Source organism: Mycoplasma aquilae ATCC BAA-1896, from assembly GCF_048074525.1.
In the GTDB taxonomy this organism is placed as follows: Bacteria; Bacillota_I; Bacilli_A; order Mycoplasmatales; family Metamycoplasmataceae; genus Mycoplasmopsis; species Mycoplasmopsis aquilae.
In genome coordinates this window covers 634,385-692,055 of the sequence record NZ_CP182208.1, presented here as the reverse complement: position 1 = coordinate 692,055, position 57,671 = coordinate 634,385, and the positions used below count along the sequence as shown (strand labels likewise).

Here is a 57,671-nt window from a genome sequence, read left to right as displayed (position 1 = left end):
AGTTGTTTTTTAGTTCACTTTAGTTAATTTTTAATTTATTAGTATATGAACAATAAAAATCGTGGGATGTTTTTAGAAACAATTATTAATCAAACACTAGCTTATTATTGAAACAATGATATTGCTTATATCGAGAAAAAGGCTACGCCTATGGAATTAAAAGCACTTACACGTAGCAATAGAAATAAATTTCGTGGCACTTTTAGTCTCAAGAAATCTACAGTTGATTACATAGGTATGTATCAAGGTAGATTTATTTGTTTTGAAGCTAAAAGCACAAATGAAAATCGTTTGGATCTGAGTAACTTTCAAGCCCACCAGCTAGATTATTTGAAACTAATTGTCACTCATAATGGGATTGCTTTTGTGATTGTATATTTTTCACTATATAATGAGTTTTACTTAGTTAATATACCATATGTATTGGGACAATATCAAATGCATAAGTCGATAACATATGAAGAGATAAAGAAAAACTCAAGAAAACTAATCCTTGAGTTTCCTGGTTTTTTAAATATTCTTAATTAAGCTTTGAAGTCTACTAAGTCACGTAAGTATTTAGAAGGTGTATATTTTACAACACGTCTTTGTGGTACTTCGATGTAGTCTGGTTCATCTGCTGATTTCTTAAATTTATTTGACATTGTTCTAGCTGGTTTGATTGAAGTAGAGAAGATACCTAGGTGTGATAATCTTACTTTTTCTTCCATAATTAATTGTTCTTTTAGAACAAAAACCATAGCATCAAATACTTTTTCTACATCTTTAGGTGTAAATTCTGAACGTTCTGATACTTCGTTAATGAATTCTTTTTTTGTCATGTTTTTATTCCTCTCTAAGGTATGTGTTTGTTGTTTATACCTATATTATAGAACAAAAAAATATTTTTTAGAAAATAATTCTCGTGAATTGTGGAAAATTAGTTTTTGTTCCACATTTTCATTTTAGAAGCAAAAATGCATAAAAAAAACTAGTTTCCTAGTAATTACTGGCGGGACAGAGAGGATTTGAACCTCCGCGGGAGTTGCCTCCCCTATAGTCTTAGCAGGACCACCTCTTCAGCCTCTTGAGTACTGCCCCATATGCTTAATATTATATAGCATATTTAGTTTAAACTAAACAATTTTTCTATAAAATTTTAAATTTTGGACCCAAAAAGCTAGTTAAAAAGAAAAAATTGTCCCTGTTGGAACAATACTATTTTTCGATAAACATATAACCATCACCTTTTTTCAGATCAAGAATCGAAATAAATAAATCTTTATTAATTTTCTTAGTTACCATGAACAAATCAGCTGCATCTAAATATTGAGTATTAGTTGTAATCATATATTTCTTAGTACGAGAATATCCACCAATTACTTCTACAATTGAAAAAGTATATGTACGATTTGAAAGTTTATTAATTTGTTCAATTAATTGAAATGGGTGATCACAGAAGATTTGAGTTTGCACTAATTTATTTTTTGGATAAGTAAAGTTAACAATAAAGGCATTAATTAATAACATGAAAAATCCTGATACATAGTTTAAATTAAAGAAAATATCAAGCGCTCATGGATTATTTCCTTCTAGTGGCTTTTGCGCCAGTGACATTGAAGCCGGAATATAAGATCCCATAATGTTAGCAAGAGTTAATGAAATAAAGTTTAAGAAGAGAAAGACAGTACCAATATCTTTTAGCTTGGTTTTAGCAATATACATTCCATAAATATCAAAACCACCAGTAGAAGATCCGATAATTATGCAAGCTACAGCAGCTATTCCTTGTAACATACCTCAGCAAAGTGAATATAAGAATATGGCCATGTGTTTAATTGCATCTTTATCATAGTTTCAAAGCACAACTTGGACTTCATTTTGAACAAAAATTGCTGGTGAATTAGCTTTTAAGTTTGTGAATAAATAAACTTCGTTAATCCCAGGAATGAAACCGAAAATTACCCCAGCCAGTGTAAAAATAAATAAGTAGTAACCTGTATAAATGGTAAAACTATGTGAGATTTTCTTTCATGATAAGACTAAAAGAGGGATGTTTAAGATAAAATAAATTAATCAGAAACAAAGGTTAAAGACAATGTAACCTAAATTAGAGTCTGGATTTTTAGATTGAATGTAGTATAGAAAGAAACTACCAATTCCTTGTCCAAAAGCTTCCAGCCCAAGAGCATATAGACCAGTATTTTGAAGTAGTAACACCCCAAATAGACCCATAACAGTTCCGATTATGGTCATCACCAAGATTTTTTGTCATGGTTTTTTGATCCGATATAAGAATGCGAAAGCAAGTAAAGAACTCTTAATTTTTTGTCTTGCATATTCTTTTTTATGTCCCATATTACCTCCTTAATTTTTAGTAAATTAAGCACAAAATGGGATAAGAAATCTCTTTAAAACACAACTTTTATATTCATTTTTGCTTAATGTTTAAATTATATCACTGCAAAAATAAAAAATATTAAATGAATACAAAAATAAGGACTTTTAGCACTATATACTAAGGGCGCAATTGTGTTGAAAATTTCCACATTCCTGGTAGGCTGAAAGTATAAAGAATATAATATAAATAAATAGATATTATTTATAGGCCTAATGTTCAAACTGAGTAAATATTTATTTGAGTTAAATTCAACATTTTGGGTTTACGGGAGTGATATGAAAAAAATCAAAACTATTTTATGTCTTACAACAATTGGTGCTTTTGCCACATTACCAATTGTTTCTTCTTCATGTACTCATCAAGAGGAACCAGAACTAAATGGACAAAAGTTGTATAAAAATGCACAATTAGCTGCTAATTATAATGCACTTAAAAAATCAAATGCTACAACCATTAATCACATTAATTCATTATTCTTAAAAATTAATCCCAAATTCAATAAGAAAATCTCAATTAATGCTTCAGCCTTCATTGATTGAGCAAATGTTGAAGCAATACTAAAATATAATGAAAAATATAGTGATAAGCAATGATATAAAATGCTGGTTGGAAACTTATATGATGCTTTAACTGAACAAGCCAATACTCAAGAATTTAATAAATCAGCAGTTGTAGTTGATTTTTACGAGAAACTTGTGGATGATATATATAAAGTGGTATTTGTTAATAAAAACAATAATTTAGCTAATCTTTATACACTAAATAACTATATTAAATATATTTTAGATATCATTCAAAGTTATGAGTATAAAAGCTTAAATCAAAATGTATATTGAATAAATAATATTCAAGATCTTTTTAAAAAGTTAGTTGTTCCAAGTGCTTATATAGTAGATCCTGATATTGTTGAAGACAATTCTAAGTTTGCAACATTAGCAAATAATAATCTATGAGACGTGTTGAAAAATATGAAGCAATACAGTAATGGAGCAATTTCAATTCTTGATTTTCCAAATGGTGATTTAACTGAAACAAAAAATGAGATTGAGGCTTTAATTAAAAAACAAAATGATGAGTTTTCAAAACTTTTCCCATCATGATTTCATAATTCTGATGATGATGCTAAAATATCTCCTTTACTAACGGATAAAGTATATGGACGTTATGGACGACTTGAACAATATGCAAAGATATCAAATATTATAAGTTCATGGGAATGAGTGCTAAAAGCTATAAAAGAAAATGAAGATTATAGCCTTATTTCTTTAAAAGAGGCCAAGAGTAAAAAAGAAAATGATAATTTTAGCTTACATATTTCGCTATGATTCTCTTATAAATTTAGTCAAAAATATACAATAGAAAATAAAAAGACTCGTGAAAATGCTCTTAGTGTTGGAATAAATTTAAATAATGCTATTCCATTGACTTATTCAATGTTTAAAAATGAATATGAGCCACTAATTAGCTCTGCAATTGCATATATATTATCAATAAATAATGCAAACAACAAGATACAAGAAGAAGACAGTAAAGATATTAAGTTAATTGAACTAAATTATAAATTAATAGAGCAAGATAAATACAGTTATAACTTTTTCAAAGAGTTAGAAACTTATATTCGCGATATTAAAGATAATCAAACTAGTTTAGAATTAAACTTACCCGTAGGAGAGATAAGAGATAGACTAGGGGATAATATTAAATATAGCGAAATATGAACTGAAATTTCAATTACTGACCATGAATTGCCTATTTTCTATATTCTTCAAGCAGCAGAAATAAATCCTAAGTAAGCACTTTCCATATCATAATAAACTTATGATATGTTTTTTTAATAGCTTTAGGCCACTATTTAGTTGCGAAATAAAATATTTAACTAAATTGATTAATTTAATAAAATATAGCTATGTATGATAATATAGCAGCAATTAGTTCAGGTTCACATGTTAATCAACCTATTTCAATAGTAAGATTAGCGGGTCCTGATGTAAAAGAAATTATTTCAAAAATTTATAAAGGAAGAATGGGGAGTGATCATAATATTACTTATGGTCACATTTATGATGGCGAAACATTAGTAGACGAAGTTCTGGTAATGTGGTTTTTAGGCAAGCCAAATCCTGATGGTTCAGTTACATATAATAATTATGTTGGAGAGCCTTTAATTGAAATTAACTGCCACGGTGGAATTATAGTAACAAATAAAGTACTAGAGCTTTTATTACAAAATGGTGCTAGATTAGCTGAAAGAGGAGAATTTACTCGAAGAGCTTTTCTCAATGGCAAAATGGATCTTGTTAAGGCTGAAGCAATTCATGACTTAATTATGGCACAAACAGGTTCTCAAGCAAGTGCTTCAGTAAATAAGTTCAAAGGAAAAACATCAACAATGATTGATGAATTTCTCAATGAAATAGCACTATTAATTGGAACTTGTGAAGTAAATATTGATTATCCCGAATATGAAGATGTAGAACAAATGGACAACCAAGTCATGCTAAGCAAACTAGAGTACTTAATTAAAAAACTTTCTGAAATTGTTAAGATTTCAGAAGATTCTCGTTATGTATTTGAAGGGGTTAAAGTTGCTTTCTTAGGAAAACCGAATGTTGGTAAAAGTAGTATATTAAATAGCTTACTTTCAGAAGATAAAGCTATTGTTACTGATATTGCTGGTACCACCCGTGATTTAGTGGAAGCAACTTATAAAATTAACGATATGTTATTTAAACTAGTTGATACAGCTGGATTAAGAAAAACTGAGGAAAAAATTGAGCAAATTGGAATTAAAAAATCACTTGAACAAATTGAAAAATCTGACCTAGTAGTGCATGTTATTGACACTGTTCAAGGGATGGATGAATTTGACTTACAAGTACAAGCTCGTGCTAAGGAACTTGGCAAATTCTATATCAAAGTACTTAATAAAATTGATTTAGATAATAGTTACAATGAGCCTGGACTTGTTAAAATTTCAGCTCTTGAAAATAACATTTCTGCCTTGGAGCAAGCGTTAGTAGCTAACTTTGCTAACATAGATATTTTTGATGAAAGAATTTTTTCTAACACAAGACAATTATCATTAATTAAGCAAGCTTTAGAATGTTTAAAGAATGCTAAAACTTCTTTAGAGCTATATTATACATTTGACGTCATTATTGTAGATTTATATGCTGCATGAGACGCACTACAAAATATAAAAGGAAATGTAAACAGAGAAGACTTATTAGATATTATGTTTAGTAACTTCTGTTTAGGTAAGTAAAATGGGAAAGAAACGTAATAAATTTGTTGATGCTCATAATCACATAAGCATTAACTACTATAAATCTCCAGATATCATTGATATGATAGTGGAACAAGCATATCATAATCGAATTGATTTTTTAATGGTAAATGGTGGACATCCAGAAGAAAATAAAGAAGTGCTTGAACTAGCTAAAAAATACGACATTATCAAACCAATCATTGGAATTCATCCTGAATCTGGAATTGACGGAAATGACTATAAGCAAGTGGAAGAATTATTGACTCCAGATGTAGTTGGGATTGGCGAAATTGGACTTGATTATTACTATGAGGATGCTCCAAGTCGTCAAAACCAAATTGATTCTTTAACTAATCAAATTATTTTAGCTAATAAATATAATTTACCAGCTGTAATTCATATTCGTGACAAAGATAATTGCGATTTAGCTTACCAAGATGCCTTTGATATATTAAGCAAGTATCCTAATACAAAATGCATGCTACATACATATAGTGGTACGTTAGAGTGAGCTAAAAAGTTTGAACAATTTCCTAATTTATATTTTTCATTCAGTGGATCTATAACTTATGGCACAAATGATCAAGCTAGAGAAGTTATTTCCTACCTACCTTTAGAACGTATGTTAACTGAAACTGATGCACCTTATTTAAGAGTTCACCCTTACACAGGCGAATTAAACGAACCAAATACAGTGCTATTTGTTGCTTATTATATGGCGGGAATTAAGCAAGTTGGAACTGAAAAATTTGTTGACCGGATCAATCGTAATTTAAGAAATTTATTTGGACTAAAAGATGAAAAATAATCAACCAAGATTCGCCAAAAAGGAATTTGGTCAAAATTTCTTACAAGATCAAAACATTATTCATAAAATAGTTAATGTCTTCCCAATTACTAATGAAAATGTTTTAGAAATTGGTCCAGGACGAGGAGCTTTAACAAAAGCTCTACTGCCAAGCGCTAAAAGTGTTACATCATATGAAATTGACCAAGATATGGTGGATGTATTAAATACTGAAATCAGTGATCCTAAATTTAATTTAATACACCAAGACTTTTTACAAAGTGACTTAAGCAAGATTGAAGAAAGCTACTTAATTGCTAATATTCCTTACTATATAACTACTGATATTCTTTTTAAAGTTTTTGAACATAAAGAAAAATTTAAAGGTGTCCTTTTAATGGTACAAAAAGAAGTCGCACAAAGAATATGCGCTAAAATCAATACAAGTGACTATTCAAAATTATCGGTTTCAGCCCAATATTTAGCAAATTGTAAAATTGAATTTATAGTTCCAAGAGGATGCTTTGTGCCTGCACCAAAGGTGGATTCAGCAATTATTTCTTTAGTTTTTAAACCTGAAATTAGCTCTCAAGATTGAAATAAACATAAAGAGTTTTTCAAATTATGTTTTGCTAACAGACGTAAAAAGCTCTCATATGCACTAAGTGCTAAGTATCCTAAAGAACAAATTTTAGCTGCCTACACGGCTATGGGATATGATGATAATATTCGTATTCAACAACTCACAGTTGATCAAATTGTGACATTACACAACTTACTTTCAAAGGAAGCTTAAGCTTCTTTTTTAATTTTAACACTATGATATAGTAAGGTAATATCCTTATGCCGTGGGGGTATTAGTTTTAGAACAAAAAACGTACCTAATTTAGGCACGCTTCTTTTTAGCTATTATGTGGAAAATTCCACAAAATATGGAATTTCTCACGTTTTAAAACCTAGAAGAAAAGGCGCTAGTTTGTAGAAAAATAGGGCTTGCTTATTCAATTTAATAGCAAAAATGATATTTGCAATTAAAAAATCCAATATTTGAAGAATTAATATTGGATTAATAAGAAATTGCTCAAAAGCCTTGCTGATGTAAAAAGTTTACATAGTTGCTTAAAATGTATTTATTAATTGAATCAGTAGCTTGAAACACATAAGAATTTAAACTATGAAATGAAGATCAAATACATTGCAGTAATTTAATATCCATTAAAGGCTCTTCGCCTTCATGTTTGTAGCATATAAAGCCACCATATTGTACATCAAAAGAAATAAAATTTCTAGTGCTTCCACAAATTCGACATTTATTAAAATAATTACAAAATCCTTGATTAACAAGCAGCTGAGCAATGAAATAAGTTAGTATTTTTTGATTGTCATATTTGCCTATGTCATAGAAGTATCGATCATATTCAGCAAAAATATGGTTCTGAGTTTTGATGTAAGAAAAGACTTTTGTTAGCTTGGCAAGAAATAATGAATTTTCTAAATTACTAATGTCAAATAGCTTTACTAGAGTCGCTTTTTTTAATTTCCCAACTTTAGTATCAAAGCGAGCTTTAAAGTACTCGAGTTCTACAATTGAACCTAAAATCAGGTTGCTACGATTTTTGGATCCGGGCTTATCTAGACCTTGAGTATAGAGCGCAAAAGTACCCCTAGCCCCAAAGAATGTGACTAAGAATTTATTATCTTCATATTCAGAAATATTCATAACAAGTGCTTTTTCTATGCTAACCATGACTAAATTATATTATTTTGCAATAAAAATGCAGGCTTTTAGCACTTTTTTTGCCGGCAAGAACTTGAAATATATACTATAGTATATATTGAAAAATAAGGTAAAATATACATACTAATTAAAAATGGAGAAAATATATGGAAATTTCAGAAATCAAACAATTATGCATTGATTCATTATCTGCAGTTCCAGGGATTGTTAAGTTACATAAGCCTACACTTGACTTAGATAAACCTTGTGACGAGTTAGATGATTGTCAAGCACTCTTACCCGAGTTAATTAATGTCACGACTTCATCAACTGGTTTAAGTGTACAGTTAGCTTTCACAATTTTAGATGGAGTTTCAGCTAAATTTATTGTGACACAATTATTTAAACAAATTGACTTTGCTTTAAAGAAGAAGAAATTGAAATTATTAAATCTAACAGTAATTATTAAAGGAGTAAACAATGCAGGATAAAAATATCTTAACTGGTGCAATTTTATCAAATGCTTTAATTTCAGGTGCTAATGCCTTAGTTAATGCTAAAAATAAAATTGATGCCTTAAACGTTTTCCCAGTTCCTGATGGTGATACAGGAACAAATATGGCTTCTACAATTGCAGCCACTGTAACTAATCTTGAAGCAAACGCAAATGAACCTGTGTCAAAAATTTTAAGCGATATGGCTCATGACATGATTTATGAAGCAAGAGGTAACTCAGGAGTTATCCTTTCTCAAATATTTAAAGGGTTTGCATTAGGTACAGCTGATAAAGGCAACTTAAATACTGCTGACTTAATCCAAGCCTTTGAAGGTGCGACAGCGAGAGCTTATAAATCAGTCTTTAAACCAGTTGAAGGAACAATACTAACAGTTATACGTGAAACAACTGAAAACTTAAAATTGGAATTTGAAGGCAAAACTGTTACTTATGTTGAATTCTTTGATAAAGCTTTAGCTTTTGCTCGTAAAAGTTGTGATGAAACTCCAAATAAACTTAAAACCTTAAGAGAAGTTGGTGTTACAGATAGTGGTGGAGAAGGACTTTACACAATTCTATGAGGAATTAATGAAGCCCTACATGATCGTTTTGTAGCTATCTCTGAACAAAATGATGACATTAACAACTTTATTAGCGAAACTGAAGTTTATGAAGGCGAATTTGGATATTGTACAGAAGTTTTAATTGACTTAGACAATCCTGAAAAATTTGATAAAGAAAGCTTTACTAAACGTCTTGAAAAAATAGCTAACTCACTTGTGGTTGTTAATGATGATAACTTAGTTAAAGTGCATGGACACGCTATTAAGCCAGGAAAATTATTAAACCTAGCTCAAGAATATGGTGAATTTATCAAGATTAAATCTGAAAACATGAATTTACAAGCCAACTATTCAAAAGCTAATGCTGAAAAGATGAAACAAGAAGCTCAAAATAATGAAGCTCGTAAATTATGTGGAGTTGTTTCATGCAACCTTGGAAGTGGAATTGTTAAACGGATGAAAGAATTGGGTTGCGACTTTATTGTAGAAAGTGGCCAAACTCAAAATCCTTCTGCTCAAGATTTAATCAATGCAATTAATAATGTTAATGCTGAAACAGTTTTTGTGCTAACTAATAACTCAAACATCATTTTAGTAGCGCAACAAGTTGCACAAGTTATTGATAATAAAAATGTTCTTATAGTGCCAACTAAATCTCAAATACAAGGAATTACTGCAATGTTAAACTTCAACCATGATTTATCTGCTGAAGAAAACATTGAAATGATTGAAGAATCAATTGCTACAGTAGTAACTGGAGAAGTAACTAAGGCTATTAGAAACACTACTTTAAATGGAGTTAAAATCAAAAATGGCTCATATTTAGCAATTATTGATGGCAAGATTATTTCAGCTCATACAACAGTAATGGCAGCAGTCAAAGCAATTTTAAAAAGCAGTATCAAACCAAGTAGTGAATTAGTTTCAATCTATTATGGGGATGAAAGTAATTTAGGAGAAGCTGAAGAAGTTTCAAACTACATTAATGCTACTTATGATTGTGAAGTTGATATCGTTGAAGGAAACCAACCAACATATCAATTCTTGATAGGAATCGAATAATGAAATATAAATATACAATTGCTTTTGATGCTAATGGAAATGATAAAGGTGTCCTTGAATGTTTTTTAGGAGCTCAAAGATTTGCAAGTGAAAATCCTGATGTACTAGTTAAACTAGTTGGGAATATTAAGGAAGTTGCTGATTTAAATGATGCAGCTAACTTAGAACTAATTCAAAACGCTAACAAACCTAGTGATCCAAGAAATATTCGCAAATCAATGTCAGAAGACACTTCAATGAATCAAGCATTAAACTTGGTATTAAATAAGGAAGCTGACGCAATTTTATCTAGTGGAGATAGTGGAACTTATATTTCTACTTTAACTCTAAAGGCTAAAAGATTACCTGGAGTATCTCGTCCAGCTTTCATGCCAATTGCAACAGCAAGTAATAATCGTAAATTTGTAATCTTAGATGTTGGTGCTAATTTAGAAACTAAGACAGAATTTTTAGTAGAGTGAGCTGCACTAGCTGCAACTTATTGTAAAGCAATGTGACAAGTATCTCGTCCTCAAGTCTCTTTAGTTAATATTGGAACTGAAGATTACAAAGGAAATAGCACAACTCAAGAAGCGCATCAAATTCTAAAAGGTACTTTAGATTTTGAGTACCTAGGATTTATGGAACCAAAATCTTTATTCAAAGGTCAATGTGATGTAGTGTTATGTGATGGTTATGCCGGTAACATTATGATCAAGAGTTATGAAGGTGCAATTTCTAGCTTTAAGCATATGCTTAAGCAAGAAATTAAACCTAGCTTATTAAGAAAAATTGGCGCTTTATTGCTTAAACGTGCATTTAAAGCAGTAGCTAATAAATTAGACTATCGTTCAATTGCTAGTGCTTGAGTTCTTGGAGTTAATGCTTTAGCACTTAAGGCACACGGAAGTAGTGATTCACTTGCTTATTATAATGCTCTAAATAATATGAAGCAAGCCCTAGAAGCTAACTTACTTGAAAAATTAAAAGGTTCTGTTAATGTGGAGGCAAATGATGAAAATTAATAAATCTGCCACACTTGATCAGTTTTTAGCAGAACACAATATTGTGCCAAACTCTTATGAGCCTTATATTCTAGCAACTACCCATCCAAGTTATAACCGTAAGGGTCACAATGACTATGAAAGACTAGAATTCCTTGGAGATGCTGTATTGCAATTGCTTACTTCAAGTTTTATGTATAAAGCTTATCCAAAACTGGGACAAGGGGAATTATCTCGTTTAAGAGCCAAAACAGTTGGAACTGGATATCTTTCTTATATTTCACGCGAAATTGGATTATTAGATATTTTAAAAACCGGACCTGGTAAAATGCGTGAAACTGTAATTCAAAGTGCCAAAGTACAAGCAGATATTTTTGAATCAATGGTTGGTGCAATATACATTGACCAAGGATTAAAAGTAGCAGCTAATTTTGCGTTCCGTTATCTAAAAGAACGCATTATTAACTTGCACGATGAAGATAATAAAGATCCTAAAGGTGCATTACAAGAATACTTTCAAAGCACTACCAAAGAAAGTATTACATATAATACAGTCCAAATTGCTCCCCCAGATCAATTTAACCATCCATCATTCCAATCTCAAGCAATGCATGATGGTCAAATTTATGGAGTGGGATTAGGTATAAGTAAAAAAGAAGCTGAAACTAATGCAGCGCTAGATGCATTAGCAAAATTAAAGGATTAAATTATATAAAGGAAGTCGATATGAAATTAATCAAAATCGAAGCTCATGGTTTTAAATCATTTGCTGAACCAGTAGTTTTACGCTTTGATGGTGGTGTTGCTGGAATTATTGGACCTAATGGTTCAGGAAAAAGTAACATAAATGATGCTATCAAATGAGTATTAGGAGAACAAAGTTCTAAAGAAATGCGTGGAGATTCAATGCAAGATTTAATCTTTGCTGGATCTAAGACTGCTAAACCAATGGACTTTGCTCGGGTAACTTTAACCTTTGACAACAAAGATTCAGATAACTCAATTGATGATGATACTGTTGTTATCACTCGTGAACTTTTCCGTGGGAAAGGGATTAATAATTACTACTTAAATGGTAAGCCTTGTCGTTTCAAGGATATTAAATCTATCGCAATGGAAACTGGGATTGGAAAAAGCTCATTAGCTATTATTTCTCAAGGGACAGTTTCAGATATTGCTGAATCTTCAGATGAAGAACGTAGAGCAATCTTTGAAGAAGCTGCCGGAGTTTCTAAATTCAAATTTAAGAAAACAGAATCTTTAAGATTACTTCAAAGTGCAGATGCTTCTATTGGAAAAATTGAACCAACTATTAATGAATTAGAAAAACAATTAGTTCCATTAAGAAAGCAAGCAGAAAAAGCTTTAATTTATAGAGATAAAAGTCGTGAACTAAAGAAAGTGGAAGTAGCTTATTTAGCTCATGAAATTAGATCTAATGAAAAAATTTATGAAACTTTATCGAAAGAATTAGCTGGAGTTGAAGAAACTAGAGAATCATACTTAAGTCAAATTGCTAAATACCAACGTCAAATTGGTGAAAAGAGAATTGAAAAGAATGAATTAAGTAAAGAAATTGCTTCTTTAACTGGAAAGCAAAGTGGAATTAAAAGCAGACTTGAAAACATTGAAATTACAATCACTAAGCAAAATGCTCGTATGGAGTTAATTGCTAGTGGTGAATTATCAGTTGGAAATGAAGAAACTGCAAAAGCTTATGCACTTAAAATTATTGAACTCGAACAAAATCTAAAATACCACAGAGAGAGTGCTAAAAACTTAAACGAAAAAGTTCAAGAACATCAAAATAAAGTTAGAGAACTTTCAAGTAAAGTAAATACTTTACAAGTAGATTTAAACAACGCTAAAACAAAACATACTCAAGTAAATACTAATTTACAAATCTTACTGGAAACCAAAAACAAAAAAACCAACCTATTTAAAGGAACTAGAACTATTGTAGATAATGCCTCAAACTTTAGAGGATACAAAGGGTTAGTTAGAGACTTAATCAAAGTTCAACCTGATTACACAGCTGCAATTGAAGCAATTTTAGCAAGTGCTTCACAACACATTGTTGTTGATATGCCTAATACAGCTGTTAAAGCAGTTGAATTCCTTAAGAAAAATAATGGTGGTAGAGCAACCTTTATTCCTTTAACATCTATTAAAGAAAAATTCGTACGTGATGACTATTTATTAGTTGCATCTAACCATGCAGGTTACATTGGAGTTGCCTCTGATTTAGTAGAATACGATCCTCAATATGAAGTATTAGCTAAATTCTTACTAGGTAACGTTGTAATTGTGCAAGATATTGAAAGTGCTAACCAAATTTCAAATATCTTAGAACGTAAATATATGGTTGTTACTCTTGATGGTGATATTATTCGTGTTGGAGGTGTTATTGTTGGGGGAACTGCTCAAGAAAGCGATAACATCATTGGACTTGATGAAAGAATTGCTCAATTACAACAATTACTTCCCTCATTAAATAATATTATTGCTAATAATGAAACTTTAATTGAAAAACACAATGCTGAAATAACGCGTGTTAATACAGCTTTAAATGAATATACCTTTGAAGCAAGACAAGAAAACTTATTAATAGGTCAAATGGAAAGAGAACTTGATGAATTCAAGTCAAAAACAGACCTTATTGAAGTAAATCGTGATGAAGTAGCTCCATCAGTTCTGATTGGAGAAAGAAACGATTTATATAAAGAATATACAATTGTAAAGAATGATTTAACAATCAAGAACCAATTCCTTGAAACTCTTGATGCTGAATTATTACACTTAAGTGAAGCTTTAGATCAAACTCAAACTACTTTAAATGAGTTAAATAATACTTTCACTAACAAAATTACAATTTACAAGAATTCTGAACTCAACTTGAAGAATTACCGTGAAAGACTAGCAAGCCAATATTCATATACAGTTGAATATGCTGAAGCTAACTACAAGCTAGAAATTCCGGTTGATAAAGCTAGAGAACTAGTTGCTGAATTAAGAGAACAAATCTCTGAACTTGGTGCAGTTAACTTAGAAGCTATTGAACAACTTGAAAGCGTTGAAGAACGTTATGACAGATATGTAGCTGACAGAGATGAATTAGTTTCAACTAGAAACATCTTAATGGAAGCTATTTCTGAACTTGATAAAATTATTGTTACAAGATTAACTAGTGTAGTAAATGATGTTAACAATGAATTCAATGCAGTATTTAAATCAATGTTTGGAGGTGGTAGCGCTGAAGTAAGATTCATTGATCCTAATAATGTCTTAGAATCAGGAATTTCTATCTTTGCTCAACCTCCTGGAAAAAGTATTAAGAATTTAAGACTATTTTCAGGTGGTGAAAAAGCCTTAATTGCAATTTCATTACTATTTGCTATCTTAAGAGCAAGACCACTTCCTTTATGTATTCTTGATGAAGTTGAAGCTGCTCTTGATGAAGCAAATGTTATTAGATACGCTGAATACTTACAAGAACTTAAAAATCAAACTCAATTCATTGTTATCACTCACAGAACTGGAACAATGTCTAGAGTTGACTCATTATTTGCAGCAACAATGCAAACTCGTGGAGTTACAAACTTCTTTAGCGTGCAATTAAAAGATGCTGCTAAATACGTTGATCAAGATTCAAATAACCAATAATACTTATATCCCTATGCCATAGGGATATTTTTTATTGCAAATAAAAAATACCTACAAGAGGTATTACTCAGTTTCGCCTTCATTAGAAGTTACTAAGCTTACATATTTTAAAATTTTATCCACTAATTTTTGCTTAGTAATTGCGCTTCCATGAGATCCATGTATTGGATATCTAGAAATTGAATCATCCAATTCTTTATCGGTATAGTTAGTTGTGAAATTTTGAGCAAGTTCTAAGAACTCTGTAATAAAGTATGGGTAATCATCTTCATTAGGGAATTTAGCTTTTGCAACTTCTTCCATTTGTTTTAAGTTATCTCTTAAAGCTTGAACTATAGTAACCGTTGGGGTTGATACATTAGCAACTTTTTTTAAGTTGGCTGTTACTGTAGCAAGTAAGTTAGTATTTGTTTCTGTATTAGGCTTTTCTTTTTCAGTGTTGTTATTTGTTCCAGTGTTATCACCATTAACTGTCCCTGGAGTAGTTTGATTTCCATTCCCGTTAGTTGAACTTTGGGGATTTGTTGAGGGCTGTTGTGTTGGATTTTTCAGTTCAGTTTCTTCTTTTTGTTGTGTGCATTGAGCTGCAACTAAAGGCAAAATTGCACTTGCTGAAAGTAATGGAATAAGTGTAAATTTTAATTTCATAAACATCCTTTATTTTTGTTTTATTTGTATTTCTTTCTTGTTTTTTAAATCATAAATGGATAATTGATGATGCTTGCAATCAATCATTTTAGCCATAAACTTAAAGCGAATCAATTTTACTTGATCAACATATAAGTGTGATTTAGAATAATTATATCAAAATCCAATATATCTTTGAGTTTATCAATTGCAGCTAAAATATTATCAAGTAGTGCAGATTGCAGTGAAATTGTATCTGGAACAAAATATTTCTTAAACAAAGTCTTAATACCTACTAAATAACATGATTTAATTTTCTTTTATCTGATTCATTAAATAATGTCAGACCATAAGATACTTTTAACTCTTGTAGCAAGGCTAAAAGATCTTGTTTATTTAACAGCAGTCCTTGACTAAAACATAAATAAGTAAAGTTACTATTGCGATTTGAAAACATAATTATCCTTGCGTCTTAATTATAATTTTTAGATAAAAAAGTATCAGCGAACTGATACTTAAAAATATCTTATTTTTTGTCCTTTTTTAAGATTTCAGCACCTGCTGCCACTACACTAGCGATATCAGCTAGATTTGGTGGTAAAATGATTTTTGTAGCTTGCCCATTGGCAATTTCGCTTCATTCTTGAATTGATTTAAGTTTTAAGAAGGCTTCATTAATTCCGGCTGAATTAATTAATTCGATTGCTTCTTTTTCCCCTTGAGCTTCTAGAATACGTTTTTGTTTTTCGGCTTCAGCTTGTAAAATCTTTTGTTGTCTTTCAGCTTCAGCATTTAGAATTGTGCTTTCTTTTTCACCTTGTGCTTTAAGAATTAAACTTTGTCTAATTCCTTCAGCTTCAAGAATGTTGGCACGTTTATCTCTTTCAGCTTGCATTTGTCTAATCATAGCTTCTTGCACTTCACGAGGAGGAATAATATTTTGGATTTCAATCCGATTTACTTTAATTCCTCATGGATCACTAGCTGCATCCAATATTTTTGTAAGTTTAGCATTAATAATTTCTCTAGATGTAAGTGATTCGTCTAATTCAATTTCACCAATTAAATTACGTAAAGTTGTAGCTGTTAAATTTTCAATAGCTAATCAAGGTCTTTCAGCACCATAAGCAAATAGTTCAGCATCTACTATTTTAAGGTAAATAACTGTATCTACTTTGATTGTAGCGTTATCCTTTGTAATAACACTTTGAGCAGGAAAATCCATAACTTTTTCTTTAAAATTTTCTACTAAAGCCTTACGATCTAGGAATGGAATAATAAAGTGAAGTCCTTTTCCTAAAGTTCTGTGGTATTTTCCGAGTCTTTGAACAATAACAAAGTTTGTTTCTTGAACAATTACAATTGACTTAACTAAAGCAATAATTAAAATAATTAAAAATATTAATCCAAAAATTGAACCAAATACAATGCCGATAATTGCGCCTGTTGTCATATTTATTCTCCTTGTATATTTGTTTATATATAATAAATATTTTACTAAATTTAACAAAAAAATTAGCTACTAGCTAATTTGATTGATATGGCGGAGGTTAAAGGAATCGAACCCTTATCATCGGTTTTGGAGACCACTATATTGCCATTATACTAAACCTCCATTAAACTTCTTATAAATAATACCAAATTTTCATTATCTTTGGAGAAAAAGGTTCATAAAGACGCATAAATATTAAATAAAAAGAATTAGCCATTGACTAATTCCTATAAAGATATGAATGAAATCTCTTTACATTTATATGTTATCAAATTTTTTATAGCTACTGATTATATTTTTTGTGCATTATTTATTCAAAGCGTTTAGAAATTCGGGTTAAGTCAAGATACTAAAACTTAAAGGGTAATCACTAATTTCTGATTGCGTTCATTCTTTGTTGTTTTTCTCAAATAGCTTATTAAAATATTTGCATAATCACTTATGAATTATAAATTTTAAATTTATCCTTTAGTGTATAAAAATAGTGATAGTCTATTTGCAATCTTAGTGTTTCATGAGTTCAATTTCAAAATCCTAGGAGTTGTTCTTGAGAACAACCAGTAGATTGTTTATCAACTCATGGAAAATAGTTATCACGAATAAATTTATATGGTTGGCATTTCCGTTACTTAAAATAACTATTTTTTGCTCATTTGCGATTTCTAATTGCCTAAGCATTGAATACGCATTGGAAATTAGATATTGAGAAGTATTTCTCCTTAAAAAATAGATGGATAAGGATTATTACCTAAAACAACAATATCGTCTATAAACACTTTATATTTTGATTCATTTGTTGTGACTAGAACATTAAAGCTTACTCATCATCTAGTTTTTGATCATAACTGTTATTTTTGCAGCTAAATGCTGGCTGTTAAAGACATCAAAACTAAAGTGATTGATACAAAATGCATTAAGACTTTAAATTGAATTTTCATAATCCTATCTTATATTAAATTTGAAATTAAAAAATTAGCTCAAGGCTAACTTCTTATTTAAATAAATTCAATAAAATTACATTTCAAACTAAGAAATCGAATTTTCGAGTCCTTCATCAATTCCAATATCTGCTATAACTTCACCAACAAAATCGCCAATTATAGCTCATTGAAATCTAGTAACAGAAGTTCTCTTATTTGCTAGGATTTCTTCAACTCATTCATTTACTATTATGTCTTTTGGCGAAAAATATTCTGCATCAGGATTAGTTTCATTCATCTCCCCGAGTTCCTCATTAGTCATATCGTTACTAAAATTTAAATATGAAACAGATACAGGGAAATTGATATCTTTTTCTCGATCATTAAGTAAGCTGCTTTGCATTAGTTTGTTAAATATTTCGAGCTGTTTTTTCAAGAATTCAAAATCATCTTGAGTAACTTGCTCATTTAACTTAATTTTGTCAAACAAATCATTATTATATTTGGCCATAATGTTATCAAAAGTTTGACCTAGTCCTTCTTTTAATTCAATTTTGTTATTAATCTCGTCAATACTTTTGCTAGGATTTGTATTCGCACTTTCTTCAGCTTGCTTGCAAGCAATTGCGCTAAAAGTTGAAAATAAAGTTGTAATAGAACCAAAAGTAATAAGTAATTTCTTCATTTTTATCAATATCCTTAATTTTAAAATTTATGCTTTTTTAAAATGATTTATTAAGAGGTGAAATTTTATTTCCCGAATTTAAAGTGACAAATATCACCATCTTTCATTACATAGTTTTTACCTTCAGAGCGTAATTTACCAGCATTTTTGGCACCAACTTCACCCCCATAAGCAATAAAATCTTCATATGAAATCACATCAGCCTTAATAAATTTCTTTTCAAAATCACTGTGAATAACACCTGCACATTGTGGAGCAAGTCAACCTTTGTGATATACCCAAGCTCTGGCTTCAACTTTTCCGGCTGTAAAATAAGTTTCTAAATTAAGTAAATCAAAAGCTTCTCTGGTTAAAACATCAAGTCCACTAACTTCAATCCCATACATCGCAAGTAATTCCATTTTTTCATTTAAATCTTCAACCATAATTAGTTCAGATTCCAGTTGAACACAAATAGGAAGTAATTTTTCACCTGGCTTTAATGACGCTTGTAACGCAGCAAAGTTTTTATCATTATTATAATTTGCAAATTGGTCATTACTTAAGTTAGCTACATAAATAATAGGTTTAAATGTTAATAAATGGTAGCCTTTAATAAATTTGACTTCATTTTCATCTAATTCAACATCACGAGCTGGGATATTGTTTTCTAATGCTTGTTTTATTTTGCTTGCTGCATTAAATTCAATAATTCCATCTTTATCACCTGATTTAGCTTTTTTAGTTACGCGGTTAATAACATTATTAATAGTTTCTAAATCTGCTAGCATTAGTTCGAAATTAATGACATCTTTATCCCTAACTGGATCAACTGAATTAGCTACGTGCATAATGTTTTTATCTTCAAAACATCTTACAACGTGAATAATAGCATCCACTTCACGGATGTTGGCTAAAAATTTATTACCAAGTCCTTCACCCTTAGAAGCTCCTTGTACAAGCCCAGCAATATCAACGAAGTCAAAAGTTGCTCAAACGATTTTATCTGGGTTAACGATTTTGGCAATTTCGACTAAACGAGGATCAATTAATGGGACTGAAGAAATATTGGGCTCAATGGTTGTGAAGGCATAGTTTGATGCTTCAACTTGCTTTTTAGTGATGGCACTAAATAATGTACTTTTACCAACATTTGGCAATCCGACAATTCCGGCTTTTAATGACATATTATCTCCTTGAAAAAAATTTAGTTAAAATATCTTATATTTTACATTAATATGCTGAAAGGCATTTTTTTAATTTGATAAAATTAAACTAATTAATCAAAGGAAAAATATGCAACAAAAAAATGAACATAAACTAGCAAGTTGATATAACTTATATCAAAACAATAATTTAATTGATTTTAGCTTTGAACATTTTGTTCGTGAAATTGACAACTTGTTTCCTAATAACTCATTTTATACTCGTCCAAATTCTACAGTGTATGGAATTGAGTTTAATAGCCTAGATCAATATGGTTTTGGAAACTTAAATATCTATACATTGTTAAATTTAGCTGATATTTTTGATGCCACTCATAATAAATCTGGTCTATTTCGTAAGAAAGCTAGAATTTTATTTGCTACTAGTGATGAAAGTATCTTTCCAGCTAATTTAGGTCAATATTTAACTAGTTATTTAAAGGATAAAAAGCATTTTGTTTATGGTTTTAATGTATCACAAATAAATCAATTTGTTTTTCAAGCTGCAATTAATTCACTAGATATTGATTATGCCTTTTATCTTAACTTTAATCCATGTAATAATAAATATTACCTACAAATTTATTCAGGTAAAGGTTTAATTTCATTAGATGAACAAGAAGAATTAATTACGCAACTTTATCAATGAAAGAAACATTTTATTTTTCCAAATAATCATGAATTAATTACACTCAATATCAATAAAGTTATTGATAGTAATATTAAAAAAGTTTTAGCTAGATATGTAAATAGAGAGAATAAACTTGATTATTATGCTTCACTGTCAGTTTACTTAATGGTTGAAGATGATAGTGCTTCTTATATTTTAGAACGCTTCTTTAATCAAGTAAATATTAAGTATTCTAAACTGAATCCAATGCTAAATAAAGACTTGCTTTCACCTTCGCCAATTGTTTTTTGAAGATGACTAAGAACTGCTAATTATAAAGCTGATTTAATTATTATTTTAAATAAACATAATGACTTAAAGCTTATTACTCGGACAAAAGAAGGCTATGTAACTTTAAATGATGATGAAATTGCTTTCTTATACATTAATAGTCAATACTTATATTGAAAACAAAAAGGGCTGCTGGAAAATGAACAAATTTTTATTCCTATGAATGCAGCTGACTTTATTATTTCAAATCTAGAAAACTATAAAATCCAATATAAGTTTGAAAATGAATTATCTAATGCAAATAATGTCTTATTTGCCTATGGCCAAGGCTTTTCAAATAGCTTGGAAATGAATTTAAATTATGATAATTTAGAATTCTTATTTAATTTTTGTTTCATGTTATTGAACTATAAGGAAAATAATAATTTATTTACCTTTAAGTATAAAAAGATGACAGAAGCTAGCCATTTTACTTCACTAAATACTTATAGTGTAAAGAAAAATGCTGCTGAAATGCAAGTGCTATTTGATTATTTAATAGCTAATCCAGATGTGCTAGGCAAATATAAAATTGAAAAACTTAGAGCAATTAATTATGATAGTAATAAATACCAATATTTATTTAATTTACGCCTAAAAACCAAGCATAATAAAAATAATATTTATGTCTCATTTAAGAAGTCAACTAATCAAGTAGAATTTAAGTTTGAAACCAATATTAACCTATATAAAATCAACCATTTTATCGAAAAGTGATACACAATTTACATCCAAAAGAAAATTATCAAAAAGCTTACTTATTTAGTTAATAAACTAAATAAGTCAAAAAAGAAATAAGATATAATTACAAAAGCAAAAAAGAGGTAAAAATGATAAATAAAATCAAAGGAACTAAAGACTTCTCGGTGACAGAAGCAATGTTAAAAGACTTTGTTTTAACATCATTTGAAAACGTGGTTACAAAACACGAATTCAAAATGATTGAAACACCTATTATGGAACAAAGTGCTTTATTTAAAAGATCAGTAGGTGAAAGTGAAATAGCTAAAAAAGAAATGTATGAATTTAAAGACAAGGGAGATAGAGATATTTGCCTTCGTCCTGAAGGAACAGCTTCTTTTGTACGGGCATTTGTAGAAAATAAATGATATGCAGATGATTTTGATCGTTTTGCATATTTTGGTCCAATGTTTAGATATGAACAGCCACAAAAAGGAAGATATAGACAATTTTATCAAGCTGGTGTTGAATATGTTGGAAGCAAAAACTATCTAAGAGATGCTGAAGTTATTTTAACAGCTAACGATTTACTTGACTTATTTAACTTGGAATATGAATTAAAAATTAACTCAATTGGAGATAGTGTTTCACGTGCTAATTATGAAGCAGCACTTTATGATTATTTAATTCAATATCAAGAACAATTAAGTCCAATTTCACAAGAACGTTTAGCTAACAAGAAAGTGCTTCGGATTCTAGATGATAAAGAAGATAGTAAAAAGGATTTCATGAGAAATATTCCTTTAATTCAAGACTACTTATCACCTGAATCAAAACAATATTTTGAAAATGTGCTAATTACTTTAGCTACTAATGGAATTGAATTTACAATTTCGAATGAATTAGTAAGAGGGTTAGATTATTATGATGAAGTTGTTTTTGAATTTGTATCAAAAGATAAAAATGCAGGAGCACAATCTACTTTAATTGGTGGAGGAAGATATTCTAACTTAATTAAAGAATTAGGTGGACCTGACCTTTCAAGTGTTGGTTTTGGATTTGGTGTTGATCGTTTAATAGACTTAATTAAAGAAGATTTTAATGAAGTTACTCATATAGAAACAGAAACAAGACATGTTGATATTTATATTGCAATGAGTGAAGATAGCAAGAATATAGATTATGCTTTTTGATTAGCAAATAATCATTTAAGAAACTTTTTTACAGTAGAAGTTGAACTTGAATTAATTAAAGCAAAAAAAATTATTGACAAAGCTAATAAGCACACAGCACAATTTATTATTTATGAAGATAAAATGCTTGGCAATGATTTATTGAATATTAAATCATTAGCGACAAAAGATAAAATCTCATTTGGTAAGAATTTACATGGTATTGCTGATTTATTCACTTTCTTGATTGAAAATGTAGAAGATGATTTAGAAATCGAAATTGATGAAATCGAAGAATATGTTGCAGAAGAATTGATGGGGAAAAATGAAAAAGACAATTAATAATAATCAATTAAGACTTGCAGATGCAGGTAAACAAGTTACTTTATATGGATGAGTAGCAAACAAAAGAAAATTTGGTGAAATTAGTTTTGTTGATCTTAGAGATAAATTTGGTGTGACTCAATTAGTATTTAATACACCAATTACTTTTACAAAAGAATCAGTACTTGAAGTTAATGGTACTGTAGTAGAAAGAAAGGATAAAAATCCTGACTTGCCTACAGGAGAAATTGAAGTAGTAGTTGATTCATACAATGTACTTTCTACTTCAAAAGAACAATTACCATTCCAAATTAGAGATGATATTGATGTTAAAGAAGAATTAAGACTTGAATACAAATTCTTAGACTTAAGAAGACCAGTAATGCAAAATACTTTAAAGTTAAGAAATGATATTATTTTTGCTATTAGAGAATATTTACAATCTGAAGCTTTTACTGAAGTTGAAACACCTATTTTATCTAAGGCAACTCCAGAAGGCGCACGTGACTTCTTAGTGCCTACCAGAAATAAAGCGAATGCATTTTATGCCTTACCTCAAAGTCCACAATTATTCAAACAGTTATTAATGATTGCATCTCTTGAAAAATACTATCAAATTGCTAGATGCTTTAGAGATGAAGATTCAAGAAAAGATCGCCAACCTGAATTCACTCAGCTTGATATTGAAGTAAGTTTCATGGATGTTGAATCATTCCAAAGTTATATTGAAGGGCTATTTAAATACTTTATGAAAAAAGTTATGAATGTAGAAATTCAAATTCCTTTTGAACGTGTAAAATATGATGAATGTATTGACAAATACGGAACAGATAAACCTGATTTTAGATATGGTAATGAACTTGTTTCAATTCCTGAATTTTGTCAAGCAAGTGACTTTAACATTATTAAAAGCGCAAGTAGCATTCGTTTATTAAAAATTGATGAAATTATTAGCAAAAAAGACTTTAAGAAACTTGAAGAAATTGCTAAGAAAAATAAAGTTAAAGCTTTATTCTACTTTACTGTTGAAAATTTCCAAGTTGCAGAAAGCAATTTTGCTTCTAAAGTACCAGCTAGTGAAATTGAAACTTTAATCAAGTCTCAAAATAATCAAAATGGTACTTACTTAATTTGTGCAGATAAATACGAAAATGCATCACAAGCTCTTGGGGCACTTAGAGTTGAACTAAATTCATGATATGGATGAGCTAAAGATGAATATAACTTTAAGTGAATTGTTGACTGGCCAATGTTTGAATATGATGAAGAAAATAACTCTTGAGCAGCAGCTCATCATCCTTTTACACAATTTGATAACACGCTTGAAGAATTAGATACTTTACCTAAAGAACAAATTAGAGCTCGTAGTTATGACCTAGTGCTTAATGGATTTGAACTAGGTTCAGGTTCAGCTAGAATTTATGATGAAAAAATGCAAGAAAAAATGTTTGAAATGATTGGTTTAAGTAAACAAGACCAACAAAACAAATTTGGTTTCTTCCTCAAAGCATTTGAATATGGTGTACCACCACACTGCGGAATTGGACTTGGAATTGATCGTCTTGTTATGATTTTAAGTAATCATAAAACAATTAGAGACGTTATTGCATTCCCTAAAAACTCAAAAAATGAAGATTTAATGACTCAGGCTCCTTCAAATGTGGAAACAAATCAACTCGCTGATGTTTATTTACAAATTAAAGAAGAAAAATAATTAATTAATATATTACTTAAATAGCATAAAGTCCCATTTAGGCCTAAAAAAATGGGATTTTTTTATTTTTTGTCAAAATACTATAAAAAATAAAAAAGGATACTGTCAATAATTTTGTGTAAATTCTGAAAAGATAAGTAACTTGTATAACTTTTATTTAAAAATTATACAAGAATATTAAATATTCTTAAATCCCATATGCCTGCGACTAGAATTTTTCGCATTATATGAATCTATAATCGTTATTAATATTTTCTCTGCTGAATTAACAGTAGAGAATTGTTTTTACCTTTAATTGCTTTTTGATATATGAGTTGAATGCTTCAATTAAATTTGTTGTATAAAGGGATTTTCTGATTTCATATGGAAATGCGTAAAATGAAAATAAATCATCTCCTATAGATAGTAGATTTCTAACAATTGATGGGTAGATATTTTTTCATTTATTTAGAAATTCATTGAACTTCTTAATAGCCATATCTTCATCGGTTTGATTATAAATTAATTTAATATCCTGGGTTATTTCTGTGATATGCGCTCTTTTAACTTTTGAATGTATATTACGTTGTATGTGTACTCAACATCTTTGATAATATGCTTCTGGAAAATGTCTGTGAATTACATCCTTAATCCCTGCTAGTCCATCAGTTATAAATATGTCTACTTTTTCAACACCGCGATTTTTAATATCTTCTAAAATATCTCCATAATTATTTGCACTTTCATTTGGATAAATCTCAAATGCGAGTATTTCTTTATAACCTTCAGCGCTTATTCCTAGGGCTATATGTACAGCTTCTTTCTGATATGAACCATCTCTTTTAACACTCAAATGTGTTGCATCTAGGTATATGACTTTGTACTCTTTTTTCAACCTTCTTTGTCTAAACTCTTCAATATTATGAATTAAGTTATTGGTGATATTTGTTATTGATTGTTTAGAAAATTCCTTTCCAAACATTTCGTTTACAATATCAATAATTTCGCTGTAATCTAAACCTTTTTGAAAAGAATTTGAATCATTTCTGTTACTTGCTTTTGTGTTCTTTGATGTTTTTTAATAAGTTTATTTTCAAAGTCACCATTTCTATCGCGTGGTATTTGAATTTCAATTTCACCAATTTCTAATAGTAATTTTCTAGTGTAATAGCCATTTCTATAATTAGCATTGTCACTTCTTTCGTATTTTTCATATTGAAGAAATTCAGTTAGACCATCTTTTAATAATTCATTAATTATTTCTTGGATATCTGATTTATATTGATTCAGTAATAAAGACATAAGGTGATTGATATCGGTTGTTTCTTTATAAAATTTTTGCAATTGTTCTGAGTTTAATAGTTTAAAATTATTCATAGATAAGTTATTCCTTTCGACGTTATAAAAATTATAGGGTAACTTATCTTTTCTTTTGCCATTTTTAATAATTTATGAATTTACACAAAAATCTATATAGTATCTAAAAAAGAGTATAATTGAAATGATTATATCCAAGAAAAAACTGCATTTTTGCAGATTTGAAGCACTTATAGCTTAAAAATAGACAAAAAATTTTTTTCTAAAAATGTAAAGGAGAAATATGTCAGAAAAAAACAAAAATGGTAAAGCTAAGAAAATACTTTTAACAGTAGCAGCAAGTGCAGCTACTTTGACTTCGCCATTATTAATTCTTGCAGGAACTGATAATGTTGTGGAAAATAATGTAGTTTCTACAACATTTAGCCCTGATTTTACCATTGAAGGAAATGTGAATACAAAAGAATATGAAAATGTGGAAACGAGATATTTTGGTTTTAAAAGATATCCAGAAAATATTTATTACAGATTGCTTCCATATGAACAATTTCAAAGAGATAATCAAGAGAAGTTGAATGAAATCAATAAAATATCAGACAAACATTTAAAAAATGAGAAACTTGATGCACTATGAAATTCATATCAATCTAATTATTTAGAAGGAAGAAAAGCCGAGCTACAAAAAATGGTTAAATTTATTAAAGAGCCAACTGCGGATGATTGAAACAAGAAAGAGCAAACATGGGAAATTGCTTATGATACAAAATTGCTAAATAATGCTCAAACATATATTTATGGACAAAGAGTATTTGGCTTTATGCTATCTAATGATTTGGAAGTTCTTCCTGGGACTGTTTCACTAAGGTTAGAATATGTTAACAAAGATGCGAATGAAGGTTTTGATTTTTACAAAAATCAAACTTCTTGAGGGGATCCTGATAAAATACATTCTTTAGAAGATTACCCAGAATCTAATTTTTTACAATATTCTGGAGATAATGAAGTTAAAGATTTTGAAAAAATAAAAGGTTTATATTTAAGATTTGCTGATAAGAATGAAAAATTTGACTTTTCAGCTGATCAAAAATTTAACAAGTCAGATTATTGAATGAAGAACATGGTGTTTGACATGGAATCAGGTACAAACACTATGGGGACCTTACTTTATAATGATTATGATGAAAATTCAGCTAAGAAAAAAATGGAGATAAATATATTTCCTGCAATTACAAATTATGTAGATGATTGAAGGGGATTTAAACCTAGAATAAATGCTATAGAATACATAACATCAGACGCAGATACTAAATCTGGATACTCACCTTATGTAATGGATGAGCTAATGTCACGTAATTTAGCTGGTGATTTTGGCTTTGAAGGCCTAAATCATGTTTTTGGAATTGGAGTATCAAAAGAAAAAAATCAAAATGATCCAAATGCATGGCCAACTAAAATTTATATGGAAAATGAAGCACTGAACAATTTTTTCAAGAAAAAAGATTTTTATACATATAATCAATACAAAGAAAATGCTGGTACCACATTTTTAATTAATTTAGATAATGGTTTAGAAATAACACCCGGATGAGGAAAGGGCTGATTAAATGATGCTAAAAAATCTTATAAGATTTATTTAAAGTTTAAAACAAAAAGAAAAGTTAAGGATGTATTAAGTGGCAGTTTAGAAGGTGAAAGCAGAAGAAAAGTTACAGAAAATTCATTCTTAAATAAAAATGATTCAAAATCATTTGTTTCGGCTTTATACCATACGGATTACTATAATAATGGATGAAACAAAAAGAATCAAAGATTCGAACTTTCTAACGCTGATTCAAGCCCTATAGCTAATGGTGATAAAAATAATCAATATTCTGCTGAAGTAACTTCATTTGCTACAAGAACTAACAATAGAAATGTTACATTTAACATAACTGAAAATATTAATTCAGATAGTATAGTTAAATTCCCTGTAATAGCAGGATATTCTGTATATAAAGATGATCAAAAAATCGATTCTATTAAAGTTGATTGAAATGAAAATAAAAATAATGAAAACTTTATAGATAAGAAAAGTGTCAAAACAAGCTTAACTGTAAACTTAGATACATTAAGCCTTAAAAAGATGAGTGATTTGGATAATATCTATTTAGTTCCATATTATGCAAATGATGACCTTGAAAAGTTTTACGAAACAACTTTTAAATGAAATGTTTCTCGCAATAAATTTGTTTTTGACAAAGACAACGTATCATTTACAGGAACAATAACATACAAAATTTCACCTGAAGAAATTAACAAGCAAAAATTACTAGCTGCACTAAAAAATCAAGATAACAACAACTTACTTTATAAAAATACTCCATTAACCAAAGAACAAATAAAAAATATTGCTTGAGGAATTGAAGAAGACTTTGACACCTCACACTTTAGCCACACTATTGCTGATGGAGAAACTAATAAATATAGTGATTTTTGACAAAACTTTATACAAAATGTTTCGAAAGCAAATAAAGATAAAAGTGAATTAGATGCTATTGACACAGATTCAGTTCTTAAAACAAGAAATTATAGACTTTCACAAAATAAAGCTGCTATAGATCAACTCGCTCAAGAAATTAAAGCTTTAAAATCAATTAATTTAGATGATTTTGATATTACAATAAAATATCCTTCTAAAGAAGTTTCTATTACAAATGACCCTACTTCACATAATTTTGATGAAAAAATTAAAGCATGAAATGATTTAATGAGCAAAATGGATGGCGACAAGAGATATAATTCATTTGTATCAATGATAGATAAAAGAATTTCTTTATTTGAAGAAACAAATAAATTATATTTCTTAGCTAAGACATTAAATAATGACGCAGATAAAGTTGCAACAATTTTTGACTTAGCAGAATTGAAAACAACAGCTGAAAAATTAAAAGCTTATTTAGATACTGAAGTAACTTCAGAAGCGTTCAATGATTTCATAAGCAATGTCGGAAATTATTTAACTAAATATCACAATATTAAAATAATTGAATCATTTATCAGTGAACAATCATCAGAAGATACTTCAAACAATAAATATAAATTGTTATACAAATGATTTAATTCTACAGGAGCAAAACAAGAATTAGAAGGCTTTAAAGAAGAATTAAAATCAGATACTAATGTTAGTGATAGCAATGTTTACGATAAAATAGTAAACAAATACAATACATATAACAAAATTTCTCAAAAACTTGACTCAATACTAAAAAACAACGACTTTAATTACTGAAGTATGTTTGAAGAATATGTCAAGGAATATTTACCTTCCGATGTTATAAATTCTTCAGTATTAAAGGAACTACTTAACCCTCTAAAATTAGCAGTAGCTAATATTAATGATTATGATAATCTTGTAGTACTTTCTGATACAGGGTTTGCGGATGTTATTTTTGGATACATTTTTAATGATTGATTAATTAAAAATGATAAATACAGTGTCCCAACAGCTAATGCTTATAGCAAAAAAGAAGGTGCTGAAAAATTAAAAGCAATATTATTTGAAATATGTGAGTTTTTAAAACAAAATGCTCAACCAGACACATTATCACAAACACTATTAGCTAATAATAAAAATTATTTAGAAGCAATCTTAAAAGCTAAAATCTTATTAAAAGATACAAAAACACTAGCTACACAACTTTCAAATTTAACTAATAAAAATATAATTAAAAATACTTCTGATATTGAAGAATTATTAAATAAAAACCTTCAATTTGATATCTTAAAACAAGCAGCTGCTGGTTTAAAAGAAAAAATTAATGATAATCAAACATTTTCTAACATTAAAAACTCTAAATATAAAAATCAGATAATTTCTGAGATAGAAAAAACTATTACATACTACAACCTTAATGAGCAAAGAATTGCGCAAGATCAAGGTGATGCATTTTACAAAACAAATGAATCTGTTAAATCAGATTGAGATTCATTTGGAGATTTTTACTCTTTAAATAACTTAAGTAAAGAAGAATATACAAAAGAATTTAAGGACTTAAAAGCAGCTACAGATGCCAATGTAGATCAATTCTATAAAGCTAAATGAGATGAACTTCAAGATTTAAATAGCAAAATTGCTTCTCTAGTTGATACAATTAATGCTACTGAATTAAATCAAGAAGCTAAGGGAGCTTTAAATAATTTAGCACAACAAGCAGATTCTATAGAAGCTGTAGAAGCAATTGAATCAAAACTCAATACTGTTATTAAAGCTTACAAAGATCTTGATACAGTAGAAAAAGCTGCAAATAATGTTAAAAACCAAGCTGAAAACAATTATAAATTTGCTTCAAATGATACAAAAACAGCATTTGATACATTATTGGATTCACTAAATGAAAAGAAAGCTGAAATTAATAAAACTAAAGTAGCAAAAGCTGATGACCTAGAAAATGTTGTAAGCGCATTAAATACTTTAACTCAAGAAATTAAAGATAAACAAGAAGCCTTAGATGGTGAAAAACAACTAAAAGATTTACAAGATAAAATTACAATTGAAGCACTTCCATCATATACCGAAGACCAAATTCAAGGATTAAAAGATGCATTAGCTAAAACAGCAGATCTTGATGGCGCAAAAGCTAAAGCAACTCAATACTCAGAATTCAACTCTGAAGTTGTTGCTGCTAAAGAACTTGTCGCTAAATTTGATGAAATAACAAAAGAAAATAAATACATCAATGCTACAAGTAAAACTAAAACCCCATATGATTCATCAGTTAAAATTCTTAAAGGGTTTGTAGAAGGCTACCAAGCTAAGATTGATGGATATAAGTCAACTAGCCCTGAGTCTTGAACAAATAATCTTCCAACAATGAAATCTGAATTAAATACTATTGCTGAAAAATACAAGCTTGATTTATCAGCTTTAGATGGAATTAAAGCACTTGAAGATGCTAAAAAAGCAAAAAATGATTTAATCGAAAAATTTGCCAACATTTCAGATTCATTAAAAGCTACATTTAAGGAAAAAATTAACTTAGAAACCACAATTGATTCAGTTAATACTAAATTCAATGAACTAAAAGATGTTGATTCTGCATATGGAACAACAATTAGTCCACTAAATAATCTTCAAAATTTAGTTAAAGGTGATAAATTTGAAGCATTAAATGGCGAAGCAGAATACAACACTGTAAAAGAAAGTCTTGCAAAAATAGAAAAGAATTTTGAAACAGCAAAAGGAAATGCTGATATAAACAAAAATGCTGTCGAAGCTATTTTAAGTGAAATCAACTCTAATAAACAAACAATTGAAACTAAATATCAAGAATTTCTAAAATATCGTGAACAAGAAGCAGCAAAAGCTCAAGAGTTACATTCACTTACAGAAGCTCAAAAACTAGCAATTAAGAATAGCTTTAATCAAGCTAAAAATAAAGCTCAAGTAAATACAGCTTCACAAAATGCTACAAAATTAAATGACTCAATGAAGAGTTTACGTGATGCTTATGCTAAAGCTACAGAAGCTAAGAAAACTCAAAAATACTTGAATGCTTCAAAAGAACCTAAAACTGCTTTCGATAATCAAATGAATGACCATAGCACAAATCCAGATGCATTAGCTACTACTGATACTAGCTCAATTGATCAAGCAACTCAAACATGAAATACCTTAACTAAGAATTTAGATGGAGATACTGTTCTAGATAAAGCGCAAAAAGATGCTTTAGAAGCTATTAACAAATTAACAAACTTATCTGAAGAACAAAAAGGGGTTGCAAAATCTGCAATTAATTCAGCTAATATTGTTGATAATATTAATGAACTAGTAAACAAAGCAACAGCATTTAATAAAGCAATTCAAGATCTCAAAGATCAAGTTGCTACAGATACAAGTAACAAACAAGCAACCAAATATCAACAAGCTGATAATGAATTAAAGGAAGCATATGATGCTAAAGCGCAAGATGTTGCAAATAAATTAAAAGAACTACAAGGACTTTCATTAGATAATAATTTATCAAACACAGCAACTAAAGAAGCTGAAAGCGCAAATGCTATTCAAGCTGCTAAGGATGCTTACAACAAGCTAAATGGTGATACTAAATTAGCTAGTGCTAAATTAAGCGCAAATGATGTTTTAGATACTTTAAGTAATTTAAACTCTGATGTAATTAGTAAATTTAAAGAAGAAATTTCAAAAACTAATGATGTTACAGCTGTAAATGGTATCAAAGATAAAGCAGTTAGTCAAAATACCTTAGTAGGTGGTATTGTAAATTCAGTATCACAAGCTGAAGCATTAAAGAAAAATACTTCAGTTTATAATAAAGCAACAGCAGAACAAAAACAAACTTTAGAAGATGCAATTAAAGATGTTAAAGACAATATTTTGGATTCTTCTGCTAACAAGATGAAACCAAATGAGTTAACCGATCAACTTCAAGCTAAAAAAGATGCTATTGATAATGCAATCAAAGCAATTAACAAGCTATCAGGTGAAATTACAGAAGCTCAAAATAAAGCTAAAGAAGAAATTAATGGATTAAAAGACCTAACACAAGCTCAAAAAGATGCATTAAATTCAAAAGTAGATTCTGCAACAACTAAAGAAAGTATCGACTCAATTGTGGAAAATGCTAAAAAACTTGATACAGCTACAAAAGCTCTTAAAGATGCAATTGAACAAGCTAAACAAGTTAATAAGCAAGCAAACAATTATAAATTTGCTGATCCAGAAAAACAAAGTCAGTTTGATACAGCTAATTTAGAAGCTACAACTGCTCTTGGCGCTGGTCTTGCTGATAAAGATGCTAATGCAATTAATGATCTAGCTAAAAATCTAACTGATTCTATCGGAAACTTAAATGGTGATGCTAAACTTAATAATAATAAAGAAGAAGCAAATAAAGCTATAGATAAATTGAGTTCATTAACAGATGAACAAAGAGATAGTATTAAAGATAAAGTTTCAAATGCTAATGATGATGCTGAAGTTAATAAATTGCAAGCTGCAGCTGAAAAACTAAACAAAGCTTTAAAAGAAGCTCAAGAAGCTGCTAGTGAAGCAAATACTGCTAAAGAAAGCGATAACTACAAACAAGCTTCACAAACTCCAAAATCTGATTTCGATTCTAAGAAACAAGCTCTTGATTCTGAAATTGAAACAGCCAAAGGATCAACTTCATTTAATGATGCTAAAGCAATTAATGATCTTGCTGATAAATTAGTTAAAGCTACTGAAAATTCAAATGATGCTAAGAGTGCTCTTGATGGAGAAACACTATTAACTGATGCAAGATCAAAAGCCCAAGGTGCTCTAAATAATGTTAAACATCTTTCAGACGAATACAAGAATGCATTACAAGAACAAATTACAAATGCTAAAGAAGTTGACAAGTTAAATGAACTTACAGCTAATATTCCTGCTCTTGATATAGCTGCTGGAAACTTAAATGAAGTTGCTAAGAAATTAGAAGCAGCATTAAAAGATTCTGAATATGCTAACGCAAGTGAAGATACCAAAGGAAAAGTTGCTCAAGCTCAAAGACAAAATGAAGACTTATTAACTAATAGCTTATTAAACAATGGAAAAGTTAAAGACGCTATTGAAACTGCTATTGCTGCAAATAATACTGCTTTAGAAGCTATTAAAGCTGATAAAGAAGCTCTAGCTACAGCAAGAACCAAAGCAAAAGCAGAATTAGACAAATTAACAAATATATCTCAAGCTCAAAAACAAAGCATTGTAGATAAAATTGATAAAGTTAATACAACTGCTGAAGTTTTAGCTCAAGTAGAAAATGCTCAAAAGCTTGATGCACAAATGGCTGAATTAATCAATTCATACAATAAATTTGTTGCTGCAAAAAATGAGACAAAATACACTCAAGCTTCTTTAGAAGTCAAAAATAATTTTGATACCTTATACAACAATAAAGACACTTGAACAAAAGAAAATCAAACAGCTATTGATCCTGAAATAATTAAATCTGTAGTTGAAACAATTCAATCTGCATATAACAGTTTAGATGGTGATCAAAACTTAGCAAAAGCTAAAGAAGATGCTACAAGTGCTATTGATAAATTAACAAATATAGATAAAACAGCAAAAGATGCTGCCAAAGATGCAGTAAATAAAGCAAAAACTGTTGAAGCTGCAAATGGTATTGCAACTAAAGAAACAGTATTAGATAGTTCTCTTGGCAGTGCAAATAATGCATTAACAGCTGCTAAAGCCTTAAAAGAAACACCTCAATATAAAGAAGCTACTGATATCAAACAAGAAGCTTTTGATAATGCTATTAAAGCCCTAGAAGAATTAGTAAATACAGCTAAAGTTCAAGCTGATGTTGAAAAAGTTGTTTCAAATACAACAGACTTACAATCTAAAACAAATGAACTAACAACAGCTCAATTAGCATTAGATGGAGATACCAAATTAGAAGCTGCTAAGACTGCAGCTAAAGCAGTTATTGAAGCATTAGAAAATATTGATACACCAGTGATGAAACACTTTGAAGATCAATTAAAAGACAAAACTTCAATTAAAGATATTAATTCTGTTGTGGATCAAGCTAAAGCTACAAATACAGCTGCTAAAGAATTAATTCAAACAGTAACTAAAGCAGAAGAACTTATTAAAAAACCTGATTACAAATTAGTGCCTGAAGCTAAAAAACAAGATTTAAATACTGCTTTAAGTGCTGCTAAAAACTTATTAACATCTGATAAGACTAAACTTAGTCAACCAAGTGAAGTTGCTGATATTAAAAAGGCAAGAGAAAACTTATCTAAAGCTCTTATTCAAGCTTCAGGTCAAGCAGATGAAATTTTAAAAGCCCAAAAAGCTGCTAAAGATCAAATTGATAACTTAACTAACCTAACAGGACAACAAAAAGAAGCTTTAAAACGTGATGTTTCTTCTGCTGTAACTAATGAAGATATTAATTCAGTAGTTGCGAAAGCACAAGAGTTAGATACAGTTACAAAAGCGTTAAAAGATGCAATCCAATCAGCCAATGAACTTGACAAAAATAGTGATAAGTATAAGTATGCTGATGAAAATAAACGAAATGCCTTTGATACTGGTTTAAGTGATGCAAATGTTGAACTAGCTAAGGGCCTTGCAGATAAAAACAAGGAACAAATTCAACAATTAAGCGATCAATTGACTGCCGCACAAGGTGCCTTAAATGGTGAAAGCAAATTAGCTGATGCTAAATTATCTGCTAAGGATAAAGTTCAAGCCTTAGATAAATTAAGTGAACAACAAAAAGATGCTATTAAGTCTGCTATTAACAATACTACTAGCCCAGAAGCTGCAAATGCAATTGCAAATAAAGCTACTGAATTAGACCAAGCTATTGCAAAAGCTAAAGAAGCACAAAAAGCTGCTGCCGAAGTAAAAGCTACACCTAAATACACAGAAGCTAGTGATACAACTAAGAATCCATTTGATACAAATGCAAATAAATTAGATGGTGACATTACAGCTGCAACAACAACCGCAGATTTAGACTCAGTTGAAAAACTTAACAACCTAGTCAAAACTTTAAAAGAAGATACAACTAAGACAAATGATGCAAATGCTACACTAGATGGTCAAATTCGTCTAGCTGCTGCTAAAGCAGAAGCTAATGGTGTAATAGCTGGTGCAAGCCAATTATCACCTCAAGCTGCAAGCGCATTTAAAGATACTGTTGATAAAGCAACAACAATTGCTGCTGTAAATCAAGCAAAAGAAGCTGCTAAAACAGCTCAAGAAGCTGCTAAAGCCTTAGTAGATAACCTTGATAAAGTAAATACAGCATTACAAAATGCTGGAAACACACTAGATGCAGCAACAACTAAGGAAGCTAGCGATGCTAAAGAAAAAGCTAACGAATTCTTAGAAGATAACAAGCTAAAACAAGGAGCAGATGTTGCTGAAGTAGACAAAGCTGCTGCTAAATTAGCTGAAGTACTTGGTAAAATTAAAGCTAATGTTGATGCATTAAAAGGTGCTCAAAATGATGCTATTGATGAAATTAATAAGTTACAAAACTTATCTTCTACACAAAAAGAAGCTTTAATTAATGAAGTTAAAGCTGCTGAAAATAAAGAAGCTGTAAATAGTGCATTAACAAAAGCTAAAGAGTTAGATGAAGCTATTAGCGAATTAAAAGATAACTTAGCTTCAGTTGAAACAACAAAAGCTACTGACAACTACAAATTAGCTGATGTTGACAAGAAAAATGATCTTGATAAAGTTGCATCAGATAAAGACAGCATTATAAGTCAAGCAGCAGCTACTTTAGATAAAGCTGCAATTGCAACATTAAATAACAAGATTAATACAACTAAAGAAGCCTTAAATGGTAATGACAATAAACAAGCTGCTAAAGATGCAATTGATGCATTAAACAACCTAGGTTCAAATCAAAAATCAGCTGCTAAAGATACATTAAATCAAGCTCAAGATAAAGCTCAATTAGATGCTAAAGTTCAAGAAGCTAAAGATTTAGATCAAGCTAAAGCAAACTTACAAGTAGCTAAAGATAGCTTAGATGCTTTAATTAATCAATTTACAAAACCAAGCAACATTAATGAAGCTGCTTTAAGTTCATTTAATAATGAAACAAAGAACTTTGCTGATAACAAGAAAGCATTAGAAGCTGCGAAAGAAGCTGCTAGAGTAGCCCTTGAAGCTACAACTTTAAATGCAAATGAAGTTGCAAGTGCCTTATCTGATATTGCAAAAGCTAAAACAGATGCTAAACAAACAATTGAAACTACTGTAGCAAAGAATAACGCTATTGTTTCAGATGCTAATATTCCAAACTTTGTAATTCCTACAGATAAACAAAAAGCTACATTAGCTGGTACAAAAGCAGTAGATAAGAATGCTAATGTATATGAAGATCTTGTTGCTGCACGTGAAGTTCAACATTTAGCTGCCTTAGACAAGTTCGCTAAATTCCAAGAAGCTTTACCTCAAGAATTAAAAGCTTCAACATCATTTGGACAAAGCCTAGAATTAGCTAAAGAAGAACTAAATAATTCAAATACAAAAGCAAGTGATGATGAAACATTAGCTAAAGTAAATCATCAATTATTAAAAGATAAGTTAGCATTAGCATATGACGCTATATCTAAAGCAAATATTAATGACTCACTTCCTGAAAACTTAAAACAAGAAATTGAAACTCAAAAAGCTAAAGCTTTAGAATTATTAAAATATGCTAATACAGATGTAACAACTCCAAGAGCTACTTATGATGCTCAAGCTGATAAATTAAACTTATTATTAGCTAAAAATGATTTAGCTAGCGTAATTGTCAACGCGCAAGCAGCAGAAAAATCAAGTCAGCTTAATGCAGCTATTAAACAAGCTCAAGATGCATTAAATAATCCTGCTTTTGATCAAGATACAATCAAAGCTGCTAGTGATAAACTTGCAAATGAAATTGATAAAGCTAAATTATATGTATCTATTAATCAAGCTAATGACTTTGTTAAAGAATTACAAGAAGGAAACAAACAACACCACAGTGCTTTAAGAGATAGAATTGTTAATACATTAAGTAATGATGATATTCCTAAAGCAACAGCAGCAGCTAATAAGCAAGATACTAAGGCTGGATATAATACAGCTGCTGCTGCTCTTGATAACGCTGTAGCAAATGCTAAGAAGACTATTGAAAATGTCTTCAAGGCTCTTGAAGAATTAAGAGATAAGATTGCGACAATGCCACAAGATCAAATCTCTACTCAATTAAAAGAACAATTAGCACAAGCTCAAACAATTAAGAAAGATAGTGGTGTAGTGGCTATTGAAAATGCTTTAGAAAGCTTACAACACAGATATGCAACAAATGAACTTGATAAAGCTATCGCAGCTGCTCCAACAATTAATGATAAGTATGCTACATTAGTTCCAAGCATTGTTGAACAATCTCAAGCTGTAAGCAATAATCCTCAAGCAAGCACACAAGAAATTGCAAGTCAACTTGCAAAACAATTATTAAACAATGCTAAAGGCAATGCATTAAATACTCTAGCTGGCTTAAACAACTTAAATAATGCTCAAGCTAGCGCATTAGCTAATGTTATTGCACAAGCTCAAGACACTAACCAAGTGTCTCAAGATCTAAAACAAGCTCAAGATTTAGACAAAGCTATGGCAACATTAAAAGATACTTATACTAAAGTGGATGAAGCTTATAAAGCTGGAACTAACTTACCATATGAAGCTTTCTTCATTCCAGCAGATAAATTAAAATTTGCTAAAGATACTATTGCTAAAGTAGGCAAGGTTACTTCTGAAGCTGGTCAAGTCTACTTAGATAACTTGCCTGCTCAAATTGACCAATTAAACAGTGATTTAAATACTGCTCTTGATTTACTTGGTCAAGGAAAAGGCCAAGCCAAAGCAATGGAAGAAGAATTCACTAAGTTAAACACTAAAGCTAATACTTTAGAAAATAACTTACAAGTAAATGCTAATAAGCTATATAATTCACCAAAAGCAATTCAAGATCAAATCAAAGATTTACAAACTAAAATTAAAGACTTAAGTGACAAATATTTCAACAATCATGCTGCCTACATGGAAGAAGGCAACGCTAAGATGAAACAATTAGTTGAACAATTAAGTAATTTAAATGATCAAGTTACACAATTCTCACCTCAAGTATTTATGAATAATAATGCTCGTATTACACAAGCTCAAAATTTAATTAATAATAATTCTGAATACACAAGTGATATAGTAGCAAAAGATAGCTTAACTAAATTTAACAATGCAACAACTTTTGCTCAAGCTGATAAGTTATTAAATGAACAAGTTGCATTAAATAACAAGGTTAAAGAAAATGTTCAACAAATTGTTGCTAACCTAACAAACACACTTGTTACAAAACAAGAACACCCAGAAAATGAAACCTTGCTAGGCGAAATTGTGCTAACTGCTAAACCAGAAGTAATTGCACAAGTAAGCAAAATGATTTCTTACGTACAAACATTATCTGCACTTGATAAGAGCCTTAATGCTGCCTTAAACAGTGAAAAAGCAGATAAGAAATTTAAGAAACAAATAGCTGCAATTAGCACATCTTTAAGTTTAATGCCTCAAGAAACATTTGAAGGTTATAAAGAACTTAATGAAGCTATCAGTCAAGCAAGCAAAAATATTAAAAACCACGCAAATGGTATTGAAGAATTAATTAATGCTATTGATACACGTGATAATGAAAAATTAAGCAAAGCAATTCAATTACTCGATAAGAGCGATAACAAGAATGCTAAACTAGCAAAATTAATTCAAGACAGCAACTATATTGATATATTAAATCATGCTGACAATAAAGCAATTAATAAGGATGACTTAGCTACTGTAGAAGCAATTAAGAATTCATCTGAATATCAAATGGCCTCTCCAGCTATCCAAGACTTATTAAATCAAGACTTAAATGGCAAAAAACCATGAGCTTGATGACCAATTGCTGTTGCGATTTCAGCAATTACATGATTAGGTGGAATGCTTGCTATCTTATTAAAAAGAAAATAAAATTTTAAAATCTCATAGGTAATACCTATGGGATTTTTCTTTATAAGAAAGTTATAAAAAATCAGCCATTTGGCTGATAGTTTTACATAATTGAATGTATTTTAATGTCTCCTAAGACTTTTGCTCCATTTAGTTCAGGAATAACTGCTAAGACAACTAAATCAGTTACTTCAATGCCTTGATTAGCTAATAAATCAACAATTGCTTTAGTAGTTCCACCTGTTGCTAAAATATCATCAATAATAACAGCTTTAAGTCCTGGTTTAAGAACTTCTGCTTGAATTTCTAAAGTGTTATTACCATATTCTAAATCATAGTTTTGTTGAACTACTTTACCGGGCAATTTACCTTTTTTTCTGACCATAACAAATGGTTTTTTAGCTTTATATGCCACAGGGGTACCGAAAATAAACCCTCTTGCGTCTGGTGCTACGATAATATCTGCATTAGCTACATATTTACTCATTTGATCAATTACATAGTTAAATGCATCTGGATTATTAAGCAATGGCGCAATATCTTTAAAGATAATTCCTTTTTTTGGAAAATCCGGAACATGATTAATAAATTTTTGTAAATCCATATTTTAGTTTACCCTTACATCTTCGTAAAATTCTAAAATGTCATCTTCTGCAATATCATTAAATCCTTTAATATGTGTACCGAAATCTTTACCTTTAACAACTTCTTTAGTGTCGTTTTTATCACGTTTTAGCGAATCAATAACACCTTCGTAAATTGTCTTTCCAGATCTAGTAACTTTTACTTTGCAGTTTGCTTTTACAGAACCTGAGTCACACATACATCCAGCAATTTTACCGACTTTTGAATAAAAGAATACTTTTATAATGTGAGCTTCACCAATTTTACGTTCTTCATAAACTGGAGCTTTTTCACCATCTAACATAGTTTGACAGTCTTCAATAATTTTATAAATAACATTGTGCACGATTAATGAAACGCCTGCACTGGCAGCATTTTGTTTAATATTAGGGGAAACTTTTAAATTAAAGCAGAAAATTGTAGCATTTGATGCTTTTGCTAGTAATAAATCAGTTTCATTTACATTACCTGCTGCAGCTGAAATTACTTTGATAATAGCTTCATCATTTTCGAGCAAGTTAATTTGATCTTTTATAGCTTGTGATGTACCATAAACATCAGATTTAACAATTACATTAATAACTTTTTTACCATTAATATTTTCTTCCACATTACTTTGTGAATAAAGTAGATCCATTTTGTCTGCATTAGCTTTTTCTTGAGCTAACTTTTTAGCAAATTTTTCATCATTAAATCCAATAAAACGATCTCCAGCATCTGGAACATAGTTAAGACCAGAGATAATACCTGGAGCACCAGGAGTAACTTTTTCTATTGCTGCTCCATTAGAATCAAAAATCATTCTAACTCTTCCGTAACGTGAACCAGCAACTAAGAAGTCTCCTTTATATAAAGTACCATTTTCAACAATTATTGTTGAAACTGAACCGATTCCTTTATCAATTCTAGACTCAATTACTGTACCAATTGGATATCTATTTGGGTTAGCTTTTAAGTCTAAAATATCTGCAAGTAACATAATGGCATCAAATAACTCATTAAGTCCTTCACCTTTCATGGCTGAACCATAAACAATTTGAGTGTCTCCACCATATTCTTCGATTAAAACATCATTTTCAGCAAGTTCACCTTTAATTCTGTCAACATCTTTATTAGGCTTATCCATTTTGTTAACAAAAACAATAATTGGTACACCTGCTGCTTTAGAATGTTCAATAGCTTCTTTAGTTTGAGGCATAACACCATCATCAGCCGCAACAACTAAAATAACAATATCAGTTACTTTTGCACCACGCGCACGCATTTGGGTAAAGGCTTCATGCCCTGGTGTGTCAAGGAATGTGATTTTATTCCCTTTATAATCAATTTGATAAGCACCAGTATGTTGTGTAATTCCACTACTTTCGGTAGCTACAACATTTGAGTGTCTAATTTTATCAATTAAAGTAGTTTTACCATGGTCAACGTGTCCCATAACTGTAATGATAGGTGATCTACGCACTAAATCTTGTTCATCATCAGTGAAGTTAACTTCATCTAAGAAGTTAGAACCATCAATATTAGTTTCTTTTTGGAAGTCATATCCATAGTCTAAACAAATTTCAGCAATTTGTTCCTCATCTAGAATCGTATTAACATTGCACATCTTCCCTTGCATGAACATCTTCTTGATGATTTCATTAGCTGAAACATTAATTTTTTCAGCGAAATCAGCAATAGTCATTTTTTCAGTAAAGATAAATACACCATCTTTTAATTCTGTTTTTGTGTTTGATAACTGTTCTTTAATTTCATTTATGTTTGAAATTCTATTATTTTTCTTTGCCATAAAGCACCTCCTTTAATTGTTCCTCTATTTCTATGTAAACTTCAGGACTTATATTTGTCCGGAAAACACGATTTAGAGCTCTGGTTTTCTTTATGTAATTTCAATTTTCTTGTGTAGGGATGAAATAAGCCCCTCTTTTTAGTTTGTTATGATCTAAATCCAATTCAACTAGATTAGTTTCTTTATCAAAGCTAAATCTTACTAATTTATCAATTGGTGTAATAGCATTAGTCGCAATACACTTGCGAGTGTAATTTTTATTCTCAGTCATCATCAACTAGTTCTGAAACATCTAATGAATCAGCTAATCCATAAGATGCTAGATCATCATCAACTTTGAAATCTTTAAGTTGTACTTTAGAATTTTTGAATTCATTTAGTACTTTCTTAGTTTTAGCTTTTGTTTCTTCTTCAGATACTTCTGTTTTTACTTCATCTAATTCGTCTGAATTTTCTTCACCATATTCAACATCATATTTTTCAATTTCGCTAATGAAATCGTAACTGTCAATGTTATCGAATTCATCTTCAATTTTGATAGCTTCTTCATCAAATAAAGTGTCAAGATCATGCATGTTGATTGCGTGTCTTTTAGCTGCAACTTTTTTCACTGCTTTAACTGTTGGAGTGGCTTCTGGGGCAACTTCGTTTCCAAATTCATCTAAGCTGTGGTTGAAATCGCTAAATAAGGTATCTGTATCAATGAATGAATCAAGATTGTTAAGCATTTTAGTTGCTTTTGAATTCTTGTTTCTTTCTGTAGTTTTGAAGTAGTGAGTATCAAATTGTTCAGCCTTCTTAAATTCAAATCCTCTTTCAATTGCATCACTAGCTTTAATAACTGTGATTTTGGTATTAGTTAATTTAGAAGCTAAATCAATGTTAATACCTTTTTTACCTATAGCGATGTTAATTTCAGCATCACGAGCAATTGCATAATATTTAACTGTATCTTCTTCGTTTCTAGCAATAACATCTAATACTTTGGCAGGTAATAAAGCGTTTTTAATGTATTCTAAGATATCGTCAGAATAATTAATTAAGTCGATTTTTTCTCCACCAAGTAAGTCAGAAATAGCATTTATTCTTACAGAATATTCACCTAAAACTGTACCAATTGTATCGAAGTCAAGCTTTCTGTCTGGATTCTTTCTTAATGCAACTTTAGCTCTTAATCCAGCTGATCTTTCAATTGCAACTATTTGTAAGTCACCATTTTGAATTTCAGGGATTTCATTGAATAGTAAGTCGAATAATTCAGTATTTGAAGTTGTAGATACTTGTACAATACTTAATTTTGAATCTTCGTTAATTGCGTCAATATATACAGGGATAAATTTACCTGGTTGTAAGTTAAGTTTTTCATTAACTTTGTTTTGTGGTAAAAAGGCTGTAACTTGGTCTTCAAATGAAACATTGTAAGAACCATTTTTATTTCTTGTTAAAACTTTAGCATCAACTCTTTTACCTAGTAATTGAGAGTATTTAGCAATAATTTTAGTTTTTTCCATTGCTTTGAATTCTTGTTTGTAATCATTTAAGATTGCAACATTAATTCTGTTTGGCAAGTCAGCAAAGGTAAATGGAATTCTCACCATATCACCAATTTGAACTTCTGGGTTAAATACTTGAGCTTGTGATAAAGGAATGCAAATTAGTTTTTCTTCAGGTGTTTCTTCATTGAATTCAAAATCATCTTCAACTACTTCACCATTTATGTTAAACATTCTAACTAATTTATTTTCGTGATCTGCTTCAAGCACAATTTCGGCACCTTTGTCAATGTTTTTAACAAAGGCTCTTTCAGTTGCTTGACGAAAGATTTCCATGATGTCTTCGAATAAGAAATCATTGTGTGTAGCAACTTCTTCGATTAATCTAAATAATTGAAATTCTTCAGAATTGTTAACTTCTGGGGTTGTTTTTTTAGTAGCCATAATGTCCTCTTAAAATTTTATATATTCGCTAATTTCAGATATATTAGCTTTTTCAATCTTGATTTTTCTGATTCTGCCTTTTTGATTTCATTCAACTAGAATATGATCATTTTCAATTGATAGTAATTTAGCAATTAATTCAGTTAATCCATCAAATGGTTTAATTAATTTAATATCTAAATATTTATCAATAAATTCATGAATGTTATCAAATGTTACAGATAGGTCTGTTCCTTTAGATAACACTTCTAAAGCAAAATCATCTGTGAACCAGCTTTGTGATTCTAGATAAGTTGAAATTTCTCTTGAAATTTTTTCAACTTCATCTAAATTTGTAGAATCTACTGTGATAGAAAGTGTTTTTCCGAACACTGGATCACTTGTTATACTTGCGTATAAAATTTTAGGAAACTGTTCTTTTAATTTGTTTTCATTAAACATTTTTCCTCCTATGTAAATGATAAAGAGTTGCTGAACCAGCAACTCCTTTCTTTAACAATTTAATTTATGTATATATAATACAATAAAATGTTGAATTTTTATTTAAATATTTATTTTTTTAAGGCTTATATAGTAGATATTTAAGTTTTTTTATTATTTTTCAAATTTAATAATTTGCTTGTTGGCATCAACTTTTGCTTTAAGTCCAAATGGAATAATGCATCTTGGAGCTGCGTGTCCAATATTGACATTATATAAAACAGGAATATGATTTGGTACAACATTTTTAATAATGGCTTTATACTCTTCATAGTAAGCTTCATCCTGAGGTTTACCTATAAGAATCCCATTAACTTTATCAAATATCCCATATGATTTTAAAGACTGTAACATAGTGGAATAATGTTCAGGTGATGATTTGGTTTCAGCTGTTTCTAGTAGTAAAATTTTATTTTCTCATTTATCTAAAGAAGGAAAGATTTGATATTTTGAAGTTATTTCATATGCAGGTGATTGAGGATCTAAAAAGTTACTATAAATAGACTCAATGCAACCTCCAAGAATTTCACCTTCAAATTGTGCCTTACCTTGCAATAATTCAAATCCTTTAATATTAGGAAAACTTTCGCGACTTGTATTAAGTGCTGAAGGTCCAAAATCACTTCTTTCTTTATATCAAGTTTTAGCAGGCGTAATTTCACTAATTGTGTTTAAAGTAACTAATTGATCAAAATAATGTTTTGTATAAGGCAACATATTGGTATCTAACTCACAAATGTCAGTAAGAAAAGCTTGCCCGTAAAATGTTTTTAGTCCTAGTTTATTGAGTAAAAAGTGATTTACTGTGGTATCAGAGAAACCTAAAAAGGCTTTAGGTTTTAAATTACTTGCTAATCTATCTTGCTCCATTAAATATGGAGTTAATAAATAAGTATCAAATCCTCCAATTGCACATAAAATAAGATCGACTTCAGGATCACTAAAAGCACTTATTAAATCTTGCGCACGCGCTTCTGGATGTGCTTTCAAATATTGAATTCCTTTTAAGGCATTTGGCATAATTTTAACTTTAAGCCCCATTTGACTTAGACGTTTGAGTCCCAAATCTAGTTCATGTTTAACAAATGATTCTCCTAGTGCTCCACTTGAAAGTGAAACAATTGCTACTGTTTTTATCATATTTCTCCTTACGATACTTCAATTGTAACAAATTCTAGATTTAGCATTCAAAATATATCGGGCAGCTATAATTTACCTATTTATTTTTTAAACCTAGTATATAGGAATAAAAGTATTTTTACTAATTATAAGAGCAAATAATAACTAAACTATAAAACCTTTAAAGATAAAAACTTTTGAACTTATATCACTACAAATGGGGAATTAAAGGCAAAATAAGTGCCTTAGCAGCTATATTCATTATGAATATAGAGTTTTTTTGCTAAAATATATACTAGTTATGAAAAAGAGATGAAACAAATTTTTAAAATTAAATAATTTTAAGAGATTGATAATCAGTTTCATCACTATAGTCTCAGCAATATTAGCAATTGTTTTTGGTAGTGTATTCTACATAAATAAAAATGTTAATAAGTCAATTGAGTATGGTGGAGGAATTGAAGTACTTGTTCAAGTTAAGAAAGATGGGCAGAATGCTGATAAACAATTAACTGAACAAGTTAATAGATCTTTATTTGAACGTTTAACTGGTGGTACTGGACTTAATGGTATAACAGTATCCTCAGAAGGTGAAGGAAAAATTAGAATCACTAAGAGTGGAGCTATAACTGATTCACAGCGTATTGAATTCGAAAAAGAAATCGTTGATAAACCTATTTTAACCATAACTAACGCTGACTTACAACCATTGTTTTATGATGGCGTTTTCAAAATAGGGAATCCAATCAACTCTCTTGATGCTAATGGTGGAACTCCAGCCAACTGGATTCCTCCATTCAAGCAAAATTCAGCAGCTGTTTCTTCAAACACCCAAAATGGTAAAACTTCAGTTAACTTAAAACTAGCTGATAAGGATGCCATTTTCCAATGAACCAAAGCAACTGAATATGTTTCTCAGTTACAAGATCACAGAATGCTAATGTGATTAAACATTGAAAAGCTACTTAAGTTAGCTCAAGATAAATATCCAAGTGATTGAGAAGCTTCAGGTCACAACTTATGAAACTTTATTCACGTTAATAACCAACCATACAGTGTGATTATGGGGATTAATGGACAACCTCAAAGAGTACCAAACATTTTAAAAGAACATGAATTTAATGCTAAAGAGTACTTAATTTCTGATGCTAGTGTTAATGGTCCATTAAACACTGCAGATGTACAAATTTCAGGAAACTTTACACCACAAGAAGCTGGTGAATTAGCTGGAAAAATTAACTTTGGTCTTAGTGACTATGAGCTAAATGTTCTTTCAAACATTTACTTAAATCCAAACTTAAATTCAAATGCATTTAATTATGCAATGTATGCTGGACTTGTAATCTTTAGTTTAATTTCAATCTTCATGATGGTTAACTATGGATTATTAGGTGCCTTAAGTACAATTTCAATTGCACTATATATATTCTTAACATTATTACTATTTACAGTGCTTCGTGGTGAATACTCACCTGCAACAATTGCTGCTTTAATTATTGGGATCGGAATTAGTGTGGACGCTAATGTTATTACTTATGAAAGACTAAAACGTCAAGTCTACACTGGAGATTCCTTGAAAAAATCCTTTAGAAATGCTAATAAACTATCGCTTTCTTCAATTCTAGATGCCAATGTGACAACTATTATTGTTGGATTTATCCTCTTTTACTTCGGAACTAAGGAAGTAAGAGGATTCTCAGTTACTTTAGTACTTTCTATTCTATTTACCTTGCTAGTTATGCTACTATTTTCTAGATTCTTAGCAACTATGTTAGTTAACTCTGGATTACTAGATGATAAGCTTTACTTACTAGGTATTAGAAAAAGATACATTAATAATAAAACTAAACTTGGTGTTGCTGTTGAAAACAACAACTACCTTAAACAATCAAAATGATTCGCTTTAGGATCATTAATCTTTATGCTAGCTGGAATTATAGTATTTGCATCTATATCTGGAGCGCATAAAGATATTTGGGCAGGATTTAATCGTTCATTAGAATTCTCAGGAGGAACTAATATCACCATTACTTCTGATATCGGCGGACAATTAACCCAAGCTCAAGCTCAAGCTATTCAACAAGCTTTATTAAACAATAGTCAAGCGCTCAACATTCATAATGTTGACTCAATTATTTCACTAAATAAAGTCAGCTCAACTAGTGATAACTGAGCAATTTCAATTAAGACTGCTCAAGAATTCTCACTAACTGAATTACAAAAGATTAAGGAACTAATCCTAGCTCAAGACTCTGCTCTTAAGATAATAGATTACTCTATTTCATCTACTGAAGCCCAAAAATTAGTGCTTAATGCAGTAATTGCTACTGCAATTGCCTTTGTTGGAATTGTGCTTTACTTACTATTTAGAATGAGCTGAACATATTCAATTGCAGCTATTATTGGTCTGCTACACGATTTCTTAATGGTTATGGCCTTTATTGTAATTACTAGATTACAAGTCTCAACTATTATTGTAGCTGCTATGCTTTCAATCCTTGGATTAAGTATTAATGATACTGTAGTTACATTTGACAAAATTAGAGAAACAATTAAAACACAATATGTTAACCAAATTTTAGGAAAAGAAGATATTACTAAAATTGTTAATAGCTCAATTGCTGAAACCATAAAGAGAAGTTTATATACTTCAGGAACAACTATTTTAGCTATTCTTGTCTTACTATGCTTCCACAATGCTACTGATTTCTCATTTAACATTGTTATGTTATTCGGAATTAGCATTGGGGTATATTCATCAATTTACATTTGTTCATGAATTTGATCTAAACTCGAATTACATCGTCAAAAAGTTAGAGCCAAAAGAATTGAAACTGGATATTGAGACATCAACCATCCAGATGAACAAACTTTTATTGGAATAAACGACTATATCTAATAAAATCAATGAATAAAAACAGCAGATTTTATTGCTGTTTTTATAATCTTGCCAAAACCTTATATAATATAAGCAAGTAGGAAGAAAATAATAAAATAAATAAACCCAAGGAGGGAAATTATGGCTAAATTTATCGATGAAGTTTATGTAAATATTCAAGCCGGACGTGGTGGAGATGGGATGGTCTCATTCCGTAGAGAAGCCCACGTTGATAAAGGTGGTCCTGACGGAGGAGATGGTGGACGTGGAGGAAACGTTTACTTCGTCGGGGACAGTGGTAAAAATACACTTCTAGCCTTTTATAAAAATAAACACATTGTTGCCAAAGACGGGATCAAAGGTGGACCTAAAAATCTTTATGGCGCTAATGCCGAAGATACTTATATCAAAGTACCAGTTGGAACTTTGGTTTACAATGGTAAAAAGTTAATTGCTGATGTTATTGAAGCAAACGTTCCATACTTAATTGCCAAAGGTGGTAAAGGTGGAAGAGGAAATACTAAATTTAAGACTGCTAAAAATACTGCACCAAGAATCAGTGAAAATGGAATGCCTGGAGAAAAATTTGAAGCTCACATTGTGCTAAAAATTCTTAGTGATGTTGGGGTGGTTGGTAAACCATCAGCTGGTAAATCAACATTTTTAAATGCTATTTCTAATGCAAAAGCTAAAGTTGCTGATTATGAATTCACTACTTTAGTACCACAACTTGGAATGGTGCAATTCCATGATGATTCCTTTACTGTAGCTGACTTACCTGGATTAATTCAAGGTGCAGCACTTGGAAAAGGGCTTGGAATACAATTCCTTAAACACATTGAACGTTGTAGAGTTATCGCTCACATTATTGATTTTGGTTCAGAAGAAAAAGATCCAATTCAAGATTTTGAAATCATTAATAATGAGCTTAAATCATATAATTTAAAACTTGAAAATAAACCTCAATTAGTAATTGCAAATAAATCTGATTTAGAAGCTTTTGATGCTCACCTTAAGGCATTTAAGGCTAAATACCCAAATATTGAAGTAGTAACAATTTCAGCAATTTTCCATGAAAACTTAGATGAAGTTAAGGCTAAATTATGAGACATGATTACTAAACATAATTATGAAACAATCGAAGAAGTGCAAGAAGAAGAAACAGTTATTGAATATGAACCTGACTATGTAATTAAGAATCCATACAAAGGATACTTTGAAATTGAAGGTAAAAAAGTTGAAGAGCTTTACAATCGTATCCCAATTAACACTTTTGATAACTTAGTAAGATTTAACAACATCTTGAAAAAAATGGGTGTGTGAGATGAACTAGTTCGTATGGGAATTGAAATAGGAGATACTGTAAGCATCTACGGATTCCAATTTGAATGAACTGATGAAAGATAATTTTAAATAATTTATAATGCTGCCAGCTGTTGCTAGGCAGCTTTTTTATAACTTAAAGTGCTAAAAAGGCTACTAGCTAGAATTAAAAGTAATGTGGAACAAAAAAGTTCCACCTGCGTTTCCCACTTGGGCCAAATATAGTCGCTTTTTAGGTGGCTATATTTTTGAAAAAAATATAAATATTATGCTACTATGCTACTAAATGTGGTATAATATATTCATGAAAAAGAAGAACCTACATGAAATAAATTGAATAATTTCAAGATCTAAAAGACAAAAAGGAACTTATATATCTGTTGGATATCAAAGCACAAACAAAACAGGATATGCTGTAAGATTCGGGATAGGATATGAAGAAGATTTTGATAAATACCAAGAAAATTCAGTCGAAAAAATAAAACAAATTATAAAAACTCTTCCTCTCTCAATGACAAAAGAAGAGGTTATTAATGAAATTAATAAAAGATCAAAAATAAAAGCCCTAAAATAAATGAGACATATGAAAAATTTGTTGGATTCGACTTAATTTCTCGATTAATTGATTACTTTGATATTTTCAAGGATTGTAAAACTACAAAATCAGTAAGTTTAAATGATGTTGTAAAGCAACAAATATATCAAAGAATTAAAAATCCACTTAAGTGTTTATGCTACATACAAAAATGCAACTAAAGAAAAACAAGATTTTTATTCTAAAAATTCGTTTTATAGATCACTAGAATATATTGCTGATAACAAAAATCAAATACTTAAGCAATATAAATGAAACCATGAAAAATGAGTACAAAAGAGATGTAAGTATAGTTTGATTTGACTCAACAACAGCTTATTTTGAAACATTTAGTCGAGATGGTTATAAGAAACCAGGTTATTCAAAAGATGGAAAATTTAAAGAAGACCAAATCGTTATTGGACTCGCCACTGATAGTAATGGTATACCAGTGCACTACAAAGTTTTCCCCGGAAATACAGCTGATTCATCCACTTTTATTCCTTTTATACTTGAACTGCAAAAATATACAACATAACCACAGTTACTGTTATTGCTGATAAAGGAATGTCTGTAAATAAAAATATAAGATTTTTAGAAGATAAAAAACTAAATTACATTATTTCATACAGAATGAAAAAAGGTTCAAAAGAATTCAAAGAATATGTTCTTAGTGAAAAGGATTACATTAATGAAAATGGACTCTTATATAAGAGCAGAGAGATAATATCTCTATACCGTAATGGAAGAAAAAATGGTCACACTAGAAAACAAATAATCACTTTTAGTGAAAAAAGAGCAAAAAAGACTATGAAGATAGAAAAATTCTTATTGATAACTTCAATAAGAAAGCTAAAAATGGAAAAGTGTCATATGAAGATATGGTTGGAGGAAAGAAATATCGTTTCTTTAAACCAACAGATAAGTCAGGTTTTTATGAATTAGACTATGATAAAGTCCTAGAAGATGAAAAATTCGATGGATTTTATGTTTACGAAACTAATAGAGTTGATCTTAAAGAAACTGAAATCGTTGAGCTATATGCAAAACAATGACAGGCTGAAGAAAACTTTAGAACATTAAAAGGCGCATTATCATTAAGACCAATGTATCTTTCTACATGAAAAAATATACAAGGATATATTTGTTTATGTTTTCTTTCTTTAGTAATGTTAAAATTCCTTACCTATAAAATTAATGATTTTTTAGGTCTTGCTAGAAGGATAAAATGACTACATCTAGAATCATTACTATGATTAATGATGTTAAACAAGTTGAACACTATTTTGACAAAAACTTATAAATACAATCGAAATTAAAAACCCAGCCTTACAACAAAGCTGGGAAGACTACCAATTAATATTAAATATTTTTAATCATTTAAATATTAAATAAAGTTTCAAGCCAACTACAGCATTCACTGTGGCTGGTTTATTTTATTATGCTACTGCTGGGAAACGTAGGAAAAGGCTACTAGCTAGAATTAAAAGTAATGTGGAACAAAAAAGTTCCATATTTTACATTCTTTTGCCTAATATGCAAAATAAATTTATAATTTAAATAGATAAGGAAATAAAATGAATAATAAGATAGCAAAAGTACAAGAAATATCTCGAGATTTTTTAGCTGACTTAGAAAAACAATCACAAAAAGTTGAACTCTATCAAGCTGTTAAAACTCGCGAATTCAATTTACCAAAACTCATTACAATACAAAACGTTAGTAAAGAATTTTCGCTACGTCATAATAAGAAATTTTATGCTGTTAATGACATGAATTTAACCTTATACCAAGGTCAAAATGTAGCTTTACTTGGTTCGAATGGTGCTGGAAAAACAACAACTGTTGAAATGATAGTTGGAATTTCAAATCCAACTAGTGGTCAAATTATTTATAACATGCAAGAAGCTAGCAAAATTAATAATGCTCTTATCGGCATTCAATTTCAAGATTCTTCCTACCCACAAGGGTTAACAGTCAAAGATGTTATTGTTTCTATGAAGAAAATTTATGGATCAGCATTAGATGAAGCTGACATCGAAAACTTAATAAAAATTTTTGGAATTGATGAATTTATTTTCAATAAAGCTTCAGCACTGTCTGGTGGTCAGCAGCAAAGATTAAATGCCTTGCTTGCTATTATCCACTGTCCAAAATTAATAATTTTAGACGAACTAAGCACTGGGCTAGATATAAAAATCAAATCTCGTTTAATTCATTTTATTAAGAAGTTTGCAATTGCTAATGAATCTTCAATCTTATTAATTTCACACGATGTTAATGAAGTTGAAATAATTGCTGATCGAATTGTTATTATGCATAAGGGAAAAATCATTTATGACGCATTAAAAGAAGAAACAATAGCTGAATTTGGCTCAGTTGCTAAATGCTTGGATAAATACATAGGATAGATATGAAAAGTAAAAGAATAAAATCACAATCTGAGAATACATTTAATGGTATTTTCTCATTAATTAACATTCACTTTTGAAAAGCCTTCGTAGGGCCCTTTTTCGCATTTGGCTATCCTATTATTTTTATTGTTGTTTGTGGGCTAATCTTTAATTATCCAATGATTGCATCATCTTCATTAACAATTGGACCAGTTGCAATTGCCTGCGTTTCACTACCTACTGCTATTTTTGAATTTAAGAAGTCAACATTATTAAAAAGAATTGGTGCAACTAAAATTAAACCTTTAGTTTTCTTACTGTATGTAGCTAGCTACTATTTTATAATTATGTTTTTATCTGGACTATGAACATTGTTTTTTACATTTATTATTTTCGGACCTGATTATTTCACACAAGGCAAAATAGTATATAGCAAAGTTATTGGAGGAGTAAATTACAATGTAACTTTATCTTCATTAAAACAAATTTTTGAACAGATAGAAATAGGTGGATTAATTTATTCATTATTAACTTTAACACTAGTTTCTTTAGCTGTCGGTTTATTTATAGTTTCGGTTTCTAAATCAATTTTAATGATTCAAGCATTGGGATCAACTTTATTAATTATTTCCATGTTTTTAACTGGACAAGTATTCCCTATGGTTGCAGTTTCTGAAGTAAAAGGAATGTGATGATTTTCATATATATCGCCTTTTAAATCTTCTATTACTCAAAATAAAATGGCTTTCGAAGGAAGTGCATACCTTACATCGGTTATAAGAGTGGGCGATAATGAAATAAATTTTGCAAGTAAAGATGCACCAGCAATTTATGCTTTAAATGATTATATTTCTTATTTAGAATCAGTTGCTAAATATACACAAGCTTTAAAACGTTTCCCATTATTGCAAGGTAATGAAATCAAACCAGAAATTGATCAATTATTACACCATATGCATAATATTGCTACAAATGAATTTCATAATGTAGCATTTGAAAAATACAATATTTTTGACATTAATAAAACTTATTATTCTATTAACTCATTAAAAACAGTACAACCGTTAGTAGTGCTATTTCAATCAGCTCTTACAGAGACAGTAAATACAAGTTTAAAAGATATTCTAGCAAATGGAAAAGGAATGAATAATAATAGCATCTTATTTATTCAAAATTTAGCCTTAGGAGCAAATGCACCAGTTGAGCGCCAAGATGCTTTCAATGCATTGATTCAAAATTTAAATGCTAATAATTTAAATGATACTACTAGTCAAATAGTTAATTGAATCAAGGTACGTCCTGATTTCAACACTGATTTAAAATCATTTATTTTGATAGGCAATAAAGCTATTTCTCAAGATGATTTAATTCAAATTGGCTCAAAAGCAGAAAATATTATAAATTTAATTTTACCTTACTTATGAAGTAAACTAGGACACATAAAGTTGACAAGAAATTGTCAGCTTTTTATATAAACAAAGGAGAATATATGGGTAGACACATAAAACCATTAGAATGACTAGAACTAATAAATATGTACAACAACAATGTGAAATATAATGAACTTTATGAAAAGTATTTATCTATGATCGATGAGGAACATACTGAAGGAAGAAAATATAGTTTCTTTAAAACTTTAAGGTATAGAACAAAACTATATAATTTAGGCATGACATATTCTTTAACTTCAAAAAGGATCCAGCATTAAAGAAAAAGCGTGGAAGACCTAAAAACCAAAAATAAAAAATGAAAAAGGTGAAATAAATTGAGATGCAATACCTATCGAAGACTTAAAAGAAATTGCTAAAAGATATTACGAAATAACCAATAAACTAGACAAAAAATCGCTTATATCAGAAGCAGAAAAATTAAATATCCATAATAATATAAAATTTGCATTATTTAACATTAGTAGACAAACTCTAGCAAAACGTAGAAATGCAACGACTAAAACTGCAAACATTGATAAAAGCATATGTAATATTTACAAAGAAGAAATTGCACAACTTAGATCTAAATACAAAAATTTTGGTAGAGAAAACTTGCTCAATATCTTAAAAAGGACTATGGTATAGAAGTAAATAGTAGAACATTAGGAAGATATTTATCCAAAAATAATATGAATTCTCACATTAGAAAGCCTAAAAAGCAAAAGAAATTAAAGACACTCGTTTTGCAGGTAAAGATTTAATGAAAAGAGATTACAATGACATTTCAGGTCAAAATATTAAATCTACTGATGTTACATATATCCCTGCTACTAAAGATGCACCCCAAAATCATATTTATCTATCAGTTGTTATGGATAATAAAACAAAATTAATTATAGGATATAAATTTTCTTATTACAATAACATGGATCTAGTGATGGATACTATGCTTAAGTTTACCTTTAAATGAGCCTACTTTTATAATGCATTCTGACAATGGATTTCAATATACCCACGAAATGTACAGGAATTTAATTGAAAGTAAAAATGGTAAATGTTCATATTCAAGAACAGGTAATTCATTAGATAATAGAGAAATAGAATATTGATTTTCAATTTATAAAACAGAATTTTTGCCGTACATAGATTGTAAATTGCTTACATTAGAAGAGTTAGATACTCTCACGGGTGAATTTATTAATTTTTACAATAACGAAAGAATACAGTCAAATTTAGAATGAAAAACACCAGCGCAATATGCACTGATGTACAAAAATAATTTTTTGTAAACTTTTAATGTCCTAGTTTAGAAGTGTTGTATTATTTGGACTTTCAGCAAAATCATTTAAATGATCAACACGTTAATTACAAGTGCCTCGGCACTTTTTTATATAAAAAATGCCAATTATAAACATTAATTGGCACATAAAATATTTTAATAAGCTTTATATTATTATTTTGCTGCATTTACTAAATCTACAGCGAATTTAAGAACAACATTTAAATCAGCACTGTCAAGTTTGCTAAAATCTAAGTTTGCTTTTTGAACTTTTTCATTATCTTTGTACTTTAATGAATCTAGAAAAATAGATGTAGATAATTCGCTAGCTTTTTCTTCTTCTGAATATTTATTATCTTCGATGAATTTTTTAATTTTAGCTTCTATTGAATCCCCAGCTGTTTTTTCAATTTTATCAACTATTGCTTCAATACCTTCAACTTTTTCAATTGCATTAATTTTTTCTTCAGTAACACCTTCTGCAAGCTTAAGTTCCTTTTCGTCTTTAAGCTTTAGATTTTGTTCTTTTTGATATTGAATAATATTTTCTAGTGCTGTAATTTTAGCATTAAGTTCTTTAAGTTCAGCTTCTTTAGCAGCTTTTTCATTTGTTAATTGTTCTTTTTCGGCTAAAAGTGCTGCTTTATCACTGTTTGCTTGAGTTAACTCAGCTTCTTTAGCAGCTTTTTGACTGTTTGCTTCGTCTTTTTCTTTATTAGCATTAGCTAATTCAGCTTCTTTAGCTGTTTTTTCTTTAATTAATTGTTCTTTTTCAGCTAAAAGTGCTGCTTTATCACTGTTTACTTGAGCTAATTCAGCTTCTTTAGTAGCTTTTTCATTAGTTAATTGTTCTTTTTCGGCTTTTAAAAGTTTATTAATTTCTTTATCTTTTTCTTTAGTATCGTTACATGCAACAACAGATAATGGAGCTGCAACTGCACCCGCAACTAATGGAAGTGAAAAAAATCACTTTTGTTTCTTCATTTTTCTCCTTGGTTAATTTTGTATTCTAAAATGTTATAAAAATAATCAAGTTATAACATATTAATTTTATCAATATAAATTTAAATTTTTTTATATTTATACGAATTTTACTTATAATACTAAAATATAGACTTATATATTTAGAATTTATATTACTTTAGCGCGATATATACTAAAAAAAGTATTATAATTTCACTAATTTAAGGAGATACAATGAAAGCAAATAAACTTTTAAATCACACAACAAGCCATTTACTTGGTGCAGCAGTTGAAAAACTTTATCCAAATGTTAAATTAGGATTTGGACCTGCTACAGATGAAGGATTTTACTATGACTTCGAATTCGAAACACCATTAAGTGACACAGAATTAGTTAAAATTGAAAAATACATGAAAAAACTTGCTTCACGTAATTTAGTTATGAAACAAGTTTCAATAGATGAATATGATTTTACTAATAAACCTTATAAACAAGAATTATATGATGAACTAGTAGCAGCCGGAAAAAATGTTACTTTCTATGCTCTAGTTGATCCACTTAACAACGAAACAGTTTTTGTTGACTTATGTGCAGGTGGGCACGTAGAAGATACTAAGAAAATTAAATACTTTAAGCTTTTATCACTAGCTGGTGCATACTGGAGAGGAAATAGCGACAATATCCAATTAACAAGAATTTATGGTACTTCATGAGAAAGTCAAGCAGAATTAGATGCGTACCTAGAAATTTTAAAAGACAGAAAAGAAAGAGATCACAGAAAAATTGGGAAAGAACTTAAACTCTTTACATTTAACAAATTAGGTGGTCAAGGATTACCATTCTGACTTGAAGATGGAATGTACATTCACAATGAAATCAGAAACCTTGTGCTTAAAATGGATAGAAAATATGGATTTACTGAAGTTTTAACTCCTCACTTTGGAGAAGAAGAACTTTATGAAATCTCAGGGCACTTAGCTCACTACAAAGATGATATGTTTAGACCTATTGTAGTTGAAAATGAACGTTTAATTCCACGTCCAATGACTTGCCCTCACCATATTTTATGTTACAACACAGAAAAACGTTCATACCGTGATTTACCTATTAGATATTCAGAACAATCACAATTATACAGATATGAAAAATCAGGTGCACTTACAGGACTTGAACGTGTAAGGGGTATGTTACTAACAGAAGGACACTTATTTGTTAGAAAAGACCAAATCGCTGAAGAGTTCAAATCAATGTACCAATTAATTAAAGAAACTCTTGAAATTTTCAAAATACAAATTTCATATGTTTCACTTTCATTAAGAGATCCAGAAAACAAAGAAAAATACTATGAAGATGACCATATGTGAAATGAAGCAGAAAATCAGCTTCGTGAAGTGCTTAATGAATTAGGTGTTAAATATGA

Annotated in this window: 38 protein-coding genes, 2 tRNA genes and 2 pseudogenes (1 of these 42 cut by a window edge); 23 read left to right on the top strand and 19 right to left on the bottom strand. The window is 29.7% G+C overall.

What is annotated here, in order from left to right:
- Positions 1-45 precede the first annotated feature (45 nt).
- A complete protein-coding gene (gene recU, locus ACM0IS_RS02860) occupies positions 46-528 on the top strand; it encodes a Holliday junction resolvase RecU (protein WP_416755985.1) in 483 nt (160 codons plus the stop codon).
- Here the strand turns inward: recU and ACM0IS_RS02855 are convergent.
- From ACM0IS_RS02855 to ACM0IS_RS02845, 3 genes are all read right to left on the bottom strand, one after another.
- Complete coding sequence (locus ACM0IS_RS02855) at positions 525-839, bottom strand: HU family DNA-binding protein (RefSeq protein ID WP_416742042.1); 315 nt, start codon at positions 837-839, stop codon at positions 525-527. The two genes, recU and ACM0IS_RS02855, sit on opposite strands and share 4 nt — an antisense overlap.
- Positions 840-989: 150 nt before the next feature.
- Positions 990-1,080: transfer RNA gene (locus ACM0IS_RS02850), tRNA-Ser, on the bottom strand.
- A gap of 117 nt (positions 1,081-1,197) precedes the next feature.
- Positions 1,198-2,337, bottom strand: coding sequence for a YitT family protein (locus ACM0IS_RS02845; RefSeq protein WP_416755984.1), 1,140 nt, complete (start codon positions 2,335-2,337; stop codon positions 1,198-1,200).
- Positions 2,338-2,655: 318 nt separating this feature from the next.
- Here ACM0IS_RS02845 and ACM0IS_RS02840 point away from each other — a divergent pair, with 318 nt between their 5' ends.
- The 4 genes from ACM0IS_RS02840 (at position 2,656) to rsmA (ending at position 7,231) form a co-directional block, all read left to right on the top strand.
- A complete protein-coding gene (locus tag ACM0IS_RS02840; protein WP_416755983.1) occupies positions 2,656-4,173 on the top strand; it encodes a hypothetical protein in 1,518 nt (505 codons plus the stop codon).
- A 113-nt stretch (positions 4,174-4,286) separates the two neighbouring features.
- Positions 4,287-5,645: a tRNA uridine-5-carboxymethylaminomethyl(34) synthesis GTPase MnmE gene (gene mnmE, locus ACM0IS_RS02835; protein ID WP_416755982.1), complete on the top strand. Its 1,359-nt coding sequence runs from the start codon at positions 4,287-4,289 to the stop codon at positions 5,643-5,645.
- A 1-nt stretch (position 5,646) separates the two neighbouring features.
- Positions 5,647-6,456: a TatD family hydrolase gene (locus ACM0IS_RS02830; RefSeq protein WP_416755981.1), complete on the top strand. Its 810-nt coding sequence runs from the start codon at positions 5,647-5,649 to the stop codon at positions 6,454-6,456.
- Positions 6,446-7,231 carry a 16S rRNA (adenine(1518)-N(6)/adenine(1519)-N(6))-dimethyltransferase RsmA gene (gene rsmA / locus ACM0IS_RS02825; RefSeq protein ID WP_416755980.1) on the top strand — a complete coding sequence of 262 codons (786 nt, stop codon included), beginning with the start codon at positions 6,446-6,448 and terminating at the stop codon, positions 7,229-7,231. The genes ACM0IS_RS02830 and rsmA overlap by 11 nt, the downstream gene beginning before the upstream one ends.
- A gap of 270 nt (positions 7,232-7,501) precedes the next feature.
- Here the strand turns inward: rsmA and recO are convergent, their stop codons facing one another.
- Complete coding sequence (gene recO, locus ACM0IS_RS02820; protein ID WP_416755979.1) at positions 7,502-8,182, bottom strand: DNA repair protein RecO; 681 nt, start codon at positions 8,180-8,182, stop codon at positions 7,502-7,504.
- 137 nt (positions 8,183-8,319) lie between these two features.
- Between recO and ACM0IS_RS02815 the strand changes: the two genes are divergently transcribed.
- The 5 genes from ACM0IS_RS02815 to ACM0IS_RS02795 are packed head-to-tail and all read left to right on the top strand — an operon-like array spanning position 8,320 to position 14,919.
- On the top strand, positions 8,320-8,643 hold the full coding sequence (locus ACM0IS_RS02815) for a hypothetical protein (RefSeq protein ID WP_416755978.1): 324 nt from the start codon (positions 8,320-8,322) through the stop codon (positions 8,641-8,643).
- Positions 8,633-10,273 (top strand): DAK2 domain-containing protein, encoded by a 1,641-nt coding sequence (locus ACM0IS_RS02810; RefSeq protein WP_416755977.1) that lies wholly within the window; start codon positions 8,633-8,635, stop codon positions 10,271-10,273. Before ACM0IS_RS02815 ends, ACM0IS_RS02810 begins: the two co-directional genes overlap by 11 nt.
- Positions 10,273-11,277 carry a phosphate acyltransferase PlsX gene (gene plsX, locus ACM0IS_RS02805; RefSeq protein WP_416755976.1) on the top strand — a complete coding sequence of 335 codons (1,005 nt, stop codon included), beginning with the start codon at positions 10,273-10,275 and terminating at the stop codon, positions 11,275-11,277. The genes ACM0IS_RS02810 and plsX overlap by 1 nt, the downstream gene beginning before the upstream one ends.
- Positions 11,264-11,962, top strand: coding sequence for a ribonuclease III (rnc, locus tag ACM0IS_RS02800; protein ID WP_416755975.1), 699 nt, complete (start codon positions 11,264-11,266; stop codon positions 11,960-11,962). Before plsX ends, rnc begins: the two co-directional genes overlap by 14 nt.
- 20 nt (positions 11,963-11,982) lie before the next feature.
- Complete coding sequence (locus ACM0IS_RS02795) at positions 11,983-14,919, top strand: AAA family ATPase (protein WP_416755974.1); 2,937 nt, start codon at positions 11,983-11,985, stop codon at positions 14,917-14,919.
- A 63-nt stretch (positions 14,920-14,982) separates the two neighbouring features.
- Here the strand turns inward: ACM0IS_RS02795 and ACM0IS_RS02790 are convergent, their stop codons facing one another.
- The 7 genes from ACM0IS_RS02790 to ychF all read right to left on the bottom strand — a co-directional run bounded on the left by ACM0IS_RS02790 (position 14,983) and on the right by ychF (position 19,809).
- Positions 14,983-15,567 carry a hypothetical protein gene (locus ACM0IS_RS02790; protein WP_416755973.1) on the bottom strand — a complete coding sequence of 195 codons (585 nt, stop codon included), beginning with the start codon at positions 15,565-15,567 and terminating at the stop codon, positions 14,983-14,985.
- 116 nt (positions 15,568-15,683) lie between these two features.
- Entirely contained in the window at positions 15,684-15,827 is a 144-nt protein-coding gene (locus ACM0IS_RS02785; RefSeq protein ID WP_416755972.1) for a hypothetical protein, read from the bottom strand.
- A gap of 14 nt (positions 15,828-15,841) precedes the next feature.
- Positions 15,842-16,003: a hypothetical protein gene (locus ACM0IS_RS02780; RefSeq protein ID WP_416755971.1), complete on the bottom strand. Its 162-nt coding sequence runs from the start codon at positions 16,001-16,003 to the stop codon at positions 15,842-15,844.
- A 69-nt stretch (positions 16,004-16,072) separates the two neighbouring features.
- Positions 16,073-16,999 (bottom strand): SPFH domain-containing protein, encoded by a 927-nt coding sequence (locus ACM0IS_RS02775; RefSeq protein WP_416755970.1) that lies wholly within the window; start codon positions 16,997-16,999, stop codon positions 16,073-16,075.
- An 88-nt stretch (positions 17,000-17,087) separates the two neighbouring features.
- A tRNA-Trp gene (locus ACM0IS_RS02770) sits at positions 17,088-17,161 on the bottom strand.
- Positions 17,162-18,064: 903 nt separating this feature from the next.
- Positions 18,065-18,643, bottom strand: coding sequence for a hypothetical protein (locus ACM0IS_RS02765; RefSeq protein WP_416755968.1), 579 nt, complete (start codon positions 18,641-18,643; stop codon positions 18,065-18,067).
- 65 nt (positions 18,644-18,708) lie between these two features.
- Positions 18,709-19,809: a redox-regulated ATPase YchF gene (gene ychF, locus ACM0IS_RS02760; RefSeq protein WP_416755966.1), complete on the bottom strand. Its 1,101-nt coding sequence runs from the start codon at positions 19,807-19,809 to the stop codon at positions 18,709-18,711.
- 109 nt (positions 19,810-19,918) lie between these two features.
- On the opposite strand from ychF, the gene ACM0IS_RS02755 reads away from it, so the two are divergent.
- The 3 genes from ACM0IS_RS02755 to aspS are packed head-to-tail and all read left to right on the top strand — an operon-like array spanning position 19,919 to position 24,658.
- Entirely contained in the window at positions 19,919-21,565 is a 1,647-nt protein-coding gene (locus ACM0IS_RS02755; protein WP_416755965.1) for an MAG5620 family putative phospho-sugar mutase, read from the top strand.
- A 32-nt stretch (positions 21,566-21,597) separates the two neighbouring features.
- Complete coding sequence (gene hisS, locus ACM0IS_RS02750; protein WP_416755964.1) at positions 21,598-22,962, top strand: histidine--tRNA ligase; 1,365 nt, start codon at positions 21,598-21,600, stop codon at positions 22,960-22,962.
- Positions 22,946-24,658, top strand: a complete 1,713-nt coding sequence (aspS, locus tag ACM0IS_RS02745; RefSeq protein ID WP_416755963.1) for an aspartate--tRNA ligase — start codon at positions 22,946-22,948, stop codon at positions 24,656-24,658. The genes hisS and aspS overlap by 17 nt, the downstream gene beginning before the upstream one ends.
- Positions 24,659-24,923: 265 nt before the next feature.
- On the opposite strand, the pseudogene ACM0IS_RS02740 reads toward aspS, so the two are convergent.
- Positions 24,924-25,939: pseudogene (locus ACM0IS_RS02740) on the bottom strand (IS256 family transposase).
- A 298-nt stretch (positions 25,940-26,237) separates the two neighbouring features.
- Between ACM0IS_RS02740 and ACM0IS_RS02735 the strand changes: the two are divergent.
- Positions 26,238-39,482, top strand: a complete 13,245-nt coding sequence (locus ACM0IS_RS02735; protein WP_416755962.1) for a hypothetical protein — start codon at positions 26,238-26,240, stop codon at positions 39,480-39,482.
- 82 nt (positions 39,483-39,564) lie between these two features.
- Here ACM0IS_RS02735 and ACM0IS_RS02730 read toward each other — a convergent pair whose 3' ends face one another.
- From ACM0IS_RS02730 to ACM0IS_RS02705, 6 genes are all read right to left on the bottom strand, one after another.
- Positions 39,565-40,065, bottom strand: coding sequence for an adenine phosphoribosyltransferase (locus tag ACM0IS_RS02730; RefSeq protein ID WP_416755961.1), 501 nt, complete (start codon positions 40,063-40,065; stop codon positions 39,565-39,567).
- Between the two features lie 3 nt (positions 40,066-40,068).
- On the bottom strand, positions 40,069-41,874 hold the full coding sequence (gene infB, locus ACM0IS_RS02725) for a translation initiation factor IF-2 (protein ID WP_416755960.1): 1,806 nt from the start codon (positions 41,872-41,874) through the stop codon (positions 40,069-40,071).
- Positions 41,858-42,148 (bottom strand): YlxR family protein, encoded by a 291-nt coding sequence (locus tag ACM0IS_RS02720; protein WP_416755958.1) that lies wholly within the window; start codon positions 42,146-42,148, stop codon positions 41,858-41,860. Before ACM0IS_RS02720 ends, infB begins: the two co-directional genes overlap by 17 nt.
- Positions 42,132-43,811 (bottom strand): NusA N-terminal domain-containing protein, encoded by a 1,680-nt coding sequence (locus ACM0IS_RS02715; protein ID WP_416755957.1) that lies wholly within the window; start codon positions 43,809-43,811, stop codon positions 42,132-42,134. Before ACM0IS_RS02715 ends, ACM0IS_RS02720 begins: the two co-directional genes overlap by 17 nt.
- A gap of 9 nt (positions 43,812-43,820) precedes the next feature.
- Positions 43,821-44,252, bottom strand: coding sequence for a hypothetical protein (locus tag ACM0IS_RS02710; RefSeq protein ID WP_416755956.1), 432 nt, complete (start codon positions 44,250-44,252; stop codon positions 43,821-43,823).
- A 153-nt stretch (positions 44,253-44,405) separates the two neighbouring features.
- Positions 44,406-45,431 (bottom strand): S66 family peptidase, encoded by a 1,026-nt coding sequence (locus ACM0IS_RS02705; protein WP_416755955.1) that lies wholly within the window; start codon positions 45,429-45,431, stop codon positions 44,406-44,408.
- A 280-nt stretch (positions 45,432-45,711) separates the two neighbouring features.
- Here ACM0IS_RS02705 and secDF point away from each other — a divergent pair, with 280 nt between their 5' ends.
- From secDF to ACM0IS_RS02665, 8 genes and pseudogenes are all read left to right on the top strand, one after another.
- Entirely contained in the window at positions 45,712-48,309 is a 2,598-nt protein-coding gene (gene secDF, locus ACM0IS_RS02700; protein WP_416755954.1) for a protein translocase subunit SecDF, read from the top strand.
- A gap of 120 nt (positions 48,310-48,429) precedes the next feature.
- A complete protein-coding gene (obgE, locus tag ACM0IS_RS02695; protein WP_416755953.1) occupies positions 48,430-49,695 on the top strand; it encodes a GTPase ObgE in 1,266 nt (421 codons plus the stop codon).
- Between the two features lie 289 nt (positions 49,696-49,984).
- Positions 49,985-51,580 (top strand): annotated as a pseudogene (locus tag ACM0IS_RS02690) (IS1634 family transposase).
- A 182-nt stretch (positions 51,581-51,762) separates the two neighbouring features.
- On the top strand, positions 51,763-52,596 hold the full coding sequence (locus tag ACM0IS_RS02685; protein WP_416755951.1) for an ABC transporter ATP-binding protein: 834 nt from the start codon (positions 51,763-51,765) through the stop codon (positions 52,594-52,596).
- A 2-nt stretch (positions 52,597-52,598) separates the two neighbouring features.
- Positions 52,599-54,053 (top strand): hypothetical protein, encoded by a 1,455-nt coding sequence (locus ACM0IS_RS02680; RefSeq protein ID WP_416755949.1) that lies wholly within the window; start codon positions 52,599-52,601, stop codon positions 54,051-54,053.
- A 14-nt stretch (positions 54,054-54,067) separates the two neighbouring features.
- Positions 54,068-54,286 carry a hypothetical protein gene (locus tag ACM0IS_RS02675; RefSeq protein ID WP_416755948.1) on the top strand — a complete coding sequence of 73 codons (219 nt, stop codon included), beginning with the start codon at positions 54,068-54,070 and terminating at the stop codon, positions 54,284-54,286.
- Between the two features lie 482 nt (positions 54,287-54,768).
- Positions 54,769-55,053, top strand: coding sequence for a hypothetical protein (locus ACM0IS_RS02670; RefSeq protein WP_416755947.1), 285 nt, complete (start codon positions 54,769-54,771; stop codon positions 55,051-55,053).
- Complete coding sequence (locus ACM0IS_RS02665) at positions 55,028-55,297, top strand: IS3 family transposase (protein ID WP_416755946.1); 270 nt, start codon at positions 55,028-55,030, stop codon at positions 55,295-55,297. Before ACM0IS_RS02670 ends, ACM0IS_RS02665 begins: the two co-directional genes overlap by 26 nt.
- Before the next feature lie 164 nt (positions 55,298-55,461).
- On the opposite strand, the gene ACM0IS_RS02660 is transcribed toward ACM0IS_RS02665, so the two are convergent.
- Positions 55,462-56,271 (bottom strand): hypothetical protein, encoded by an 810-nt coding sequence (locus tag ACM0IS_RS02660; protein ID WP_416755945.1) that lies wholly within the window; start codon positions 56,269-56,271, stop codon positions 55,462-55,464.
- Between the two features lie 213 nt (positions 56,272-56,484).
- On the opposite strand from ACM0IS_RS02660, the gene thrS reads away from it, so the two are divergent.
- A protein-coding gene (thrS, locus tag ACM0IS_RS02655) for a threonine--tRNA ligase (RefSeq protein ID WP_416755944.1) crosses the window boundary here: on the top strand, positions 56,485-57,671 show its 5' portion. 559 nt of this gene lie beyond the right edge of the window; 1,187 of the gene's 1,746 nt are visible here — the first part of the coding sequence; its start codon is at positions 56,485-56,487; its stop codon lies beyond the right edge, outside the window.